Below are 42,504 nucleotides of genomic sequence, written 5' to 3'. Positions count from 1 at the left end.
ATTTATCTCATATAAGCTTGTATTTATAGGAGTTTCAAGAGATTGTTAAAAGATTTTCGTGGACAGTAGTGATGACAGATTTATCGATAGCAGTAAAGTCTTTGCGTAGAGAATATGGATTGACACAAGAGGAGCTATCCTTAAAGTCGGGCGTAGGTTTACGTTTTGTACGCGATCTTGAGCAAGGAAAGAAAACGCTCAGATTAGATAAGGTGAATCAGCTTCTAGACTTATTTAATTATGAGATGGTGGCAGAAATAAAGACAAAGTAAGAGTCATATGAGACGGGCGAATGTGTTTTATAAAGATGATTTAGCTGGTATCCTAACAGAAAATGATGAAGGTTTTGAATTTTGTTATTTACCAGACTACCTTTCTACAAAAAAGAACAAAGGCAATAAGTCTTACCATGCCTTTACAGGCAAAGCCATATAAGAGTCCTGTGTTATTTCCATTTTTTGATGGTTTGATACCGGAAGGGTGGTTACTTGATGTTGCTCTTCGAAATTTGGATATAAGTATTGTTGACCGAATGTCTATATTACTTGTATGCTACAAAGATTGTATAGGAGCAGTGAGTATTGTGCCAATAGAAGAAAAGGAGGGAAACTATGAAATGCTTGTATTGCTATAAGTCACTTGCTGAGGGCGAAAGAGATATGCATGCAGCTTGTGTTAAGACATTCTTTGGTACAAATCATATACCGACTTTAGATGATACCATTAAGCAACTCGATGATTTAGCTAAGCAAGTGATACAAGATCAAACTTCGTTAACAGGCGTACAGCCTAAATTGTCACTGCATTTGCAGGAATATGAAGGAAGTAAACGATTAACGCTCGTTGGATTATGGGGAACTTATATCTGTAAGCCGCAGACCACACATTATGCTATGCTTCCTGAAATCGAAGATTTAACGATGCATTTGGCAGAATTGGCTCGTATAGATGTTGTTCCACACACGTTAATGCGTATGGCAGATGGCTCTTTGTGCTATCTCACCCGTAGGATAGACAGAACATTGGGAGGAAAGAAAAGACCCCTATATCCTCAATGAAAGAGGACACAGGGCACTGTCTGCAATATAAATGTATATGCCCCAAACGCACTATAATGCTGCGTTCGCCGTCAATATTATTGGTCTACAAATTCTATTTCCTTGTTCAGTTTATCTATACGAGCCTGCAATTTGACTATTTTCTTTTCTATTTTAGTCGTCTTTTTCTGAGCATTCTTCAACTTTTTGTTAACAGCTTTTGCTTCTTTCAAAACCTTAATCGTCTCTTTTGCATCTTTTACAGTGCTCTTTGCGTCCGACGAATTAAATCCTGTTGTTACAGCATTTGCCTTTGCATTCACTTCAGATGCCTTGCTTTTGAGGTTGTTGTAGGTAGCCTTCTCTTTTTCTAAGTCGAGCTGAAGTTTGTTTAATTTAGAAGTTAAGTCCAACACTTTCTGTTGTTCCTTCAACTTATCCACTCTATTTACATCTTGTGCAAAGCCTGAAACAGCTGCTAAAGCCATTATCCCAATTAAAAATAATCTTTTCATTTCTTTATTAATTTTATTAATACTGCAAAGATAAATATGTTTTTCTTAACACGCAATTTTTTTATCCAAATATATGCTTCGTCGTTAAGTATTTAGAACAATATTGCGTCTAAACAGAATATTACGAGGTGGATTAAAACTCGATTACCCACATGAAACGTTATAGACCCGAAAATATCAATGGAAGATATGTGCCAGTTGACAGGACGGCCTACAGAATATAAGTATCGCAGTAGTTATGAGCGAATTGGTAGAGCCATACTCCGGTATTCATCTGTACCTAAGATGGATATTATAAACTTCTTTGAAGTTGTTCTTTTCTCATGGTTAACAGGTAATAATGATATGCATCTTAAAAACTTCTCACTTTATGAACCAAAAGAAGGTGTCATCCGCCTCTCTCCTGCTTATGACCTTCTTAATGCAACTATTGCTAATCCTAAAGATGATGAAGAACTGGTACTGACTTTAAATGGTAAAAAAAAAGAAAATCAATAGACAAGACTTTTATAAGTTTGCAGAGAGTATCGGTATCGGCTCTACTTTTGTAGATAAGCTTATTAAGAAATATGAAAGGTTATTGCCGAAATTATTTGCTGTTGTAAAAGAATCATTTGTTGACACATTTTTAGCAGAGGAATATATAGAGGTGATACTTAAAAGAATTTCAAAGCTTAATCAGTAAGTTTAATTCTTTTGCTTTCTTTCTTGCAAGAGCTATGTTTTTTATATTCATGTATTTGTCTACCTCTGATAATTTTTCTATTTTTGCACTTGTTGAAAGAGCGTTGAGGCTTTATGTATCTATAGTCTGACTATTAAGGATACGAGTGGGTTTTGGCATCTTTCTCCTCATCACTAACCTCAAATTTTAAAATTATGACTAAAGAACAAGAAGTAGAAAACGGATTGCAAATAGATATTAATCCCGAAGTAGCCAGTGGGAAATATGCAAATCTGGCACTTATTACTCATTCCAGTTCCGACTTCATCCTCGATTTTGCATGTATTCTTCCCGGCATGCCCAAGCCTGAAGTGTGTAGTCGAGTTATTATGGCTCCCGAACATGCTAAGCGTTTGTTACAAGCATTGCAAGAAAACGTGTACAAGTACGAACAGGCATTCGGCAAAATCCAAATACCTAATCAGCCACAGGAACGTACCATCGCTCCTTTTGGTGACGGAACCGGTGAAGCATAAGCTTTGAACTTTGTAAAATATAACGGCAATAGCCAACCATGACATATATTGTCCATGGTTGGCTATTGCCGTTTTTGTGTAGGTGGAATACACTCTATCTACACCATCTCTCTTGTTTATTACTAGAGATAGCGCCTGATTCCGCTCTTTTCCGATTATTTATAGTTGGCTGCATGGCCTTGGCAACTCTCCTGTTAAGGCTTTGCAGTATTGCTGAAGAGCCGGGGCAGCATCCTTGTCTCACCTTTGCAGCATTTTTTGTCTGAATGTTTTGGGATTTATCGACTGTTGACCTGTGGGGCAAATCCGTTGGTGTATAAGGCTGTAAGTTTGTGAGCTGTAGGAAGAAGAGTGTGAGTCGAATACTGAAACCTAGGGCTATTATCAGAAGTTGATGGCTGCCCTGAAGCCCAAAGTGAGGGTGTGTATGTGCTCTTTGCTTGATACACTATGGGCAGGGAGAAGGTTGTAGTCGGTGAAACCGCCAAAAGCGAAGTTGCGCTTCAGCCGGTAATCGAGGCTTAGTCCGCTTCCGTATGAGATACCACAGCTACTTGGGACGTCCACCCCTCCAATGTTAGTATCCTTATATCCTATGTATCCAATCAACGCTTTTGTGCCAATACGCCAACGGGGCGTCAAGGGGACAGAGAAATAAGGGCCTGCGCTGATGTTGTAGAAGTCGAGTGTGTTCTCCGAGGCCTCTTTCTCGTTTACGATAATGTGACTATTAGAGACTGTGGCGCGTGCACCAATGCCTAGGTAGTGATTGAAAAACCATGCACCCTCTGCACCTATTGTCGTGCCTGCAGAGAACTTGTATTCTACGGCTTCGTTTACATCGTATTGGCTCAAAGGGACGTTGAAGCCGGTATAGACTCCGATAAACGAGGGCTTGCTTAGCCCTATTTCCATGGCCTCCTGCGTAGGGTGGATGTTTAGTCCTCGTTCTTTCATAATGGCATCGGCTATCCAATAGCCAAATTCCGTGGATAGAATGCCGAATCCTGCTCCCACCAGCACGTCGCTTAACCAGTGCTTGTTGTTGGCCACACGCATCAGTCCGGTGGTCGTTGCCATACTGTAAGCGGCCACACCTATCCATGGGGAGAGGTGTCCGTATTCTTTGGTGAGCATCGTGGCGGCCATAAATGCCGTGGCGGTATGCCCGGATGGAAAGCTTTGCTTGTTGCTTCCGTCAGGGCGAGTGACGCGTGTGGTGTGTTTTAAGCCTTGTACCACGCCCGTCATGAGTGCCACTGAGATGACGTTGCTTACCACCATGCGTTCCCACGACGACCTGCTTGGTACGCCGATGGCTTTGAGTCCGACCATGACGGCGGTCGGTGTTAATTGCAGATAATTGTCTAATGTGTAGTGGAATTTAGGCATGAAGTTATTGCGTAAACTTCTAAAATCGGTATCATAATGCCCTTCCAGCAGTCCGCCGATGATGAATGGGACGCCGATGTAAGTAGCTTGGAACCATCGCTGACGACCGATACCGTCAATCTTTTTCAGCAGTTGGCTTTGATGTGTAGTGTCGTTGACAGCTCGTAAAGAGTCGTTTTCATTGGTTGTTGATGCTGTTGATGTGGTAACAAACATTAGAAAAGCAATGAATGTAATTGTCTTTCTGAGTGTCTTCTTTTGATTTTTTCCCATTTCTGTGATAAATACTGTCTGTCCGCTGTTATTACTTGTTCGTTTATGCTTCACTGAACATTCCGCTGATAGATGTCAGATAGAGGTTGTTGTGTCGTATGTCCGGTGTGCTTCTGGGCTTAAACGCGGCAGCGTGTGTTTGAAACTGCAAAATTACAAGATGTTATTGAGAAAATGGTAAAGGAGAATGTAAAAAATATATTTCCTTAATTAAATGCATGTTTGGTGTGTGTTTGTCGGGGAATGACTACCTTTGTAATACTTTTCAAAGTGAACGTAGGATATGTATATAGTATTAGCGCTTGTAGGTCTTGTTGCCGGGACGTTCTCTGGTTCTATCGGTTTTGGGGGCGGCATGATTCTTTTGCCGGTCATTACCTATTTTTATGGCATTGAGATTGCGGTGCCTGTCTCTACCATCGCGCAGATGATGAGTAATCTTTCGCGTGCCGGCATGGGGTGGCGCGAGATACATTGGCGACAGGTGGCTTGGTTTTTGATACCGGCTTTGCCTTTTACTGCGTTGGGAGCATTTGGCTTCTCAATGATAGACAAGGCGTTGATGACCCGTATATTATGCATATTTCTCATCGTGTTCTCCATCATGAAGTTACGAGGAAAGGTTCATTTAGGTGGGGGGAGACACACGATGCTCGTAGGTGGAGGTCTTACCGGCTTGCTTAATGGTATGCTTGGTATCTCCGGCCCGCTGAGTAGTGCCGTGTTTCTCTCGCTTAACCTCTCACCGGTAGCCTATATTGTCAGTGAAGCCACGGCTGCCACTGCCATGCACATGGTTAAAGCGGTGACTTATAATCGCTTTGGTTTGATGGATTGGCACATCTTCTTGAATGGTTTCTTTATAGGCTGCGCCATGATGGTGGGTAATTTCATAGCCTTACGCTTGATACGTTATGCCCACAAGAAGCTGTATCAACGTATCGTAGCTGCCATGATGATAGTCATTTCTCTATGGTTGATGCTGACAGTGTAATTTTGGGAATTCTAGGTTTTTAAGCTTATGAGTCTTTAGGTTCGAGTTGGCTTTGGCAGTTTTACGACTTCTTAAGTATTACTATATATTCGTGACTCATGGTGCTAACCTTGGCTCCTACTTTATTGGTTGGGCTCGTTTTAGATGGCATCCGCTTATTTGGTATTTCTCTTACCAAAGTAATGTGATGCTTATATCCGCATTTTTCAAACATCTCAGCAGTAAAGTAGTCCAAAGGTATCTGCACATCTTTAACCCTTCTGTCACCTACAACATAGCAAACGACACCACCACTTCTAACAGTCTTGGCAACATGTTGTATAGATAGGTAATAGTCATTCAGAAATGATATTACTTCTAAATACCTTTTATGCTCTAAGCTATCTATCTCATCTAGCACTTCTCTAATGCTTTCCGTTTTGAATAGTTCCTCTTTACTTTTCTTTCCTCCCATTAATAGGCGATCCAAATTTCTCGCATTTTCAAAATTAAACCATTCGTTAGCCCATCTGGAGAATTGACCATAAGCAACAGTAGTGCGGCTATCACCATAGGGCGGAGAGGTTACAACCATATCTACAGCATTATCAGCTATAATATTGGATGGTATGTCATTAGTAGAATTAAAATCATAAATAGATGCTGCTACTTTGTTAGCGCATTCATTATATGTTTTTAATCCTTCCAAGTTTCTTAGTACTTTCTTCTCAAATAGATTAAAAGTATTTGGATTGAATTTAGCTATACTGTCCTTATTCATTCTATATCTTTTAAACTCGCCATTTCTAGTAAAAGAGACTTCTCTTACAGTCTCTGCTAAGGCAATATTAAAGAAATCTTTATCCTCTGCATCCTTTATTAATTGAGATAGAAAAGATAGCTTTAATAAAGTTTTCTCATCATACCAAAACGAATAGTTGGATATTCTGTCAAAATTTCGCTCTATGACTTTATCCTCAGAATAGAAAATTAGTTCAGACTGCATGACTCTAAACTGCCTTAAAACAGACTCGTAATTATAATGAGTGGTCTTTACTTTTCCCATTAATCTAGCCAATGGATTTAAATCCGCACCAATAGAATCTATACCGGCTAAGGAGGCTTCTACTAGAGTTGTACCACTACCCATGTAAGGATCGAATATAAGCCTTAACCTTCCTTCAGGCTTATACTCTTCTATAAGTGTCCTGGCTATCTGTGGAATCATCATAGCCGGATAATTGTGATAACAATGGGTAAACTCTTTTGTATTAGCTTCCTTAAAGCTCCATCTATCATCTATTTTCCGTTTATACATCTTGTTATTGTTGTTGACTTTTAATATGAGAGTACAAAATTATTAAATACTTTCAAAATGAGAGCATGGTGAAAAGTGTATTTCAATAAATTTGTAGCAAAATTAGTAAAAACTATGGTTAAATCAGAATACCAGCAAGTAATAGTATCAAAATTACGAAAATTAAGAGAGGAAAGAGGATATAGCCAGCAGAAAGTTGGTTCTATTCTAGGGATTAGTAATGGACAAATCGGTAATATTGAAAGTCTAAATAGGCCTCATAAATACACTTTAAGCCAAATAAGGGCTTTATGTAAATGTTATAATATACGGATAGAGCAACTATTCTTGGAAGATGCTGATTATGAAAACAGTGATATAATAAAAATACTCATAGATAAAATTATTGATTATGGAGAATAAAGATTTTATGATAGAAAGATTTAGAGAAGTTAAAGCGCTGGGGTATGTCCCTAGTAACAGGAAAAATAACACAGGCATAGGTAAGACATTTGAGGATTATGTAGGAGTTGTAGAAAATAACTTAGATGACCCCGATTTGGCAGGTTATGAAATCAAGTCGCATAGAGAAGAGGCTACATCGTATGTAACTCTTTTTACAAAGGCTCCCTCATTCCCTAGAGGGGCTAACACCTACTTAAGAAATAGATATGGTGTACCTTATGAGGAAATAGAGAAAGCCGGTTTGAAAAGGTTGCATACATCTATGTTTGCTAATAGTTTTAATACCTTTGCTGGTAAGTTATCTTTCAAACTTATAAATGACAGAGGGCAAAGGACTATTAAAATCGGTGTATACGATTTAGAGCATCATCTACTGGATAGCAGTGTCGGCTATAACTATGACGCTTTAGACAGGATACTAAAGAATAAACTACATAATCTTTTCTATGTGAGTGCAGAAAGAAAGTTTGAAGATGATACAGAACATTTCTACTTTAATAAAGCGGAGATATATACTAATCCTGCATTTAGTAAGTTTTTAGACCTGATAGACGATGGCATGATTATGTTTGATATAAGGATAGGTAGTTATGCAAATGGTAAAACGCATGACCATGGAAGCGGATTTAGAATATTACAGCCAAATATAAAATTACTATATGCTGATAAAGAAAATGTAGAATAAAGGGTTGGTTTGTTGCCCCTTTTCTATCCTCTAATGATATTTGAGAGATAGAAGACTTGTTCTTTTAGCAACGTAACTCAATAAACTCATGAACTTATAAACAAAAGAACTCATATATAAATCCACATTATTAGGTATTGTTGTGATGTAGGATAGTGGCTACCTTTGCTTTGTTTTGAAATAACATGAAATAAATAGAAAAGCAATGGAAACAAAGCAGTTATCAAGTATTCCTGAAACAATGCTCATTACGTTGTGGGCCAAAGCCACGGAGACAATACAATATGGAGGGTTGATTCATGATGAAGTGGCTAAAGATATTATTGGAAACATCGATTATGACTTCTCCAAATTCAAGCATGGCAAGCTGTCGCAAATAGGGAGTTGCGTGCGTGCTGCGTTGATAGATAATGAAACAAGGGCGTTTTTGGCAAAATATCCGGATGGGGTGGTCATACAGTTGGGTGCCGGACTGGATGGAAGGTATCAACGTTTAGGCAGTCCGAAGTTGACACATTGGTTCGACTTGGACTTAAAAGAAGTGATAGATATTCGTCGCCGATTGATTCCGGAGAGTGAACGAAATACATACTTGGACTTGTCAATGTTCGATTATCAATGGATAGATCGGGTGAAGTCGTATGGAAAATCTGTCTTGATATTGGTAGAAGGAGTGTTGATGTATTTTGAGCCTGCTATAGTCAGGGAATTCTTTAAGACTGTTTGCGACCGCTTCGAAGAGGCGATGTTGGTCTTTGATATGTTGGCTCCTTTTGCTTTAAGGCATGCCGACAAGCATGATACCGTGAAAAAGATGAGTGGCAATGTGTCGTTCTTGTGGTCGGAAATGGATACGTTGGTCATGGAGGCGTGGCATGATAAATTGCATGTCGGCAAAGAATATTATATGAGCGATCACGATCAAGGTCGTTTCCCTCTTATTCTTCGCCTCATGTTTCTAATACCTTATTTTTATAAGCGTCTCAATCAGCGTATTGTGAGAATTGATATTCGATAATATGATAACCCTATGATGTCCATATTGTATGATGCTGTAATCCAAACCCGTGCTAAATAATTATAATACTGTTAATTAATAATAAAATAGGAGATTTGTAATAGCTCTGATTATACCATGTAAATAAAACGTCGTAACTTTGCAGTCCGATTATTTCGGGGATAAACTTAGAACCCCAGTGCAGGGGTGTTAATAGTGTAGCTTTTGGCCGAGCTCCATGGTTAGTGAATCGTCTGCACAGCAGCGTGAGCGTATGCTCGTGTTGTCAGAATAAAGTTTAAAACGTTTTTTAGTAGTAAAATCAAATCTTAAAATGAACACTTTAAGTTACAAGACTATTTCCGTGAATAAGGAAACAGCCCAGAAAGAGTGGGTCGTAGTAGACGCCAGCGATCAAGTTGTAGGTCGCCTTTGCTCTAAGGTCGCTAAGCTGTTGCGCGGAAAGTACAAACCAAGCTTCACTCCCCATGTGGATTGTGGAGACAATGTAATCATTATCAACGCCGAGAAGGTGGTTTTCACAGGTAAGAAGGAAACTGATAAGGTTTACACTCGTTATACTGGTTATCCCGGTGGTCAGCGTTTCAATACGCCGGCTGAACTGCGTACCCGTGAGGACGGTATGGACAAGATTCTTCGTCACGCCGTAAAGGGTATGTTGCCAAAGGGACGTCTAGGTCGTCATCTCTTGAGCAATCTTTATGTATTCAATGGTGCTGAGCATGACAAAGAGGCTCAGAAGCCAAAGAACATCGACATTAACCAGTACAAATAAAGCAAAAAGATGGAAGTTATCAATACAATTGGTCGCCGTAAGAGTGCTGTCGCTCGTGTCTACCTGACAGAAGGTACCGGTAAGATCACAATCAATAAGAAAGATTTAGAAACTTATTTCCCTTCAGCTATCCTACAGTATGTAGTAAAGCAGCCTTTGGCAGAGCTTGAAGTAGAGGGTAAATATGACATCAAGGCTAATCTCGATGGTGGCGGTTTCACAGGCCAGAGCCAAGCTCTTCGTCTCGCTATCGCTCGCGCATTGGTAAAGATTAACGCAGAAGACAAGAAGGCTCTCAAGAAGAAAGGCTTCATGACACGTGATAGCCGTGCTGTTGAGCGTAAGAAACCGGGACGTCCAAAGGCACGTCGTCGCTTCCAGTTCAGCAAGCGTTAATATGGTGGCCTTGCGCCTCCTGTTTAGTATCTAAACCGGTGGGACTCTCTTTAGTGAGATTACCCACAGGCTGATTCTGACAAAAGAATTCAAAAGAAAGTAAACAATTAAAAGAAAAAGAAATGTCAAGAACTAATTTTGACCAATTACTAGAGGCTGGCTGTCACTTTGGTCACCTCCGCCGCAAGTGGAATCCTGCAATGGCTCCTTATATCTTTATGGAGCGTAACGGTATTCATATCATCGACCTTCACAAGACTGTAGCTAAGATTGACGAGGCTGCTGAAGCTTTGAAGGGAATCGCCAAATCAGGAAAGAAAATCCTGTTCGTCGCTACTAAAAAACAAGCTAAGGACATCGTTGCCGAGAAGGCAGCATCTGTTAACATGCCATACGTAAACGAGCGTTGGGCTGGTGGTATGCTTACCAACTTCCCTACAATTCGTAAGGCTGTTAAGAAAATGACGAACATCGATAAACTGATGAACGATGGTACATTCTCTAACCTCTCTAAGCGTGAATTGTTGCAGATTACACGTCAGCGTGCCAAGCTCGAAAAGAACTTGGGGTCTATCGCCGATTTGACTCGTCTGCCTAGCGCACTCTTCGTTGTCGACGTAATGAAAGAGCACATCGCTGTGAAAGAGGCTAACCGTTTGGGTATCCCTGTATTTGCTATCGTAGATACAAACTCAAATCCTAAGAATATCGACTATGTGATTCCTGCTAACGACGATGCCAACGATAGCGTTAATGTTATCTTGACTGCTGTTTGCGGTGCTATCGCTGAGGGCTTGGAAGAGCGTAAGGCTGAGAAGGCTGATGAGAAGGCTGCTGCAGAGCAGGCTGAAGAAGCTGCCGACAAGCCACGTCGTGCTCGTAAGGCTCAGAAGGAAGAAAAGGCAGAGGTTGTAGCTGAGGCTACTGCAGAAGAAGCTCCTGCTGCTGAGTAATTAGAAATTCAAACATAACCCTTTAACGAAAGAAAATTAATATGGCTGTTACAATAGCTGACATCCAGAAGCTTCGTAAAATGACCGGTGCCGGACTTGCTGATTGCAAGAAGGCGCTTACCGAGGCTGATGGTGATATTGAAAAGGCAATCGAGCTCGTTCGCGAGCGTGGTTTGGCTATCGCTGCAAAGCGTTCTGACCGTGAGACTTCTAACGGCTGCGTGCTTGTAAAGGCTGCAGATGGTTTCGCTGCTATGATTGCTTTGAAGTGTGAGACCGACTTCGTTGCCAATGGTGCTGATTTTATCAAACTGACCGAAGACATCTTAGACGCTGCTATGGCTGCTAAGGCTCAGAGTCTTGCTGAGGTTGAAGAGTTGACATTGGCTGACGGTACCAAGATTGCTGAAGCTGTGAAATTGCGTTCAGGTATCTCTGGTGAGAAGATGGAATTGGATGGTTACAACTTCATCGTTGGTGACAACATCTATGTTTACGACCACCAGAACAAGCACCTCTTGGGTACCATGGTTCAGTTGAACAAGGCTGCCGAAGAGCAGGGCCACGCTATAGCAATGCAGATCGCTGCTATGAACCCAGTTGCTTTGAACGAGGCTGAAGTTCCTGCTGAGGTTAAAGAGAAGGAGTTTGTCGTTGCTGTTCAGAAGACTAAGGAAGAACAGGTTGAGAAGGCTGTAGCTGCAGCTATCAAGAAGGCTGGCTTCAATGCTTATATCGCAGAGAGCGAGGAGCACTTGGAAGAAGGTGTTCGTAAGGGCAACATCACCGAGGCTGAGGCTGACGAGATTCGCAAACTCAAGAAAGAAACTGCTGAGCAGAAAGCCGCTTCTTTGCCAGAACAGATGATTCAGAACATCGCTAATGGTCGTATGAATAAGTTCTACAAGGAAAATTGCTTGTTGAATCAGGAATTCATTCAGGATTCTAAGCTCACTGTAACTGACTACTTGCAGCAGGCTGACAAGGAATTGACAGCACTTGCATTCCGTCGTTTTACATTGCGTGCTGAATAAATTTATTCAAAACTGACAATAGAGGAGGATATGCTTGTCGGCATATCCTCCTTATTTTATATATACGCGTATACATGTATGCGGGTGAAATGAATCAATAATTTGCTTTTGCATTCTTTTTTTTGTAAGTTTGCAAAGATATATGATGTAAGCAAACAATAAGAAGATGAAGATATTTGCCGTGGGCATGAATTATGGCCTACACAATAAAGAACTTGATGGAACGTTGTATAAACCGGAGACACCGGTTATTTTTACCAAGCCCGATTCTGCTTTGCTGAAAAACGGGAAGCCATTTTTCATTCCCGATTTCATGGGGCGTATCGACTATGAGGCCGAGTTGGTAGTGAGAATATGCAAGTTGGGTAAGAATATATCTCAGCGTTTTGCGCACCGTTACTACGATGCGGTGACGGTAGGTATCGACTTTACGGCTCGTGAAATGCAAAAGAAGTTGCGTGATGCCAGCCAACCTTGGGATATATGCAAAGGTTTTGATGGCTCGGCAGCTCTAGGTGAGTGGGTGGAGAAAGATAAGTTTCTAGACCCACAACAGCTTCGTTTCCATCTCGATATTAATGGTGGTACTGTTCAAGAAGGATATGCCGGAGATATGCTATTTAAGATAGACGAGCTTATTTCGTATATTAGCCGATACTTTACGCTCAAAACAGGTGACTTGTTGTATACCGGTACGCCTGTAGGGGTGGGACCAGTGCAAATCAACGACCATCTCGAAGGTTATTTGGAAGAGCGTAAGGTGCTGGATTTGAGATGTAAGTGATACTTCTCCCCAACTCTCTCCCAAGGGGAGGGAGTGCAGGATAAGGGAATGATGGTTGCTTCTTTACTACTCGTAGGGGCTAATTGCATTCTAGGTCTGTGAGTTTATCTCTTTCATCCTCACCTTTTGGAGAGGATTGAGGTGGCGTTACAACTGTAGAGACGGTAGGTCTACCGTCTCATGGCAAAACCGATGGACTAGTCGATGGTTCTGCTTGATACATAAAATAAAGAAACGTGATGAAGCTATATATATATATAAGGAGAAAACACTTATCCTTTGTTAGGAGGGTAGGGGCTGTATTGCTCTTTTTCTTATGCTCGCTCCCACTTTTTTCGGCTAGCCGTTTCTTCAATCTTATCTATGAACAAGTGAAGATAGACTCGGTATTACCACGCTTCTCGTTTACCATTCCTATTGGAACAGACTACGCCGATTCTACTTATCAGGTGAGTATCCTCTATCCTGAATATATGAATATGACGTCTACGGATATTGCTCAATATAAGAAAATATCAGATATGGCATTACCTGCCAGTCCTGTGATAGAGCAACATATCAGTGTGAATCGGAAAAATGGGGAACTTATCGTGAACTTCTTGCCCCTTGTCTATCGTGATAATCGCTATCAAGTGCTTGTCAGCTTTATGCTAAGGATAGAGTCGAAACGAGTTTCTACAGCTAAGCAAAGCAGCCGGATGGTTATGCGTGCTCCGCAATTTCCTGCCTATACAGCTTCCTCTGTGCTCTCTACAGGTACTTGGGCAAAGATTCGTGTAGCGGAAACAGGCGTGTATGAGTTGACGGATGCGCTTATCAGGAAAGCTGGATTTACAGATATAAGCAAGGTGAAAGTGTATGGATATGGCGGAGCTTTGCAACCGGAAGCCATTAAGACCGACTATATTCGCCAAACAGACGATTTGCATGAGGTGCCTCTTACAATTGTTGGAGGCCGTCGACTCTTCCATGCCGTTGGTCCGGTCACGTGGAGTAGAAAAGATGCTACGCGTAGGACGCGTAATCCTTATTCCTCTTACGGCTATTATTTTATAACCCAGACTGATGCTGTAACGACAACAAAAGATTCAACGGCATTTCTCCAAAGCTTCTATCCCTCGACTGATGACTATCACAGTCTTTACGAGGTAGATGGTTATTCATGGTATCATGGTGGTCGGAACCTTTTTGATACGGAAGCAATACCTGTTGGAAGTACTAAGAAATTGGTGTTGAAAAATGAGGCTAATAGTGCTTATGGTACATTATCTGTGAATGTTTCGGCAGGTATAAGAAGCCAAGTTCAGATAGCAGTCAATGAACAAGTAAAAGGTATTATCAACGTCTCGTTGGTGGATTATGATAAAGGTAGTGAAGCAGCGGGAACCTATGTGCTGAACTCTCTTACTGGAAAAGACGTTATCTCTATAACAACCTTGTCGGGTGGTCCGGTTCGTTTAGATTATGTCTCAATGGCTTGGGCTGCTCCGAAGCCTGCTCCGCGTTTGGCTTCTCAGACTTTTAAGGTGCCCGAATATGTTGGTAAAGTTGCCAATCAGAATCTCCATGCCGATGAGCAATACGATATGGTGATGATCATTCCTGCTTCAAAGAAACTGAAGGCACAAGCCGAAAGGCTTAAAACATTCCATGAATTGCATGATGGATTGCGTGTACGTATCGTACCGGCAAATGAACTTTATAATGAGTTTTCGAGTGGTACACCTGATGTCAATGCTTATCGTCGCTATTTAAAGATGCTTTATGACCGGGCTAAGACGTCAAAAGACGCCCCACGTTATCTCTTGCTTTTTGGTGATTGCGTGTGGGACAACCGTATGCTTACGCCTGAATGTAGAAATCTGAAAGCCGATGATTACTTGCTTTGTTATGAAAGTGAGAACTCGTTCAATGAGATTACGTGCTACGTGGACGACGGTTTCGTGACATTGCTTGATGAGGATGAGGGTGGCAATCCTAAGGAGCATGACCAGCAAGATGTAGCTGTTGGCCGATTTCCGGTAACGACTGCGGCTGAAGCTAAGGTGATGGTAGATAAGACCATCAACTATATGGAGAATAAAAATGGTGGCTCGTGGCTTAATACGCTGATGTTTATGGGCGATGACGGCAATCAGAATCTGCACATGGACGATGCCAACGATGCAGCCGATTGGGTAAGAACAAACCATCCTGGCTACTTGGTTAGGAAGGTGCTATGGGATGCTTACACACGAGAAACTTCTTCTATAGGTAATACTTATCCCGAAGCTACCAAGCTCATCAAGCAGCAACAGGCTGCCGGAGCCTTGATAATGGACTACGCCGGACATGGCTCTGAGACATTAATTTCTCATGAGTCGGTATTAAGGTTGACCGACTTTGCCTCTTTCACGAATAAGAATCTACCATTATGGATTACGGCCTCGTGCAATATTATGCCTTTTGATGGAGTTACAGAGAATATAGGTGAAGCAACGATCTTAAATCCTAATGGTGGGGCAGTGGCTTTCTTTGGTACTACGCGGACAGTGTATGCTCAATATAACAAACGTATTAACATGGCTTATCTTAGATACGTGCTTGGTAAACAAGATGGTAAGCCTGTTTCTATTGGCGAAGCTCAGCGACTGGCTAAGAACTACTTGATTACGTCGGGGCAAGATTTGACGACCAATAAACTTCAATATTCTTTGTTGGGTGACCCTGCTTTGGTACTTCACCAACCTTCGTTCACGGCTAAAATAGATGCTATTAATGGTGTGGCTGCATCTTCAGACAATGCTCTCATGTTGAAAGCGGGCAGTACGGTGAAGATAACCGGACATATAGAGAATGCTCCTGACTTTACCGGAACATTGACAGCAACCGTCCGGGATTCGGAAGAACTCATCACGTGCAAGCGAAATGATGAATCGGAAGCAGATGAAGCATTTACTTATTACGACCGTACTAAGACCTTATTCAACGGTACCGATAGTGTGAAGAATGGTAAGTTTAGTTTCTCATTCGCTGTACCTAAAGATATTAATTATAGTAATGAGAGTGGATTGATTAATCTCTTTGCCATCAGTAATGCCAAGTCTAGTTTGGCACATGGTTATAATAATTCGTTCAAGGTGGGAGGTTCGGCCGTTGCAAAGACAGATTCTGTTGGACCGTCTATTTATTGTTATCTGAATACATCGTCGTTCTCAAATGGTGGAAAAGTGAATTCCACGCCTTATTTTGTGGCAGAAATCACGGATAAAGATGGTATCAACGTCACTGGTAACGGTATTGGACATGATTTGGAACTTGTGATTGATGATGATATGAGTAAGACGTATGTGTTGAATAATAATTTCTCATACGACTTTGGAAGTTTTACCAAAGGCTCTACCTACTATAATATTCCAACTTTATCGCCCGGAAAGCATACTTTGACGTTCCGTGCATGGGATACTTTGAATAACTCTTCGGTGTCTACATTGACGTTTAATGTGGTAGAAGGACTCAATCCTAATATCTTTGATGTGTCTGTTAATAAGAATCCGGCATCGTCTACGACCACCTTTATCGTCAATCACGACCGTGCAGGAAGTAATATCGATGTCACGATAGAGGTATACGACTTGTCCGGTCGTATCCTTTGGAGAAATTTGGAAAAGGGGATTACCCCCCAAGGTGCATATACCTTGAATTGGGATTTGACCACGGCTGCCGGAACACGCTTGCAAACCGGTGTCTATCTATTCCGTGCCACGCTGGGTTCTGATGGCGGTGTTACGAGCTCAAAGGCCAAGAAACTCATCGTTGTAGGCAATAATTAAGCCTGCTGTCCGTTTATCTTTCAAGTAAATTTATGAAATGATAAGAAACAAAATGAATAGCTATAAGTGTATCCTCATGGCTTGTTTGTCGCTTTTGCTGTTAGTTCCTCAAACGGCAAAGGCAGGCGATGACAAGACAACTATTTTTAATCCGGTCTATACGGCCGTCACTTCTCAGACGATAGCACCCGATGCTCGTGCCGGTGGTATGGGTGATGTGGGTGCTGCTACCGATCCCGATGTGTACTCACAGTATTGGAATCCGGCTAAGTATCCTTTTACTATTTCGCGTGCCGGAGTGGCTTTGAACTATACTCCGTGGCTTCGTAAATTGGTTAACGATATTGATTTGGCCTATCTTGTAGGTTATGGACGTATCGGAGAACATAGTGCCGTGTCTGGCTCGTTGCGCTATTTCTCGCTTGGAGAAGTCACAACGAATGATGCAGCATTGACCATTCGCCCTTATGAGATGTCGGTAGATGTGGCTTATTCATTGATGTTGAGCGAGAAATTTTCTATTGGTGCTGCGGTTCGTTGGATTTATTCAGACCTCACTTACGACTATAATGAACATACCTCTCCCGGTAGTGCCTTTGCCGCAGATTTGTCGGCGTACTACCAGACTTACTTGATGCTTGGCAGCAGGGAAAGTCAATTGGGCGTGGGATTGAATATCTCGAATATCGGTAGTAAGATTAATATGGGTGGAACCTATAATGAGTTCATTCCTACCAACTTGAGATTGGGAGCCTCACTACTCGTGCCAATCGACCAATATAATAAATTCTCGGTTTCAATAGATGCCAATAAATTGCTTGTTCCCACGATTCCTAAGCAGAAAGAGGGGGAAGAGACTGTCGATTATGAGAGTCGTTTGCAAAAGGATTATTATGATGTATCAAGCATCAGTGGCATCTTTAAAAGTTTTGGCGATGCTCCCGGAGGATTCAGTGAAGAGTTGAAAGAGATTCAATGGGGCGTTGGTGGCGAATATACTTATAATGATAAGTTTACGCTTCGTGCCGGTTATCATCATCAGAATGAAAGCAAAGGCAACCTGAAATATTTCACGGTGGGTGCCGGATTCAAAATGAATGTTTTCTCACTTGATGCTGGTTACGTTATTGCAACAGCAAAGAGTAATCCCCTTGATCAGACATTGCGCATTTCTTTGGCATTTGATATGGACGGAATCAAGGATTTGTTTAAGAGATAGATAAAGAGATTAATCAAACCACTTTTATGGAAAAAGTAAATGAAATGGAGAGATTCTTTCCCCGTGTAGGTTATGGTTACGATGTACACCGATTGGTGGAAGGGCGTGATTTGTGGTTGGGTGGCATCAAGATAGACCATGAGATGGGGCTTCTAGGGCACAGTGATGCCGATGTACTCATTCATGCTATTTGCGATGCGTTGCTTGGTGCTGCTAATATGCGTGATATTGGGTATCACTTCCCGGACACAGCTGCTTCCACACTCGATATAGATAGTAAGATATTACTGCGTAAAACAATCGAATTGATAGCCTCTAAAGGATATGTATTGGGTAATATTGATGCGACCATCGTAGCAGAACGTCCCAAGATAAATCCTCACATTCCGGCTATGAAACAATGTTTGGCTGAAGTGATGGACTGCGATGAAGACCAGATTTCTATCAAAGCGACGACATCAGAGAAGATGGGGTTTGCCGGAAGAGAGGAGGGTATGGCGGCTCATGCCGTTTGTATGATTGTTAAGAGTTGAGAAATAAGGAATCATAGTTAAAAGGTAATAGGTAAGAGATTGTGGGTATAAATTATATATTACCACTACTCTTACCTATTAACTTTTATTGTTTTTGGGTATTTGTCTCTTAGAATTCTATGCAGACAGCCTTGTCTACCATGATATCTTGTTGGGTATCAGTCAGCATACCGGTTTTCTTGTCAATACTAAATACTTGAATTTTATTACTATCTCGACATGCACATAGCAAGAAACGACCGTTAGGAGTGATGTTAAAGTTGCGAGGATGGATGCCGGTATCTTGGTATCCAATCTTCGTAAGTGTTCCATCTAGTTTGTTCACTGCAAAGATAGAGATGCCATCAGCCTTCAAACGATTGCTGGCATATAGGAATTTGCCGTCGGGGGAGAGGTGAATGTCAGCACCGCCATGCCCATTTACCGAGTCGCTTTGAATCTCTTGGAGTCGTTTCATCTCTTCTCGGCCACGCTGGAATACCGTTATTGCACCCGAAATTTCGCTCATTACATAGACCGCTCTGTCAGAATAGATGATGTGGCGAGGTCCGGAATTACGTGTTAATGTGCCGGCTACGCCCATTTTTTGCAGACTTCCATCGCCTAAAACACGGAATCTTAGTAATTCGTTGGCACTGAAGTTAGAGGCCAATACTGTTTTCCCGTCAGGCGAAAGTTTGCTACAATGTACGTGAGCCGTAGCTTGGTTAGGAAAATCAGATGAAGCGGTGCTACCCTTAAACTGCTGTGACATTGGCTTCAAGGTGCCATCATCATTCATTGGGAATACACTCAGCGAGCCACCGGTATAGTTGGCTGTCATCACCACTTTGCCATTTGTCTCTATGTGGCATGGGTCTTCACCGTTGGTCGGTTGACTGTTGAGCAATACCATTTCACCGGTTTTCATGTCTAATTTGATGGCATTGATAGAAGCAGTAGCATCCGATTTTTCTGAAACAGCATACAATAATCCTTTCTGTTGACTTAGTTTGACGAATGACGGGTTATCAATAGCGAGTGTATATAGGGGAGTTGCTACTCCTGTTTTATCGTCGAAATGAAAGGTATAGATTCCTTCACTGGTTCCGTTGGTATAGGTTCCAACGATCATCATCAGTTTTTTTGCTGGACTTTTTGCAAGTCCCAGCACGATGAGAAGACATGTTAAGAGAATAGTTTTCTTTTTCATAAGTAGACAAAATTATCTCTACAAAGATAATCCTTTTGTGTGGTAATAATACATTTAAGGAGAAAAATAATAGAAAACGCCGGAGCTTATTCACAAACTTCGGCGTTTTCTTATGTTTAACTAAAACCTTTTTCTGAATAAATGAAAACCTCACGGCCTCCATCATTACCCGTTAAACAATCTATCAATTTACCTTTAAAAACCTAATAACTAAAAACCTAAATCTATTTTATTACTACTAACCTAAACAATCTATTAACCTTTTGACGTTGCAAAGATACATCGAGTTTTTGTGTGCGGCAACAATTTCTATCAACTTTGACCGAATTACCGTCTTTTTCTTGATTTATATCAACACGTGTGTTCGCACACAATGGGTAAAATCTGTGTAATAGGCATGTTCTGTAGTTGTTGTATGATGGTTGTCATAGGGCGGTAATGGTGTATCTTTTTCTCTTATTAACCGACAAGTGTAAGAAAATTCTTTTATCTTTGCGTATAAAAAGAGAACATCATGCGCGTGCTGATAGTCAATACAAGTGAGAATACAGGGGGGGCAGCAGTTGCTGCCAATCGGTTGAAAGATGCTTTGAACAACAATGGTGTAAAGGCTAAGATGCTTGTTCGCGACAAAACGACCGATGATATCACCGTTGTGAAGTTGCCAAAGGGATTGTTGAATCATTGGAATTTCCTTTGGGAGCGGTGGGTTATCTTTTGGAATACGCATTTCTCTCGTAAGCATTTATTCGAGATAGACATTGCCAACGCCGGTAATGACATCACTCAATTGCCCGAATTTCGCGAAGCCGATGTCATTCATTTGTCGTGGATTAACCAAGGAATGCTGTCTATCAAGAATATCCGGAAGATAGTTGAGAGCGGTAAACCGATTGTTTGGACACTCCACGACCTTTGGCCGGCTACGGCTATCTGTCACTATGCACAGGGTTGTCCATCGTTCCGAACTCGTTGCCACAACTGTCGGCTGTTGCCGGGTGCTGGCTCTACGAATGATTTATCGGCTCGTGTGTGGCGTTATAAACAAGCTGTTTATGCGAAATCCAATATCACCTTTGTTACATGTAGCCGTTGGTTGGAGCAACAAGCCAAGCAGAGTGCGCTGTTGAATGGCTTGCGTGTCACCTCGATTCCCAATCCCATTGATACGCGTGTGTTCTGTATGAAAGATAAACAGGAAGCTCGAAAGCGGTTAGAATTACCACTAGACAAACGATTGATACTGTTTGTGTCGCAGCGAGTAACCGATGTACGCAAGGGTATGGACTATTTTATCGATGCCATTGATATGCTTGTTCAGCAGCATCCTGAAATGAAAGACAATACCGGGGTAGTCATCTTGGGTGGGCATTCCGAAGAAGTAGCTGATCGTTTGGCTCTGACTACTTATCCGTTGGGTTATGTGAACGATGAGCAGCGTATCGTTGATGTGTATAATTCTGCTGATATTTTTGTGCTTCCTTCGCTCGAAGACAATCTGCCCAACACCATCATGGAAGCCATGGCCTGTGGAGTACCATGTGTAGGATTCAATGTCGGTGGTATTCCGGAAGAAATTACTCACCTACAGAACGGCTATGTGGCGCAATATAAGAATACTGCAGATTTGGCTAAAGGCATCTTTTGGGTGCTTGTTGAGAGTGACAGAGAGCTATTAAGCAAGCAAGCTGTGGGGTATGTATTGCGTAATTATTCTCAGCGCAGTGTAGCTATGAAGTACTCAGATGAATATGAACAGGCGTTGGCCTCTAAACATTATGGAATATGATAACATTTACCATCGTCACGTGTACTTACTGTGCTGAACACGAGTTGCAACGAACTGTAGATAGTGTATTGCATCAATCGTATGGCGAAGTAGAACATCTCATCATCGATGGAGCTTCTAAAGATGGGACGTTGGCTATCGCCCGGAGTTATATGGAGGCTAACGAGGAGACTGGAATGCATCGGGTGGTGCTGAAATCTGAGCCCGACCGCGGTCTGTATGATGCGATGAATAAAGGTATTTTTGAGGCTACGGGCGATTATCTCATCTTCTTAAATGCCGGCGATGTGTTTCCTTCGCCCGATACATTGGAATTAGTAGCCGGTCAGGTAGGTGAGGATGAGGAGTTGCCGGGTGTGCTGTATGGCGATACCGATGTGGTGAATGATGAGGGGACGTTCCTTTATCGCCGTCGTCTATCACCACCTGAACATCTCACGTGGCGCTCGTTCCGACAAGGAATGTTGGTCTGTCATCAAGCTTTTTATGCTCGTACTGATATTGCTCGTTGCAATCTTTATAACTTGGATTATCGATTATCGGCCGATGTGGATTGGTGTATTCGCATCATGAAGGATGCCGAAGGGCGTGGATTAAGTCTTCGCAATCTCCACATGGTGGTGGTCAACTACCTTGAGGGTGGTATGAGCATCAAGAATCATCGGGCTTCTTTACGCGAACGTTTCCTGATTATGTGCCATCATTATGGTTTGCTCACTACTTATTTCATGCATACTTGGTTTGTAGTGAGGGCTGTCGTGACCTCTCTTCGGGACTCTTCTAAGAAAAGAAGTGATAGATAAACCTCACCCTAGCCCTCTCCCAAGGTGAGGGGAATACAAGATGAGGAAATGATAGTTGCTTCTTTTTTTATCTGTAGGGGTGAATTGCATTCACCAGTTAAAGAGTAAATCATGGTCAATCAGTTAGTCCGAAAGGATAGCTGCTTTTTTGCCTAACTGTATAAGATTAACGTTTGTAATTGAGAATATAAAGATGAAAATACTAGAAAATTGCATGTACAAGACACTGAAATATCCGTTATATTAGGAGAGGGTGATAAAGATTATATCAGTTTGACAGATATGGCAAGGTTTCGCGACAATGATCCTTTTGCCGTGATAGGGCATTGGATGCGTAACTTGAATACGATAGAGTATCTAGGTGTATGGGAGACACTACATAATATAAATTTTAAACCTACCGAATTCGATAGGTTTAAATGTGAAGCTGGTTATAATTCATTCACAATGTCACCGTAGAAATGGGTTGAATCAACTCATGCTATTGGTATTGTATCCAAATCTGGAAGATATGGAGGAACTTTTGCACATCGGGATATTGCCTTTAGTTTTGGTATGTGGTTAAGTCCTACTTTTCAATTGTACATAGTTCAAGAGTATCAACGTCTGAAAGAGAGTGAAACTAATCCTTTAGCTTTAGAGTGGAATGTAAAACGTTTGCTGTCAAAGACAAACTACATCCTACATACCGATGCTATAAAGAATGTCATTATACCACGGCTTAATTTCTCTGGTTATAAGCAGCCTTTTGTTCAAAACGCCGGCTCTTTGCTTCACTGCAGTGTCGAGGCCCTATTCCGCACATGTTACTGATAAAAAACAATAAGAAATATATAATAAGTTTTTAATCGCTTGGTGACATCAAAAGAATGCGTATATTTGCAATCGTTTTAAACATAAAAAGATTGTAGATTATGAAAAGATTTTTAGTAGGTGCAGCCATGATGGTTGCCACAATAGGTTTTGTTAGTGCACAACAAGGTCAAAAAACTGATAAGAAGCCGGTAAAAACAGAATGTTGTGCAAAGAAAGATGCCAAGTGTTGTGACAAGAAAACCGCACAATGTGGCAAGGATGCTAATGCTGCTTCTTGTAAGAAGGGCGACATGAAGAAGTGCTGTTCTTCTGAAGCTAAGACCACCAAGAAGTGCAATGGCAAAAAGATGCAATGTGATACAACAGCAAGGTGCGATAAGAAGTAATTTGAAGTACAACGCATAACGGACAGCTCCTCACTTTCGGGTGGGGAGTTTTTTTGTCCTGTGGCCTAAAATGAATAGTGGGATGCACCTCAACGGTACATCCCACTTCTTATCATAGTTATTAGAAATGTTATCGTTATGAGAATCGGATAATCTGTCCGAGGCGTAGAGAGGCATTCTTGCTAATGCGATTAAGCTTACACAATGTCTCTATAGATACTCCGCGCTGGCGCGAAATAGAGAAGAGTGTGTCGCCTGACTTCACCTTATAGTAACTCAACTGTGCGATACTATTATCTTTACTAGCGTTATCATCGTTGTTACTTCCTTTGACATCGGCACGGTCATAACGACCATTGCCAATCTTTCCACGTAGGCGTGTGGCTTCGGCCGATTCCCTTTCGTAGCTACTTTTCTTGAATATAAAGTAGTCTCCTGTAACGTCTTGGTTGCGGAAGTCGAAGAGTAGAGCCGGATTAAGAGCTACACCGCAGAGCCGAGTCTCAAAGTGTAAGTGTGAGCCTGTGCTTCGACCGGTGTTTCCACCAAGGCCGATAACCTCTCCGGCACGAACCACTTGGTTCTCTTCTACCAGTTGCTTGGAAAGGTGTCCATAGATGGTTTCCAGTCCGTTCGGGTGGCGAATGACAATATACTTGCCGTAGCCACGTCCTTCGTAATTCACGATGCGCACTTTTCCACTGAATGCCGACCGGATGGTATCGCCGATATACACTTTGATGTCCAATCCTTTATGCTGACGTCCCCAACGTAATCCGAAGTTACTAGTCACGACACGACTAGGCGTTGGCATACAGAAATGGCGGAGGCTGATACGGAATGAATCGGGCAGTTCGGTGGCTCTGTGGGCATATTTGTTATCCCACTCGCTATAAAGTTCGGCAGCCGGCGACTCCATTTGTTCGCGTTGGATGATACTCTTTAAAGCTACTGTATCGACTGTACGCATCTTTCGGTCTATGGGAGCTTGACGCGCCAATAGGTCTTGAGCCATTGCGGGAATGCAGGCTAATACGAATAATGCGGCAATTGTAATTCTTTTACTATTTGTAATCAATTTCATTGTTAATTCATAGGTTTAAATAGTATCGCGGATACAACACAAAACCGCGATAAGAGAGGCGATGAACCATACAAAAAGTTCATCAGATTGTCAACGGACTTCGCAAAGATAGTAAAAAAAATGAAGAAAATACTTCCGTATTAACGAATTTTATAGGCTTTTTAACACAAAAAGTTTCAATTGTTGATAGATGTAAGAGGGTGGATTTGGACAAGATGAATAGGGGTGTCAACTGCTTTTTTCTATTTTGAAACTCAACCATTTATATATCCCAATCTCGTTGACTTAGCCATACGTCAGCATGTCAATTCACCTTGCTGCAAAGATTTGGCAGTATTGCTGCATAGACGTTTCAGTATTGTTGCATAGGCCGGTCAGCAAGACTGCGAACATCTTGCAGTAACTCAATAGGAATCCCAATGGATTTTCAAGCGATCTGGAATACAGAACAAGGACTGATGTTCTATATCACATCTTTTCTACTCTAGAAAAGCAATAATATACAATTAACATGTTGGATTCTAGTGGTCACTTCGCCTATCAGATAACTAAGGCCGACAAGCCTGAGGATTCTACAATGGGTAAATTGGTGATGACGGGCGTAGGTGACATCCCTACGAGCTTTGAAATCAATGGGGTGCCCGGTATGCGAATCCGTATAGGTTCACCGAATGATAACGACTGGAGAGTGAGTAGTGCAGCGGTGACGATTACGGCACGTGTGAACTCGTTTGACGTACCGGGTGTATATCGTGCTCCACAATACTATATCTATGTGTCGGATATTCCTGTTTATGTGACGCCTGATGCCAAGGTGTTAGCTGTTGGCGAACGTCTTACCACGGCAAACCACGAAACCGACATTGAAATGACAATGGGTGGATGGAAAGACGGCGTAGGGCCGTACAACAAAACGAGCGATTCTGAGACTATCCAACTCATCGATCAATGGAAGACTTCAAAGGAAGATTTGGTAGGATATCCGCTTGATGGTTTCAGATACCAGTCGCAAGGAGCGCAGAATCCAACCGATGAATTCAGTCAACCTTATACGGAAAGCGGCCAGCAATCGAAGCCCGGAAACCTTCCGGCACGTGGTACTTACTTGCGATTTGAGCCACGTGAGAGTGGTACCCTGATGGTATATGTGTTCCAAAAAGGTTCGAAGCTAGGCTTTTGTGGCTTTGCTTTCGTGCCGGAAGGCTGGACTCCGGAGAGTGGTGTGGATCGTGTACGTGTAAAAGCTGATGCTGTGACGCTCTCAGGTAAGGATGCTTACAAGGTGCCGGGCGATATAGAGAATGCCGAGGTGACCTTGTTGCGTAAGTTCAAGAAAGACTATTGGACTACCATCTGTTTGCCGTTCAGCGTACAGGAGACTGAGTTCAAGAAGATATTCGGTGAGAATGCTGTTATCTGTACATTCGATAAGATAATAAAACTAAACTTGACGGGTGAAGAACAGAATGTGCTACATCTTCGTCAACATGTCTATCACATGATAGAGGCGGGTGTACCTTACTTCTTAAAGTCTGCTGTCGATCTTGATCAAGTGGTGTTCCCAAATGCCAGTTTCGAGAGCCATATACAGCCGGAGTTTTTCTATAGTGCACAGATGGATGGTTTCCAAAGTAAGGGTATCTATAGTCCTACGAAATTACCGGAGTATAGTTATATTCTCAATGGGCAGTTTACGCGTCGTACAGGAGGTTATCTCTTGAATGGATATCGTGCTTATTTGGAAAATCTTGCAGGTGCTGCGGGTGATTTAACTACTGCTGCCGGTGCCAAGTTAATGCTTTTTCCGGCTTCGACGACCTCACGACAGGTATTGATGACATTGTAATGGAGACCGGAGATACGGCAAATCCTTATACAAACGGTGTACTTGATTTGCAAGGACGCAAGGTTGCGGACTATGCAAATGCTGTGAAACAGTTACCTAAGGGTGTGTATATCGTGAATGGAAAGAAAGTAGTTGTACGATAGAAGAGGAGGTATTAGAAATGAAGAAGAAATATGTAAGTCCTACACTCCGTTTAGTCAGTGTATACGTAGAGCAGCATTTGCTGCAAGGTTCAAAAAGAAAAAGTAGACAATGTAATTATCGATGATACAACTACCGGATTGCATTGGGCAGGCCCGACCATTGGTGGAGACGATTCGGAAGTAGATCCTGATTTGTAAAAGTCTTCTCTTTAGAAGACCCTAAATAAAGAAATAATGCAAAGAGATGATAGCTTTAAGCCATCATCTCTTTGTTGTTTAAGGATAATGAGAGATTTGCGAACTTTCTATCGTCCAATCCACTTTAATTCTAAAGTCCCTTATTTAAGCCCCTATGGAGGCCCTACGATATGGCTGCCCAATTGATATTAGTGCGTCGAAGCTCCTTTAGGCGATTCCAAAGGATGGCATTTTGAGGGCTCTGACAGCCGGGGTCGGCATCGATAATCTTCTGTGCCTCATTGCGAGCGAGTTGTACTATCTGCCCGTCACGAGCTATATCGGCAATCTTGAGGTCGAAGGCTATACCGCTCTGTTGTGTTCCTTCCAAGTCGCCGGGACCACGTAGCTTCAGGTCGGCCTCTGCTATTTCGAAACCATCGTTGGTTCCACACATGATATCAATGCGTTTTCGGCTCTCGTCGGCCAGCTTGTAGTGGGTCACAAGAATGCAATACGACTGCTTAGCACCGCGTCCCACGCGTCCTCGCAATTGATGCAATTGCGACAGACCAAAGCGCTGTGCGTCGAGAATCACCATTACCGAGGCATTCGGAACGTTTACACCCACCTCTATCACAGTGGTTGCCACGAGTATCTGTGTCTCTCCTTTCACAAACCGAGCCATCTCTTCTTCCTTTTCTTTCGACTTCATCTGTCCATGAATCTTGCTCAGTTTGAATTCCGGGAATACCTCGCGTAATGTTTCATATCCCTCTTCCAGATTCTTTAGGTCGCTTTTCTCGCTCTCTTTGATGAGTGGAAATACGATGTAAGCCTGTTGCCCTTGTCGTATCTGTTGGCGTATTCCGTTGTACAGACTTGTCGTTTGCGTGTCGTATTTATGGACGGTCATGATGGGTTTACGCCCCGGTGGCAACTCATCTATTACACTTACGTCCAAATCACCGTATATTGTCATGGCCAAAGTACGCGGTATCGGTGTGGCTGTCATCACGAGAATATGAGGCGGATTTTCCGCTTTCGACCATAAACGCGCACGTTGCTCTACGCCAAAACGATGTTGCTCGTCGACCACAGCAAGTCCTAATCGGGCAAACTGCACCGTATCTTCGATGATGGCATGTGTTCCGGCGAGTATTTTTACCTCGCCGTTTTTCAGTCCTTCCAGCACTTCGCGACGTTTCTTCCCTTTTACCACGCCTGTCAACAACTCGCAACGAATATCCATTCCGTGCAGAAATTCGCGGATGGTAGCCAAGTGTTGCTCGGCTAAAATTTCCGTTGGTGCCATGATACAAGCTTGATAGCCGTTGTCAATAGCAATGAGCATGGACATCAGAGCGACGAGTGTCTTGCCCGATCCCACGTCGCCTTGTAACAAACGATTCATTTGTCGCCCGCTCTTCATGTCGTCTCTAATCTCGTGCATCACGCGTTTTTGCGCTCCGGTAAGCGGAAATGGCAAGTTGTGATGGTAGAAATCGTTGAACTCTTTACCCACATGGGCAAAGATGTTACCGCGATATTTACGGCGATGGTCGCTGGCATAGCGCAGAATGTTGAGTTGGACGAAGAAGAGTTCTTCAAATTTCAAGCGCACTTGAGCGCGTTGTAAGCGATCTATACTCTGTGGATAATGGATGGTGCGGAAAGCCTCTTCACGCGGAATTAAATGGAGTGATTCAGTGATGAAAGGCGGTAGGGTCTCCGGAATACAGCTTTCCGGTAACTTGTCGATGAGCGTACGAGTGAGTTTTTCAATGTTGCGCGATGTCATCCCGTGGTCTTTCATCTTGTCGGAAGTGTGGTAATACGGTTGCATTCCCATCTGTCCGAGTTGCAGATTATCGGCCGGTTCTATCTCTGGGTGGGCGAACTGGTAGCGTCCTTGATACACCGTAGGCTTGCCGAAGACGATGTACTCCACACCTATCTTATACGTCTTGTAGATGTATTGTGCCCCTCTGAACCATACCAAATCAACCACACCACATCCGTCGGAGAAGTGGGCCACCACGCGTTTCTTACGTCCTCCCATTGAGAACTCGTCAAAACTAAGGATGCGTCCTTTGATTTGGACGAATGGTAGTGTACCGCTAAGTTCGTTGATAGGATAGATATGTGTACGGTCTACATATTTATATGGGTAGTGTTGCAATAGGTCATACCATGTCGTGATGCCGAGTTCCTTGCTCAGCATCTCTTTCTTCTTGGGGCCAACACCTGGAAGATACATGATATCTTGTGATAGAATGGAATACATAGCACCTAATGCGACCTCTCCCTTGTTCCTCTCCCTAGAAGAGGGGGAGTCTTTATGTAATGCGTTGTTATTTTTTTATGAATTCAATTTCTTACTAAACTCTCAGCAACCATCAAGTCATAAGGCGTGGTAAGTTTGATGTTCTCGCGGTTTCCCTCGACGATTGCCACGTTGCATCCAAGGCTTTCTACCACCGAAGCATCGTCTGTGAACGAGTCTCGATAAGGTTGGTTGAAGGCTTGACGTAGCAACGCGATGTCGAACACCTGCGGTGTTTGGACGATGCGATAATCACTTCGTTGCACGTTGTGCCCTCCTTCGTGGCTATCTACATAGCGAAGTGTGTCTATAACAGGCATTACCGGAATAGCAGCGTATTCTTCCTCGGCAGCTTCGTAGCATCGTTCGATGGTTTCCAACGATACGAAAGGACGCACACCATCGTGTATGCCTGCGAGTCCTTCTGCATCGGTCGGGATAGCAGAGAGTCCGTTTTTAGACGACTCAAAACGCGTACTGCCACCATCCACTATCGTATGTGCGATGTGGAAGTCGTGTTCCCGACATAGTTGTTGCCAATATTCGTGCTGGTCGTGTGGTAATACGAGGATGATTCCCATGTCTGAATCGTACTCATGGAATCGCTCAATAGTGCGCATGAGTACCGGTTTCCCAGCCACGGGTAGAAACTGTTTGGGTATCTCTCCACCCATTCGGAGGCCTTTTCCTCCTGCTACAATGATGATATAGTTCATATTTCCGTATTCCAATCTTCCATCCTTGAGGGTGGGTGTGGATTATTTGTTATCTATGGATTCTGTTCGCGATTCTTCTTTTATAGCCAGTTTGTGGCAAAGATAAGTTTGTTACATCCTTATGAGACGGTAGACCTACCGTCTCTACAGTTGTAACTCCACCTCAATCTTAATCTTGTATCTCTAATTGTCAACTTAGAGAGTTCCCTTGCCTTTGCTAATGGGGAGTACCTATCGGCACTCTAACCTTTATGATTCTTTCTTTCCCGGCGGTTTTCGCTTTGCTCCAACCATCGGCTAACGCTGGTATAGCCACTTTGTGGCTCGCTGTTTGCCTTATTTCTTAACACCAAGGACAAATACTACTCGCCCCAACGGACAACAAATGAAGCTACTGAATACCCTCATTCTGTCCTCCCTCTCCTTGGTAGAGGGGCAGGGAGAGGCCCTTATTAATCCTCCCTCCCCTTTTGGGGAGGGTTGGGGTGGGGCTTTACTTCCTCTCCATCAGGTGTGCATACTGCATCTTTACCTCATAGTTTTTCACGCGTTCGTCGCCTATGAAGTAGCTTAGGATGCGATAAGCATAGGGGAATGTGGCAGCCGGACCTTCGCCTGTGATGATGTTTCCATCCTCTTGGAAGAGTTGAGCGGTGTATTCTGCACCGTCCATATACTTCTCGAAGCCCGGTGAGCAAGTTGCTTTACGACCATGCAACAGACCTAGACTGCCGAGAACCATGGGTGCGGCACAGATGGCACCGATACGTTTGCCTTTGGCATTCTGTTCGGTTAAGGCCTTGCGCACGCCTTCGTGCTCGTTCAGATTGGTTGCTCCGGGTAGTCCACCCGGCAACAATAGCATGTCAGCATCGCTTAAATCGGCGTTCTCGAACAATAAATCGGCTTTGATAGTGACGCCGTGTGATGAAGTCACCAATTCTGAACCGGTTACGCTTACGGTCTGGATAGCGACTCCACCGCGACGCAAGATGTCTACCGGAAGCAAGGCTTCGATCTCTTCGAAACCGTCAGCTAGAAATTCATATACTTTTGCCATAATTCTTAAACTATATAATGCTTTGTCCGTAAAAAATACTATTTTTGCATAGTTAATGTATTTGCAAATATACTAAATGTTTGTGATTTAGTGGTGTTTGACGGCTATTAAAGAATCAAAAATATAATGATAATGTCAGGTCAGCAACTTCGTTTCGCCATTTTCGGAAACAGTTATCAAGCCAGCAAGGCCACTTGTGCGGAGAATATTCTTGGCGAGTTGCATGCACGCGGCGCTGAAGTCTATATGGAGCGCAGCTTTTATAATGTCTTGACACTGCAAGGAAAGCTATCTATTCAGGTGTCTGGCATCTTCGATGACTACAATTTCGATGTAGACTATGTGGTCTCTATCGGTGGAGACGGGACTTTCTTGAAGGCTGCTAAGAAGGTGGGAGCCAAGGCAATCCCTATCGTTGGAGTTAACATGGGGCGTCTTGGATTCTTGGCCGACGTGTTGCCGAGCGAGATAAAAGAGGCTTTCGACGAGATATATGAGGGGCGTTGTAAGGTGGAAGAACATACGGTGTTGCAGCTGATAACCGATGGTGAACCATTGGAAGGCTGTCCTTTCGCCCTCAACGACATTGCGGTGCTGAAACGAGATACGGCTTCGATGATTTCTATTCACACCAGTGTAGACGATGAATTCCTTGTCACTTATCAGGCAGATGGACTTGTGGTGTCTACACCTACGGGTAGTACGGCTTACAATTTGTCGAATGGTGGTCCCATTATTGCTCCCCATACCAATAGTATCTGTATGACACCGGTGGCTCCACACAGTCTAAACATCCGTCCTATTGTCATTGGTGACGACCGAGAGATAACGATAGAGGTGGAGAGTAGGTCGCATAATTATCTCGTAGCTATTGATGGTCGCTCGGAGAAATTGCTCGAAAGTACGCGCCTTATCATTCGTAAAGCACCTTACACCGTTCGCATCGTGCAGAGAAACAAGCATCGTTACTCTGCCACACTGCGTGAGAAGTTGATGTGGGGAGCTGATCAAAGGGGATAGAAGCCCCCCCGACCCTTCCCAAAGGTGGAGGGAGTATTAATAAGAACCTCACCCCAGCCCTCTCCCAAGGAGAGGGAGTGCAGAATGAAAGATTGGGCTACAACTGTAGAGACGGTAGGTCTACCGTCTCATAAGGAGAAAAGGTAATCGTAAAGTCCTAAGTTGCCTTTCTTCTCTACCTTGATTTATATAATAAATAGAAAGTATGAACATACGAAACTTACTGCATATCCCACCGGCTAAATATCCCATCCGTACCATATTAAAATGGTTATGGCGGTCATGGCACGGCAATCACACGCAAGCGGTGCTGAATGCCATCGTGGGTTTGCTGTCTGTGGGCATCAGCTTGTTGCAGGTTTGGGCTGTACAACATGCTATTGATGTGGCTTCGGGAGTGGTAGAGGGGAGTCTGTACGTAGCCATCGGCTTGATGGGAGGGCTGATACTCTGCGACTTTTCCATGTCTGTTGCTACCGTATGGATACGCAATGTACTAGGTATCAAAGCCCAGAACAGGATGCAACAACGGATGCTCGACCGTATTCTGAGGTCGGTATGGGGTGGTCGCGAACAGTTCCATTCGGGCGATGTATTGAACCGTTTGGAGATGGATGTGAATAATGTGGTGAACTTTCTGACCGAGGTGATACCCAATACACTATCTGTTGTGGCCATGTTTGTGGGTGCTTTCTGCTATCTTTTCTCTATGGATAAATGGCTGGCTGTGGCTATTGTAGCCATATTACCCATTTTCTTGTCGGTAAGCAAACTCTATATTGGACGCATGCGCAACCTCACCCGACAGGTAAGAGAGAGCGATAGCAAGGTACAAAGTTTGTTGCAAGAGACCTTACAACATCGCATGCTTATCAAAACATTGGAGAGCGACGACACCATGATAGACCTATTGGAAGGGCAACAAGGTGAATTGCGTCGCCGTGTGATGCACCGTACACGGTTTAGTGTGTTCAGTTATCTGATGGTGAACTTCGGCTTTTCAGTAGGTTATCTGCTCGCTTTCTTCTGGGCAGCCGTCCGTTTGGCGGCGCATACCCTGTCATTTGGCGGTATGACAGCGTTCCTCCAACTGGTCAACAGAATCCAAAAACCGGCGCGAAATCTCGTGAATTTAGTACCCACTTTCGTCTCTGTCTTCACGGCAGCAGAACGTTTGATGGAGTTGGAAGAGAACCCTTTGGAAGAACAAGGAGATGCTGTGGAGATGCCGTCACCCTGTGGTATTCGCCTACGGAACGTCACTTACGGTTACGACGATGCCGAAAACAATGTCATCGAGCATCTAGACTTTGATTTCAAACCCGGAACATGCACAGGTGTGAAAGGCGAGACAGGCGCCGGAAAGACCACATTGATTCGGATGTTGTTGGCCTTAGTGGCACCCAAAGAAGGACAAATAGAAATCTATCATGGTGACCGTAGCGAGCGACTATCGCCCCTACATCGTTGTAATTTTGTCTATGTGCCGCAAGGCAATACGCTGTTGAGCGGTACCATTCGCGATAACTTACTGTTGGGTAAAGTCGATGCCACCGACGAAGAATTGGAAGATGTATTACAACAGAGTTGTGCCGACTTTGTATTCGACCTGCCCGACGGGCTTGATACCGTTTGTGGAGAGCAGGGAGCGGGACTGAGTGAAGGACAGGCACAGCGTATCGGGATAGCTCGAAGTCTTTTGCGACCGGGCAGTATCCTCGTGTTTGATGAGGCTACCTCAGCACTTGACCTTGATACGGAGAGGGAGTTGCTACAACATATATTATCATCTCACCATAAGACGGTGATATTTATAACGCATCGTCCGGCTGTGCTTGATTATTGTAATCAAATCCTTCAAATCAATAAAATTCCGAGTTAATGTGCGAAAATTGAGTTGCGCTGCAACTTACCAGTCTACTATGACGTCAAAAAGCTATATGATTCATCTCAACGATATTAATAAAACCTACTTCGGGGCACAACCGCTTCACGTGTTGAAAGGTATCAGTCTCGATATTGAAGAGGGAGAATTCGTCTCTATTATGGGCGCTTCGGGTTCTGGAAAATCCACTCTTCTGAATATATTAGGTATTCTTGACAACTATGATACCGGTGAATATACATTGGCCGGAACGCTTATCAAGAATCTATCAGAGAAGCGTGCGGCCGAATACCGTAATCGCTTTATCGGCTTTATCTTTCAAAGTTTCAACCTGATAGGGTTCAAGACAGCTGTGGAGAATGTGGAGTTGCCTTTGTTCTATCAAGGTGTTGGGCGCAAGCAACGGCATCGTATGGCCATGGAATACCTCGACAGACTGGGATTGACACAGTGGGCTGAGCACTATCCCAATGAACTTTCGGGCGGTCAGAAGCAACGTGTGGCTATTGCACGGGCGCTTATCACGCAACCCAGAGTGATATTGGCCGATGAACCGACGGGTGCTTTGGATTCTAAAACCAGTGTAGAGGTGATGGAATTGTTGAAGCAATTGCATGCCGACGAACATAAAACGATAGTTGTAGTGACGCACGAAAGCGGTGTAGCCAACGAGACTGATAAGATTATTCATATCAAAGACGGACTCATAGGAAGTATCGAAGAGAACATCGACCACAAGGCTAGTCCGTTCGGAATCAATGGATATATGAAGTAATGCGAGCATCATGAGAGATATAATTGCCGAAATATGGTCTACTAGTAAGCGCAATAAGCTGCGTACAACGCTCACTGGTTTTGCGGTGGCATGGGGTATCTTTATGCTCATCTTCCTGCTGGGAGCGGGCAACGGACTCATCCATGCCACGGAAGAGAACTCCGGTAGATTTCTCGATAACTCCATGGTGGTGTTTGGCGGACAGACTTCCAAAGGCTATCAAGGATTAAAAGAAGGTAGGCAAATAGCCTTGAATGATGCTGATATGAACACCACAAAGAAGCGATATAGCAAGAATATGTTGAATGTGGGAGCTAAAATATCGGCCGGCAACATTAATGTGGCATTGGGAGAAAACTATATTTCGAGTACGTTGCAGGGTGTTCATGCCAACTATGCAGAGATAGATAAGAAAGAAATGCTTTACGGCCGTTTCATCAATGAGCTTGATAATGAGGACACTCGTAAGGTAATGGTTATCAGTGAGAGTCAGGCCAAGGAGTTGATGCCGAGACATATAGACCGTTTGGTGGGTCGGTATGTGAAGGTAGATAGTTTGGCTTACCACGTGATAGGTATCTATAAGAGTGATCAAAGTGAGATGAATGCCGACTGTTATGCCCCGTTTAATACCGTACGTGTGATTTATCAAAAAGGTGATAAAGTGGGGAATATCGTCTTTGCTTTCCAAGGTTTGGAGACCGAGAAAGCCAATAAAGATTTTGAAGAATCCTATAGAGCCAGTCTCAATAGAAACCATCAGGCTGCTCCTGACGATGAAGAGGCCGTCTGGATATGGAATAGATTCACCCAAGCATTGCAGATGAACACCGGTATGGGCATTATCCGAACCGCTCTTTGGGTTATAGGTATCTTCACACTATTAAGTGGTATCGTGGGCGTATCGAATATTATGCTCATTACAGTCAAAGAACGTACACGCGAGTTTGGTATCCGTAAGGCCATCGGAGCGAAACCTTCATCCATCTTAAAACTCATTATTATCGAGAGTGTTATCATTACTACGTTCTTCGGGTACATTGGTATGATGATGGGAATGGTGGCTAATCAAATCATGGATGCCACTATCGGGCACGAAAAGATAGATTCCGGGCTGTTCACTTTGCAGATGTTTGTTAATCCGACAGTTGGTTTCGACGTGTGTGTGGAAGCGACTTTGGTGATGGTATTGGCCGGAACGTTGGCCGGATTGATTCCCGCTCGTAAGGCGGCACATATTAGACCGATTGAAGCATTAAGGGCTGAATAACGCTATGAGGATAGATTTAGATACATACAAAGAAATACTCGATACGCTCACACGCAATAAGAGCCGTTCGTTCTTGACTGGATTCGGTATCTTTTGGGGGGTGTTCATGCTGGTAGCCCTTATCGGTGGTGGCAACGGAATGAAGGAAATGCTGTCTAAAAACTTCTCCGGATTTGCCTCAAATTCCGCTATTATCTTTGCACAGAATACCACGAAGGCGTATGCCGGTTATCGGAAAGGCCGTTCATGGTATATGGATTACAAGGATGTGGAGCGTCTGAAAGCGCAGATTCCGGAGATAGATATAGTCTCACCGATGCTCAGTCAATGGGGCAGATTTGCCGTTGTGGGCGATAAGAAAGCTTCGTGTACGGTGAAAGGATTGCAAGCTGACTATGTGAAAGTGGAAGAACCGCAGATTTACTATGGCCGCTATCTAAATCAAATGGATATACAGCAGGGGCGTAAAGTGTGTGTAATAGGCAAGAAAGTGTATAAGACGCTCTTCCCAAATGGTGGAGATCCTTGTGGACAATTGGTGCGTATAGATTCCATCTATTATAATATTGTGGGTGTAGATTATAGTACCGGTAACATAAGTATCAATGGAAGCACGCAAGAGAGTGTCATTATCCCTATTACAATGATGCGCCAAGCCTACAACACGGGAGACCAAGTACATCTTATTTGCGTTACGGGAAAGCGCGGAGTGAAGATGGGTGAGATTACCAATCGGATGCGTGAAGTGGTTGCAAGAGCCCATCGCGTGGATCCAACTGACGAGAAGGCTATTACGATATTCAATACCGAAGTGATGTTTGGTATGGTAGATAACTTGTTCCAAGGCGTCAATTTCCTCATTTGGTTGGTGGGAATAGGAACTTTATTGGCTGGAGCCATCGGGGTATCTAATATCATGATGGTGACTGTAAGGGAACGAACGACCGAGATAGGCATTCGTCGTGCTATCGGAGCAACCCCCTGTAACATCCTCGGACAAATCATCTCAGAGAGTGTATTGCTTACGGCTGTGGCGGGGATGAGCGGCATTCTCTTTGCCGTACTCATCCTTCAGTTGCTCGAAATGGGTAATACTACCGGTGGAGTAGTCTCAGCTCATTTCCAAGTGGGCTTCTGGACAGCTTTGGGAGCAACGGTTTTCATCAGTATCTTAGGCGTATTGGCAGGCTTGGCACCTGCCGGAAGAGCTATGAGTATCAAACCGGTAGATGCTATGAGAGATGAGTAAAGCCCCCACCTCGGCTCTTCCCAAAGGGGGAGAGAGACGATATTGAAGTGCTGAAACAATGAACATAAAATAATAAACAACTACTTCTATCCCCTTGTTTCTCTATGATTAGAGGGGAAGAAACAGAAGATTTAAAGCGAAGAAATGAAAAAGTATTGGAAATTTGTGGTCGCTGCATTGGTTCTATGTCTCTTTGTTGGAACCTTTGTATTTCTTTGGATTAAGTCGCAACCTACTGCCGACGTGTATAGCGAGTTCACTCCTAAGGTGATGAACTTGAAGAAAACCACCGTCGTAACGGGTAAGATAGAGCCGCGCAATGAGGTAAACGTGAAGCCACAGATAAGTGGTATCATTACCGAATTGTTGAAAGAAGCCGGTCAAACAGTGCAAGCTGGTGAGATAATAGCCAAGGTAAAGGTGATTCCCGATATGGGGCAGTTGGCCAATGCACAAGCTCGTGTGCGCTTATCTCAAATCAATGTGAAGCAAGCACAGGTAGACTATGCCCGCGAAAAACAACTCTTTGACAAAGGATTGGTGGCAGCCGATGAGTATGATAAGATAGCTCAAGCCTTGAAGCAAGCCAAAGAAGAGGTGCAAGCTGCTGCCGATAACCTCGAAGTGGTGCGCGATGGTGTATCTAAGAGCAATGCCAATACGAGTAGCACTCTCATCCGTTCCACCATCAGTGGGCTCATATTGGATGTCCCTGTCAAGGTAGGTAACACCGTTATCCTTAGCAATACGTTCAACGATGGTACCACAATTGCCACCGTTGCTAATATGTCCGATTTGATATTCCGCGGTAATATTGACGAGACAGAGGTCGGTCAACTGGTTTCGGGCATGCCGATGAAGATCACAATTGGCGCTCTACGGAATTCCAGCTTGAAGGCTAACCTCGAATATATCTCCCCTAAAGCGGTAGAAAGTAATGGTGCTAACCAGTTTGAAATCAAAGCAGCTGTTACCGAGATAGGCGGTACTCATATCCGTAGTGGCTACAGTGCCAATGCCGAAATCGTGCTGGCTGCTGCCAATCATGTGCTTACTATCCCCGAAAGTGCCATCGAATTCCAAGGCAGCAAGTCTTATGTGTATATCATTGGGGGCAAAGGTGATAAGAAAACCTATACCAAACGTGCCATCACAACAGGTTTGAGCGATGGTATTAATATTGAGGTGAAGAGTGGACTTTCTACTCGTGACAAGGTGCGTGGGCCGAAGGTAGTGAAAGAATAATCCACGCTTTCATCACCACTTTGCCGAATTTCCATTACCTTTGCACGATATTGATGAGATCATACAGGGTGAATAAGCAGTTCGGAGAAATCATACGGTTTGGTATTGTCGGTGGGTTGGCCACGTTGTTGCAATATGGTATCTACCTGTTATTGCTCAAGCAGATGGGACACAATCCCGCCATGACGATAGGATATGCCATTAGTTTCATCTTTAACTATTTGGCCAGCACTTACTTTACGTTCCGTGTGAAAGCCAGCGCCAAGCGTGGTGCGGGCTTTGCCTTGTCGCATGTGGTCAACTATCTGCTTCAGATGGGTACGCTCAACTTCTTCTTGTGGGTGGGTGTTCCGAAGACGTTGGCTCCTATTCCGATGTTCTGCGTGTGCGTACCTGTCAACTTTCTCTTGGTCAGATATTTCTTAAAGCGCAAATGAAACGTATCTTTGGCATCTTCAGAATCAAGTATGAAGAGCGTTGGCCGGCGTTCTTCGTATTCTTGACGACCCTCTTGCTCAATGCATTGGTCATTATCAAGTATGCCGATAGATTCCTTCTTCCGGCCGAAAATTATCACAAACTCTTTGTAGCCAACTTCCATGTGTCGGGTTACGACCCCTTGACCTATGCCGTATTGTCGCATTGGTTCACGGAGTATAACATCTATCGACACCCGTTGTTGGCCTTTTTCATGTACCTCCCTGCGCAACTCAACCAAGCATTGATGGCTCTTACGGGTATCAATTGTGCCCCTTTTATCATGGCTGTTATCCTGCTATTGGGTGCCCTCTATAGTTTTATCTTTCTCTATCGTATACTCCGCGAAGTCATTGAGTTGCCACAATTCGATGCCACACTGCTGTCGCTCATGCTGTTCAGTTTTGCTTATGTGCTGGTATCGGTGTGTGTGCCCGATCATTTTTCGCTCTCCATGTTCATGCTTCTGTTGACACTTTACGTCAGCGGAAAGAAACTCAAGCAGCATAAACCCTTCACGAAGTGGCAGACAATCCTCTTCTTTCTCGTTACAGCAGGCATCTCGCTCAATAACGGATTGAAAGTGTTTATGGCCAATTGGTTTGTGAATGGGCGTCGATTCTTCCGTCCGCTCAATCTTGTTTTGGCCATTCTTGTGCCCTCATTGTTGATATGGGTGTTTGCCCGAATGGAGTATCACGAATATCAATATCCGCGTTGGAAGGCACGCAAGGTGGCACAAAAGCGAGCTAAAGATAAAGAACGAGCGCAGTTGGTAGCTCAATTTACCAAGGATTGGCCAGCTTGGGATTCTACTAAGGTGGCTCATGCTGCCGACTCGGTGATGAAGATTCGTGCATGGGAGAAGAAGCGTGCCAACGATAAGAAACCGCTGAATGCCCACCAAGGTAAGCCGGTGAAGAAGGGCGAATTCTGGTCGTGGACCGATATAACGACCTCACGCACAGCCACAGCCGTGGAAAATCTCTTCGGCGAGTCTATCTTGTTGCACCAAGACTATTTGTTGGGTGATACGTTGACCGGGCGACCTGTCATCGTCAATTATCGTTGGTGGACGAACTATGTGATTGAAGGCGTGTTGGTGGTGTGTTTCCTCTTGGGACTTTGGATAGGGCGTCGCAACCGCCTGATGTGGTTGGCAGTCTCGTTCTTTGCTCTTGATATGATGATACACATGGCTTTGGGATTCGGTATAAATGAGGTTTATATCATGAGTCCACATTGGGCTTTCGTGTTCCCCATCGTATTAGCGTGCCTTGTCAAAGGCGTTCCACGCCGTTTCCTGTTGCCGTTGCGTGGCTTGTTAGGACTCATAACGGTTTATTGCTTCGTCTATAATGTGGTCTTAATCATAGAATATTTGGCATTCTTATGAATATTTTCCGACTGAAAAACGAGGAACGTTGGATAGCCCTCGTGACTTTCTTGGTAGTGGTGGCTTTACTCTTTGTGATGATTCAGCAGTATTCGCCGCTGTTCCTCAAGGGTGGTAGGTTAGGGTTTTGGACTATCTTCTCACGCCATTTCCGCATGTCGGGCTACGATTGTTGGTCGTATATCACCCTGTCTAACCTGCGTATTCATTTCGAGACCAGTCGTCATCCGTTGTTCTTGTCCATTCTTTATCCGCTCTATTTGCTCAATCAGGAACTGATGTACAACACGGGTAGTAACTATGCGGTCTACCTTATAGGAGCATTGACTACGTTTTGTGCTGTTTATTCCATCGTCTTTATCTATCGACTACATCGAGATGTTATGGGGCTAAGGTTGTGGGACGCCCTGTTGCTGACGCTTCTCTTCTATAGTTTCGGGCATATCATGGTCGCCTTGTTGGTACCTGACCACTTCGTACTCTCCCTTTTCTTGCTGTCTATGACCTTGTATATTGTTGGGAAAGCTATGCGTGAGCATCGCCGATTGCCCTTGTGGCAGTGGACGATATTACTTTTTCTCACGGCCGGTGTGACGCTTACCAATGGCGCAAAGACTCTGTTGGCAGCCTTGTTTGTTGACGGCAAGCGTGTGTTTCGTTGGCGAATAGTGGTATTTGGAGGCGTGTTGCCACTTGTAGCACTTGTGAGTATCTATCTTTTCCAATACCATACGTACGAAGTTCCGCAGCAACAAGCCATACATCATATAGAAGTAAAACAGCGTGAGAAGAATCCTGACGAACTGACTAAGCGTACAGCACAGCGCGACAAATGGATGGCGGAACATTCGGGTAGCCCCATAGCCAACCTACCACTGTTGAGTATGACCGATGTAACCACCTCGCGTGTGCAGACATTGGTGGAGAATTTCTTCGGTGAACCTATTCAGTTGCACCGTGACCATTTGTTGGAAGACGTATCGTTCACTCGCCCTGTGTTCGTGAGTTATCGGTCGATTGTGAATTATGTGGTTGAGGCTGTCATTGTCTTGCTATTTATCGTGGGCCTGTGGATGGGTCGCCACGACCGCTTCATGCTCATGGTCATGTCGTGGATGATGGTGGATGTGGTGTTACACTTAGTATTAGGCTTCGGCATTAACGAAGTATATATTATGTCGGCCGACTGGATTTTCATCATCCCATTGGCTTTTGCGTGTCTTTTCAAAAGCACCCATGGACCTTTACAAATAGGCCTTCGCGCCACCACATGGTTGCTTACGTTGTATCTTTTGGCTTGGAACAGCACTCTATTGATACACTATCTACAAATACCCTATACACAGTTGGTTCGCTGAAAGGCCGTGGCAACAATGCTGCCTCGCCTTTGCAGCCTCACTGATTGGATTAGGCAGCAACGCTGCGAAGCCTCTGCAGTGATGAATAGACAAATTATCGGTAAATATTTTATTTGTTGCAAATATAGCCTAAACGTTGATAGAACGTTGGGAGAATTCTCCTAAACACGCTATAGGAAATCCCTAAAGGTGCGAGGGGAATTTCCAAAAACCAATAGCAGCTCATGGCTTATCCGAATTAAATGTGTAAATTCGCAATATTAATATGTAAGATATTCAGCAATGGAACAAGAACAAATCGATGATTATCGCGCTGCTGTGTTGGCGGCTATGCTTGCTACGCCGGGTAAAAACGGCGAGCCAAAGGTGTCGGAGAAGGAAGCTCGCGACATACTTGATACTTTTACCGACGACGAACTCGCCTTCGGCATGCCCTATGTCAGCCCAGAAGAAATGGCTGAAACACTGTTGGAGGGGTGAAAAAGATGCCGGCGATGCAATTGATGAGTTGCAATAGCTGGCATACTAAAACAGAATTAACACTATATCTAATAAACACCTATCTCATCAATACATAGATACCCTTGCAGGCCTTTTCCCATGTGCCACGTTGGTAGATGCTTTTCAGAGCCTATTTGTACTCTTACATAGCGTGCTTGTGTCGGAGGAAAAATTAAAGAAAGTGTAGGCATGCCGTCGGGTGAGTCTTCTTTTAAGGGGGGTATTCTGTGGATCTTATCTCTCTAAAGGTTGTCCCGTCATTTGAAATTAAAACTTTGAAGCTTCTAGCATCAAAAGCCCATTCGTTCTTTATAACACAAACATTGAAATCTACTTTCTGAATAACAGTCGGTTTTAGCAAGTCTATTGTAACATCTACATCGAAACCGTCGAATGAAAGCCAACGGCCTGAGTTGAATTCTTGATACCCTCGTATTCCATCAATGAGCATAATGGGGCTATAATGAAGTAATGGGGCTGATGGTTCTATAGGGTGTTTGGACGTTATTGGCTTAGAAGTCGCGAGATTGACATGGACGCAGAGTCAAATTGCTCTATGACCCGAAAAGAATCCCCCAAAAGGAGTGAGTCTCTCAGATTTAATTTGTATCTTTACCATTTCTATCGTC

General features: G+C 43.7%; 39 protein-coding genes and 3 pseudogenes. 34 read left to right on the top strand and 8 right to left on the bottom strand.

The window, feature by feature from the left end; translation table 11 throughout:
* Positions 1-71: 71 nt before the first annotated feature.
* The 3 genes and pseudogenes from HMPREF0671_RS03095 to HMPREF0671_RS03085 all read left to right on the top strand — a co-directional run.
* Positions 72-272, top strand: coding sequence for a helix-turn-helix transcriptional regulator (locus tag HMPREF0671_RS03095; protein ID WP_036896659.1), 201 nt, complete (start codon positions 72-74; stop codon positions 270-272).
* 7 nt (positions 273-279) lie between these two features.
* Positions 280-634 (top strand): annotated as a pseudogene (locus HMPREF0671_RS03090) (HipA N-terminal domain-containing protein).
* Positions 612-1,037 (top strand): annotated as a pseudogene (locus tag HMPREF0671_RS03085) (HipA domain-containing protein); the annotation flags it as partial. The pseudogenes HMPREF0671_RS03090 and HMPREF0671_RS03085, both read left to right, overlap by 23 nt.
* A 98-nt stretch (positions 1,038-1,135) precedes the next feature.
* On the opposite strand, the gene HMPREF0671_RS03080 reads toward HMPREF0671_RS03085, so the two are convergent.
* Positions 1,136-1,552, bottom strand: coding sequence for a hypothetical protein (locus tag HMPREF0671_RS03080; protein ID WP_036896658.1), 417 nt, complete (start codon positions 1,550-1,552; stop codon positions 1,136-1,138).
* A gap of 180 nt (positions 1,553-1,732) precedes the next feature.
* On the opposite strand from HMPREF0671_RS03080, the gene HMPREF0671_RS12640 reads away from it, so the two are divergent.
* From HMPREF0671_RS12640 to HMPREF0671_RS03070, 3 genes are all read left to right on the top strand, one after another.
* The gene (locus HMPREF0671_RS12640) at positions 1,733-2,050 is read left to right on the top strand and encodes a HipA domain-containing protein (protein WP_052052797.1); all 318 of its coding nucleotides are present in this window, start codon (positions 1,733-1,735) and stop codon (positions 2,048-2,050) included.
* A complete protein-coding gene (locus HMPREF0671_RS12635; protein ID WP_052052795.1) occupies positions 2,025-2,237 on the top strand; it encodes a hypothetical protein in 213 nt (70 codons plus the stop codon). The genes HMPREF0671_RS12640 and HMPREF0671_RS12635 overlap by 26 nt, the downstream gene beginning before the upstream one ends.
* Positions 2,238-2,431: 194 nt before the next feature.
* Entirely contained in the window at positions 2,432-2,752 is a 321-nt protein-coding gene (locus HMPREF0671_RS03070; protein ID WP_036896657.1) for a DUF3467 domain-containing protein, read from the top strand.
* 384 nt (positions 2,753-3,136) lie between these two features.
* Here the strand turns inward: HMPREF0671_RS03070 and HMPREF0671_RS03065 are convergent, their stop codons facing one another.
* Entirely contained in the window at positions 3,137-4,417 is a 1,281-nt protein-coding gene (locus HMPREF0671_RS03065; RefSeq protein ID WP_082721732.1) for a phosphatase PAP2 family protein, read from the bottom strand.
* 283 nt (positions 4,418-4,700) lie between these two features.
* Here HMPREF0671_RS03065 and HMPREF0671_RS03060 point away from each other — a divergent pair, with 283 nt between their 5' ends.
* A complete protein-coding gene (locus HMPREF0671_RS03060; protein ID WP_036896656.1) occupies positions 4,701-5,411 on the top strand; it encodes a sulfite exporter TauE/SafE family protein in 711 nt (236 codons plus the stop codon).
* 61 nt (positions 5,412-5,472) lie between these two features.
* Here HMPREF0671_RS03060 and HMPREF0671_RS03055 read toward each other — a convergent pair whose 3' ends face one another.
* Positions 5,473-6,708 carry a DNA methyltransferase gene (locus HMPREF0671_RS03055; RefSeq protein WP_036896655.1) on the bottom strand — a complete coding sequence of 412 codons (1,236 nt, stop codon included), beginning with the start codon at positions 6,706-6,708 and terminating at the stop codon, positions 5,473-5,475.
* A gap of 114 nt (positions 6,709-6,822) precedes the next feature.
* Here HMPREF0671_RS03055 and HMPREF0671_RS03050 point away from each other — a divergent pair, with 114 nt between their 5' ends.
* The 11 genes from HMPREF0671_RS03050 (at position 6,823) to ispF (ending at position 18,361) form a co-directional block, all read left to right on the top strand.
* The gene (locus HMPREF0671_RS03050; RefSeq protein WP_036896654.1) at positions 6,823-7,110 is read left to right on the top strand and encodes a helix-turn-helix transcriptional regulator; all 288 of its coding nucleotides are present in this window, start codon (positions 6,823-6,825) and stop codon (positions 7,108-7,110) included.
* On the top strand, positions 7,100-7,837 hold the full coding sequence (locus HMPREF0671_RS03045) for an MvaI/BcnI family restriction endonuclease (protein WP_036896653.1): 738 nt from the start codon (positions 7,100-7,102) through the stop codon (positions 7,835-7,837). The genes HMPREF0671_RS03050 and HMPREF0671_RS03045 overlap by 11 nt, the downstream gene beginning before the upstream one ends.
* 205 nt (positions 7,838-8,042) lie before the next feature.
* On the top strand, positions 8,043-8,855 hold the full coding sequence (locus HMPREF0671_RS03040; RefSeq protein ID WP_036896652.1) for a class I SAM-dependent methyltransferase: 813 nt from the start codon (positions 8,043-8,045) through the stop codon (positions 8,853-8,855).
* Between the two features lie 313 nt (positions 8,856-9,168).
* Positions 9,169-9,630, top strand: a complete 462-nt coding sequence (rplM, locus tag HMPREF0671_RS03035) for a 50S ribosomal protein L13 (RefSeq protein ID WP_036896651.1) — start codon at positions 9,169-9,171, stop codon at positions 9,628-9,630.
* A 9-nt stretch (positions 9,631-9,639) separates the two neighbouring features.
* The gene (gene rpsI / locus HMPREF0671_RS03030) at positions 9,640-10,026 is read left to right on the top strand and encodes a 30S ribosomal protein S9 (RefSeq protein WP_036896650.1); all 387 of its coding nucleotides are present in this window, start codon (positions 9,640-9,642) and stop codon (positions 10,024-10,026) included.
* Positions 10,027-10,148: 122 nt separating this feature from the next.
* Complete coding sequence (gene rpsB, locus HMPREF0671_RS03025; protein WP_036896649.1) at positions 10,149-10,979, top strand: 30S ribosomal protein S2; 831 nt, start codon at positions 10,149-10,151, stop codon at positions 10,977-10,979.
* A gap of 41 nt (positions 10,980-11,020) precedes the next feature.
* Complete coding sequence (tsf, locus tag HMPREF0671_RS03020; RefSeq protein ID WP_036896648.1) at positions 11,021-12,013, top strand: translation elongation factor Ts; 993 nt, start codon at positions 11,021-11,023, stop codon at positions 12,011-12,013.
* A 166-nt stretch (positions 12,014-12,179) separates the two neighbouring features.
* On the top strand, positions 12,180-12,797 hold the full coding sequence (locus HMPREF0671_RS03015; protein ID WP_036896647.1) for a fumarylacetoacetate hydrolase family protein: 618 nt from the start codon (positions 12,180-12,182) through the stop codon (positions 12,795-12,797).
* Positions 12,798-13,036: 239 nt separating this feature from the next.
* Positions 13,037-16,609 (top strand): type IX secretion system sortase PorU, encoded by a 3,573-nt coding sequence (porU, locus tag HMPREF0671_RS03010; protein WP_052052794.1) that lies wholly within the window; start codon positions 13,037-13,039, stop codon positions 16,607-16,609.
* 52 nt (positions 16,610-16,661) lie between these two features.
* Complete coding sequence (porV, locus tag HMPREF0671_RS03005) at positions 16,662-17,828, top strand: type IX secretion system outer membrane channel protein PorV (RefSeq protein ID WP_036896645.1); 1,167 nt, start codon at positions 16,662-16,664, stop codon at positions 17,826-17,828.
* A 26-nt stretch (positions 17,829-17,854) separates the two neighbouring features.
* Positions 17,855-18,361, top strand: a complete 507-nt coding sequence (gene ispF, locus HMPREF0671_RS03000) for a 2-C-methyl-D-erythritol 2,4-cyclodiphosphate synthase (RefSeq protein WP_232223157.1) — start codon at positions 17,855-17,857, stop codon at positions 18,359-18,361.
* Positions 18,362-18,470: 109 nt separating this feature from the next.
* On the opposite strand, the gene HMPREF0671_RS02995 is transcribed toward ispF, so the two are convergent.
* Positions 18,471-19,553 carry a lactonase family protein gene (locus HMPREF0671_RS02995; protein ID WP_036896643.1) on the bottom strand — a complete coding sequence of 361 codons (1,083 nt, stop codon included), beginning with the start codon at positions 19,551-19,553 and terminating at the stop codon, positions 18,471-18,473.
* A gap of 514 nt (positions 19,554-20,067) precedes the next feature.
* On the opposite strand from HMPREF0671_RS02995, the gene HMPREF0671_RS02990 reads away from it, so the two are divergent.
* The 4 genes and pseudogenes from HMPREF0671_RS02990 (at position 20,068) to HMPREF0671_RS02975 (ending at position 23,347) form a co-directional block, all read left to right on the top strand.
* Positions 20,068-21,342, top strand: a complete 1,275-nt coding sequence (locus HMPREF0671_RS02990; RefSeq protein ID WP_036896642.1) for a glycosyltransferase family 4 protein — start codon at positions 20,068-20,070, stop codon at positions 21,340-21,342.
* Positions 21,339-22,145: a glycosyltransferase family 2 protein gene (locus HMPREF0671_RS02985; protein ID WP_052052792.1), complete on the top strand. Its 807-nt coding sequence runs from the start codon at positions 21,339-21,341 to the stop codon at positions 22,143-22,145. The genes HMPREF0671_RS02990 and HMPREF0671_RS02985 overlap by 4 nt, the downstream gene beginning before the upstream one ends.
* 210 nt (positions 22,146-22,355) lie before the next feature.
* A pseudogene (locus tag HMPREF0671_RS11920) lies at positions 22,356-22,958 on the top strand (KilA-N domain-containing protein).
* A gap of 101 nt (positions 22,959-23,059) precedes the next feature.
* The gene (locus HMPREF0671_RS02975; RefSeq protein WP_036896641.1) at positions 23,060-23,347 is read left to right on the top strand and encodes a hypothetical protein; all 288 of its coding nucleotides are present in this window, start codon (positions 23,060-23,062) and stop codon (positions 23,345-23,347) included.
* Positions 23,348-23,483: 136 nt separating this feature from the next.
* Here the strand turns inward: HMPREF0671_RS02975 and HMPREF0671_RS02970 are convergent, their stop codons facing one another.
* Entirely contained in the window at positions 23,484-24,431 is a 948-nt protein-coding gene (locus HMPREF0671_RS02970) for a M23 family metallopeptidase (RefSeq protein WP_036896640.1), read from the bottom strand.
* A 511-nt stretch (positions 24,432-24,942) separates the two neighbouring features.
* Between HMPREF0671_RS02970 and HMPREF0671_RS02965 the strand changes: the two genes are divergently transcribed.
* Both HMPREF0671_RS02965 and HMPREF0671_RS12180 read left to right on the top strand, forming a co-directional pair.
* Positions 24,943-26,277 carry a hypothetical protein gene (locus HMPREF0671_RS02965; RefSeq protein WP_036896639.1) on the top strand — a complete coding sequence of 445 codons (1,335 nt, stop codon included), beginning with the start codon at positions 24,943-24,945 and terminating at the stop codon, positions 26,275-26,277.
* On the top strand, positions 26,277-26,420 hold the full coding sequence (locus tag HMPREF0671_RS12180) for a hypothetical protein (protein ID WP_156958356.1): 144 nt from the start codon (positions 26,277-26,279) through the stop codon (positions 26,418-26,420). The genes HMPREF0671_RS02965 and HMPREF0671_RS12180 overlap by 1 nt, the downstream gene beginning before the upstream one ends.
* Before the next feature lie 361 nt (positions 26,421-26,781).
* On the opposite strand, the gene recG is transcribed toward HMPREF0671_RS12180, so the two are convergent.
* From recG to HMPREF0671_RS02950, 3 genes are all read right to left on the bottom strand, one after another.
* On the bottom strand, positions 26,782-28,884 hold the full coding sequence (gene recG / locus HMPREF0671_RS02960; RefSeq protein ID WP_036896638.1) for an ATP-dependent DNA helicase RecG: 2,103 nt from the start codon (positions 28,882-28,884) through the stop codon (positions 26,782-26,784).
* 83 nt (positions 28,885-28,967) lie between these two features.
* Positions 28,968-29,639 carry a 2-C-methyl-D-erythritol 4-phosphate cytidylyltransferase gene (locus tag HMPREF0671_RS02955; RefSeq protein WP_036896637.1) on the bottom strand — a complete coding sequence of 224 codons (672 nt, stop codon included), beginning with the start codon at positions 29,637-29,639 and terminating at the stop codon, positions 28,968-28,970.
* Between the two features lie 493 nt (positions 29,640-30,132).
* A complete protein-coding gene (locus HMPREF0671_RS02950) occupies positions 30,133-30,699 on the bottom strand; it encodes a DJ-1 family glyoxalase III (RefSeq protein ID WP_036896636.1) in 567 nt (188 codons plus the stop codon).
* A gap of 132 nt (positions 30,700-30,831) precedes the next feature.
* Between HMPREF0671_RS02950 and HMPREF0671_RS02945 the strand changes: the two genes are divergently transcribed.
* The 10 genes from HMPREF0671_RS02945 to HMPREF0671_RS02900 all read left to right on the top strand — a co-directional run bounded on the left by HMPREF0671_RS02945 (position 30,832) and on the right by HMPREF0671_RS02900 (position 41,854).
* The gene (locus tag HMPREF0671_RS02945; RefSeq protein WP_036896635.1) at positions 30,832-31,719 is read left to right on the top strand and encodes an NAD kinase; all 888 of its coding nucleotides are present in this window, start codon (positions 30,832-30,834) and stop codon (positions 31,717-31,719) included.
* Between the two features lie 205 nt (positions 31,720-31,924).
* The gene (locus HMPREF0671_RS02940) at positions 31,925-33,601 is read left to right on the top strand and encodes an ABC transporter ATP-binding protein (RefSeq protein ID WP_036896634.1); all 1,677 of its coding nucleotides are present in this window, start codon (positions 31,925-31,927) and stop codon (positions 33,599-33,601) included.
* Between the two features lie 58 nt (positions 33,602-33,659).
* A complete protein-coding gene (locus HMPREF0671_RS02935) occupies positions 33,660-34,379 on the top strand; it encodes an ABC transporter ATP-binding protein (RefSeq protein WP_036896660.1) in 720 nt (239 codons plus the stop codon).
* A 10-nt stretch (positions 34,380-34,389) separates the two neighbouring features.
* Positions 34,390-35,649: an ABC transporter permease gene (locus HMPREF0671_RS02930; RefSeq protein ID WP_036896633.1), complete on the top strand. Its 1,260-nt coding sequence runs from the start codon at positions 34,390-34,392 to the stop codon at positions 35,647-35,649.
* A 4-nt stretch (positions 35,650-35,653) separates the two neighbouring features.
* Positions 35,654-36,898 carry an ABC transporter permease gene (locus tag HMPREF0671_RS02925; RefSeq protein ID WP_036896632.1) on the top strand — a complete coding sequence of 415 codons (1,245 nt, stop codon included), beginning with the start codon at positions 35,654-35,656 and terminating at the stop codon, positions 36,896-36,898.
* Positions 36,899-37,042: 144 nt separating this feature from the next.
* Positions 37,043-38,143, top strand: a complete 1,101-nt coding sequence (locus HMPREF0671_RS02920; protein WP_036896631.1) for an efflux RND transporter periplasmic adaptor subunit — start codon at positions 37,043-37,045, stop codon at positions 38,141-38,143.
* 53 nt (positions 38,144-38,196) lie between these two features.
* Entirely contained in the window at positions 38,197-38,580 is a 384-nt protein-coding gene (locus tag HMPREF0671_RS02915) for a GtrA family protein (RefSeq protein ID WP_036896630.1), read from the top strand.
* Positions 38,577-40,016, top strand: a complete 1,440-nt coding sequence (locus HMPREF0671_RS02910) for a DUF6080 domain-containing protein (RefSeq protein ID WP_036896629.1) — start codon at positions 38,577-38,579, stop codon at positions 40,014-40,016. The genes HMPREF0671_RS02915 and HMPREF0671_RS02910 overlap by 4 nt, the downstream gene beginning before the upstream one ends.
* Entirely contained in the window at positions 40,013-41,374 is a 1,362-nt protein-coding gene (locus tag HMPREF0671_RS02905) for a DUF6080 domain-containing protein (RefSeq protein WP_036896628.1), read from the top strand. The genes HMPREF0671_RS02910 and HMPREF0671_RS02905 overlap by 4 nt, the downstream gene beginning before the upstream one ends.
* Before the next feature lie 282 nt (positions 41,375-41,656).
* Positions 41,657-41,854 (top strand): hypothetical protein, encoded by a 198-nt coding sequence (locus tag HMPREF0671_RS02900; RefSeq protein ID WP_036896627.1) that lies wholly within the window; start codon positions 41,657-41,659, stop codon positions 41,852-41,854.
* Positions 41,855-42,504 lie beyond the last annotated feature (650 nt).

The sequence above is a fragment of the Prevotella sp. S7 MS 2 genome (assembly GCF_000762865.1).
GTDB lineage: Bacteria > Bacteroidota > Bacteroidia > Bacteroidales > Bacteroidaceae > Prevotella.
Note: the sequence above shows the minus strand (reverse complement) of the source record. Positions and strands in the feature narration are given on the sequence as shown.

Coding starts and splice junctions, on each gene's coding strand:
- porU (WP_052052794.1), top strand. CDS start 13,037: ATGAAGCTATATATATATATAAGGAGAAAACACTTATCCTTTGTTAGG.
- tsf (WP_036896648.1), top strand. CDS start 11,021: ATGGCTGTTACAATAGCTGACATCCAGAAGCTTCGTAAAATGACCGGT.
- recG (WP_036896638.1), bottom strand. CDS start 28,884: ATGTATTCCATTCTATCACAAGATATCATGTATCTTCCAGGTGTTGGC.
- HMPREF0671_RS03045 (WP_036896653.1), top strand. CDS start 7,100: ATGGAGAATAAAGATTTTATGATAGAAAGATTTAGAGAAGTTAAAGCG.
- rpsI (WP_036896650.1), top strand. CDS start 9,640: ATGGAAGTTATCAATACAATTGGTCGCCGTAAGAGTGCTGTCGCTCGT.
- HMPREF0671_RS03040 (WP_036896652.1), top strand. CDS start 8,043: ATGGAAACAAAGCAGTTATCAAGTATTCCTGAAACAATGCTCATTACG.
- HMPREF0671_RS02900 (WP_036896627.1), top strand. CDS start 41,657: ATGGAACAAGAACAAATCGATGATTATCGCGCTGCTGTGTTGGCGGCT.
- HMPREF0671_RS03060 (WP_036896656.1), top strand. CDS start 4,701: ATGTATATAGTATTAGCGCTTGTAGGTCTTGTTGCCGGGACGTTCTCT.
- HMPREF0671_RS02915 (WP_036896630.1), top strand. CDS start 38,197: ATGAGATCATACAGGGTGAATAAGCAGTTCGGAGAAATCATACGGTTT.
- HMPREF0671_RS02985 (WP_052052792.1), top strand. CDS start 21,339: ATGATAACATTTACCATCGTCACGTGTACTTACTGTGCTGAACACGAG.
- HMPREF0671_RS03065 (WP_082721732.1), bottom strand. CDS start 4,417: ATGGGAAAAAATCAAAAGAAGACACTCAGAAAGACAATTACATTCATT.
- HMPREF0671_RS02925 (WP_036896632.1), top strand. CDS start 35,654: ATGAGGATAGATTTAGATACATACAAAGAAATACTCGATACGCTCACA.
- HMPREF0671_RS02975 (WP_036896641.1), top strand. CDS start 23,060: ATGAAAAGATTTTTAGTAGGTGCAGCCATGATGGTTGCCACAATAGGT.
- HMPREF0671_RS12635 (WP_052052795.1), top strand. CDS start 2,025: ATGGTAAAAAAAAAGAAAATCAATAGACAAGACTTTTATAAGTTTGCA.
- rplM (WP_036896651.1), top strand. CDS start 9,169: ATGAACACTTTAAGTTACAAGACTATTTCCGTGAATAAGGAAACAGCC.
- HMPREF0671_RS02910 (WP_036896629.1), top strand. CDS start 38,577: ATGAAACGTATCTTTGGCATCTTCAGAATCAAGTATGAAGAGCGTTGG.
- HMPREF0671_RS03070 (WP_036896657.1), top strand. CDS start 2,432: ATGACTAAAGAACAAGAAGTAGAAAACGGATTGCAAATAGATATTAAT.
- HMPREF0671_RS03095 (WP_036896659.1), top strand. CDS start 72: ATGACAGATTTATCGATAGCAGTAAAGTCTTTGCGTAGAGAATATGGA.
- HMPREF0671_RS02940 (WP_036896634.1), top strand. CDS start 31,925: ATGAACATACGAAACTTACTGCATATCCCACCGGCTAAATATCCCATC.
- ispF (WP_232223157.1), top strand. CDS start 17,855: ATGGAAAAAGTAAATGAAATGGAGAGATTCTTTCCCCGTGTAGGTTAT.
- HMPREF0671_RS03055 (WP_036896655.1), bottom strand. CDS start 6,708: ATGTATAAACGGAAAATAGATGATAGATGGAGCTTTAAGGAAGCTAAT.
- HMPREF0671_RS02945 (WP_036896635.1), top strand. CDS start 30,832: ATGTCAGGTCAGCAACTTCGTTTCGCCATTTTCGGAAACAGTTATCAA.
- HMPREF0671_RS02970 (WP_036896640.1), bottom strand. CDS start 24,431: ATGAAATTGATTACAAATAGTAAAAGAATTACAATTGCCGCATTATTC.
- HMPREF0671_RS12640 (WP_052052797.1), top strand. CDS start 1,733: ATGGAAGATATGTGCCAGTTGACAGGACGGCCTACAGAATATAAGTAT.
- HMPREF0671_RS03050 (WP_036896654.1), top strand. CDS start 6,823: ATGGTTAAATCAGAATACCAGCAAGTAATAGTATCAAAATTACGAAAA.
- HMPREF0671_RS02905 (WP_036896628.1), top strand. CDS start 40,013: ATGAATATTTTCCGACTGAAAAACGAGGAACGTTGGATAGCCCTCGTG.
- HMPREF0671_RS02920 (WP_036896631.1), top strand. CDS start 37,043: ATGAAAAAGTATTGGAAATTTGTGGTCGCTGCATTGGTTCTATGTCTC.
- HMPREF0671_RS02955 (WP_036896637.1), bottom strand. CDS start 29,639: ATGAACTATATCATCATTGTAGCAGGAGGAAAAGGCCTCCGAATGGGT.
- HMPREF0671_RS02990 (WP_036896642.1), top strand. CDS start 20,068: ATGCGCGTGCTGATAGTCAATACAAGTGAGAATACAGGGGGGGCAGCA.
- HMPREF0671_RS03080 (WP_036896658.1), bottom strand. CDS start 1,552: ATGAAAAGATTATTTTTAATTGGGATAATGGCTTTAGCAGCTGTTTCA.
- HMPREF0671_RS02935 (WP_036896660.1), top strand. CDS start 33,660: ATGATTCATCTCAACGATATTAATAAAACCTACTTCGGGGCACAACCG.
- HMPREF0671_RS02930 (WP_036896633.1), top strand. CDS start 34,390: ATGAGAGATATAATTGCCGAAATATGGTCTACTAGTAAGCGCAATAAG.
- HMPREF0671_RS02965 (WP_036896639.1), top strand. CDS start 24,943: ATGTTGGATTCTAGTGGTCACTTCGCCTATCAGATAACTAAGGCCGAC.
- porV (WP_036896645.1), top strand. CDS start 16,662: ATGAATAGCTATAAGTGTATCCTCATGGCTTGTTTGTCGCTTTTGCTG.
- HMPREF0671_RS02950 (WP_036896636.1), bottom strand. CDS start 30,699: ATGGCAAAAGTATATGAATTTCTAGCTGACGGTTTCGAAGAGATCGAA.
- HMPREF0671_RS02995 (WP_036896643.1), bottom strand. CDS start 19,553: ATGAAAAAGAAAACTATTCTCTTAACATGTCTTCTCATCGTGCTGGGA.
- rpsB (WP_036896649.1), top strand. CDS start 10,149: ATGTCAAGAACTAATTTTGACCAATTACTAGAGGCTGGCTGTCACTTT.
- HMPREF0671_RS03015 (WP_036896647.1), top strand. CDS start 12,180: ATGAAGATATTTGCCGTGGGCATGAATTATGGCCTACACAATAAAGAA.
- HMPREF0671_RS12180 (WP_156958356.1), top strand. CDS start 26,277: ATGGAGACCGGAGATACGGCAAATCCTTATACAAACGGTGTACTTGAT.